Source organism: Citrobacter sp. CtB7.12 (assembly GCF_001297795.1).
GTDB classification, from domain to species: Bacteria; Pseudomonadota; Gammaproteobacteria; order Enterobacterales; family Enterobacteriaceae; genus Citrobacter_A; species Citrobacter_A amalonaticus.
The window spans coordinates 1-57,671 of record NZ_LIFT01000019.1 but is presented as its reverse complement, the minus strand read 5'-3'; the positions used below and the strand labels follow the sequence as shown (position 1 = coordinate 57,671).

At 52.5% G+C, this 57,671-nt stretch carries 52 protein-coding genes and 1 rRNA gene (1 of these 53 running past the window's edge); 21 read left to right on the top strand and 32 right to left on the bottom strand.

Annotated features, from left to right (window positions below):
• The 7 genes from AOY24_RS18840 to dnaA all read right to left on the bottom strand — a co-directional run.
• Window positions 1–204: the 5' end (the start) of a 2-dehydro-3-deoxygalactonokinase gene (locus tag AOY24_RS18840; protein ID WP_044256155.1), read on the bottom strand. It extends 675 nt beyond the left edge of the window; 204 of the gene's 879 nt are visible here — the first part of the coding sequence; the start codon lies at window positions 202–204; its stop codon lies beyond the left edge, outside the window.
• The gene (gene dgoR / locus AOY24_RS18835) at window positions 201–890 is read right to left on the bottom strand and encodes a D-galactonate utilization transcriptional regulator DgoR (RefSeq protein WP_042998730.1); all 690 of its coding nucleotides are present in this window, start codon (window positions 888–890) and stop codon (window positions 201–203) included. Before dgoR ends, AOY24_RS18840 begins: the two co-directional genes overlap by 4 nt.
• A 246-nt stretch (window positions 891–1,136) precedes the next feature.
• The gene (gene yidA, locus AOY24_RS18830; RefSeq protein WP_042998731.1) at window positions 1,137–1,949 is read right to left on the bottom strand and encodes a sugar-phosphatase; all 813 of its coding nucleotides are present in this window, start codon (window positions 1,947–1,949) and stop codon (window positions 1,137–1,139) included.
• Window positions 1,950–2,152: 203 nt separating this feature from the next.
• On the bottom strand, window positions 2,153–4,567 hold the full coding sequence (gyrB, locus tag AOY24_RS18825; RefSeq protein WP_054177157.1) for a DNA topoisomerase (ATP-hydrolyzing) subunit B: 2,415 nt from the start codon (window positions 4,565–4,567) through the stop codon (window positions 2,153–2,155).
• A gap of 28 nt (window positions 4,568–4,595) precedes the next feature.
• The gene (recF, locus tag AOY24_RS18820) at window positions 4,596–5,669 is read right to left on the bottom strand and encodes a DNA replication/repair protein RecF (RefSeq protein ID WP_042998733.1); all 1,074 of its coding nucleotides are present in this window, start codon (window positions 5,667–5,669) and stop codon (window positions 4,596–4,598) included.
• 147 nt (window positions 5,670–5,816) lie between these two features.
• The gene (gene dnaN, locus AOY24_RS18815; RefSeq protein ID WP_042998734.1) at window positions 5,817–6,917 is read right to left on the bottom strand and encodes a DNA polymerase III subunit beta; all 1,101 of its coding nucleotides are present in this window, start codon (window positions 6,915–6,917) and stop codon (window positions 5,817–5,819) included.
• A gap of 4 nt (window positions 6,918–6,921) precedes the next feature.
• Window positions 6,922–8,331 (bottom strand): chromosomal replication initiator protein DnaA, encoded by a 1,410-nt coding sequence (gene dnaA / locus AOY24_RS18810; protein ID WP_042998735.1) that lies wholly within the window; start codon window positions 8,329–8,331, stop codon window positions 6,922–6,924.
• A 605-nt stretch (window positions 8,332–8,936) separates the two neighbouring features.
• On the opposite strand from dnaA, the gene rpmH reads away from it, so the two are divergent.
• The 11 genes from rpmH to AOY24_RS18770 all read left to right on the top strand — a co-directional run bounded on the left by rpmH (window position 8,937) and on the right by AOY24_RS18770 (window position 18,712).
• On the top strand, window positions 8,937–9,077 hold the full coding sequence (gene rpmH / locus AOY24_RS24205) for a 50S ribosomal protein L34 (RefSeq protein WP_000831330.1): 141 nt from the start codon (window positions 8,937–8,939) through the stop codon (window positions 9,075–9,077).
• Between the two features lie 16 nt (window positions 9,078–9,093).
• Window positions 9,094–9,453, top strand: a complete 360-nt coding sequence (rnpA, locus tag AOY24_RS24200; protein ID WP_000239725.1) for a ribonuclease P protein component — start codon at window positions 9,094–9,096, stop codon at window positions 9,451–9,453.
• Window positions 9,417–9,674 carry a membrane protein insertion efficiency factor YidD gene (gene yidD / locus AOY24_RS24195; RefSeq protein WP_001307474.1) on the top strand — a complete coding sequence of 86 codons (258 nt, stop codon included), beginning with the start codon at window positions 9,417–9,419 and terminating at the stop codon, window positions 9,672–9,674. The genes rnpA and yidD overlap by 37 nt, the downstream gene beginning before the upstream one ends.
• Before the next feature lie 2 nt (window positions 9,675–9,676).
• Window positions 9,677–11,323: a membrane protein insertase YidC gene (yidC, locus tag AOY24_RS18800; RefSeq protein ID WP_042323526.1), complete on the top strand. Its 1,647-nt coding sequence runs from the start codon at window positions 9,677–9,679 to the stop codon at window positions 11,321–11,323.
• A gap of 193 nt (window positions 11,324–11,516) precedes the next feature.
• On the top strand, window positions 11,517–12,881 hold the full coding sequence (gene mnmE / locus AOY24_RS18795; RefSeq protein ID WP_042998736.1) for a tRNA uridine-5-carboxymethylaminomethyl(34) synthesis GTPase MnmE: 1,365 nt from the start codon (window positions 11,517–11,519) through the stop codon (window positions 12,879–12,881).
• 67 nt (window positions 12,882–12,948) lie between these two features.
• Window positions 12,949–13,878, top strand: a complete 930-nt coding sequence (locus AOY24_RS18790) for a hypothetical protein (protein ID WP_054177156.1) — start codon at window positions 12,949–12,951, stop codon at window positions 13,876–13,878.
• A gap of 144 nt (window positions 13,879–14,022) precedes the next feature.
• Complete coding sequence (tnaC, locus tag AOY24_RS25665; protein ID WP_099433256.1) at window positions 14,023–14,097, top strand: tryptophanase leader peptide; 75 nt, start codon at window positions 14,023–14,025, stop codon at window positions 14,095–14,097.
• Between the two features lie 243 nt (window positions 14,098–14,340).
• Window positions 14,341–15,756: a tryptophanase gene (gene tnaA, locus AOY24_RS18785; protein ID WP_054177155.1), complete on the top strand. Its 1,416-nt coding sequence runs from the start codon at window positions 14,341–14,343 to the stop codon at window positions 15,754–15,756.
• 110 nt (window positions 15,757–15,866) lie between these two features.
• On the top strand, window positions 15,867–17,117 hold the full coding sequence (gene tnaB / locus AOY24_RS18780; protein ID WP_042998739.1) for a low affinity tryptophan permease TnaB: 1,251 nt from the start codon (window positions 15,867–15,869) through the stop codon (window positions 17,115–17,117).
• A 268-nt stretch (window positions 17,118–17,385) separates the two neighbouring features.
• On the top strand, window positions 17,386–18,135 hold the full coding sequence (locus AOY24_RS18775) for a 4'-phosphopantetheinyl transferase superfamily protein (protein WP_054177154.1): 750 nt from the start codon (window positions 17,386–17,388) through the stop codon (window positions 18,133–18,135).
• Between the two features lie 10 nt (window positions 18,136–18,145).
• Window positions 18,146–18,712, top strand: coding sequence for an NADPH-dependent FMN reductase (locus AOY24_RS18770; protein WP_042998741.1), 567 nt, complete (start codon window positions 18,146–18,148; stop codon window positions 18,710–18,712).
• A 60-nt stretch (window positions 18,713–18,772) separates the two neighbouring features.
• Here the strand turns inward: AOY24_RS18770 and adeP are convergent, their stop codons facing one another.
• Complete coding sequence (gene adeP / locus AOY24_RS18765) at window positions 18,773–20,110, bottom strand: adenine permease AdeP (RefSeq protein ID WP_054177153.1); 1,338 nt, start codon at window positions 20,108–20,110, stop codon at window positions 18,773–18,775.
• A 166-nt stretch (window positions 20,111–20,276) separates the two neighbouring features.
• On the opposite strand from adeP, the gene yieH reads away from it, so the two are divergent.
• A complete protein-coding gene (yieH, locus tag AOY24_RS18760; RefSeq protein WP_042998745.1) occupies window positions 20,277–20,942 on the top strand; it encodes a 6-phosphogluconate phosphatase in 666 nt (221 codons plus the stop codon).
• An 82-nt stretch (window positions 20,943–21,024) separates the two neighbouring features.
• Here the strand turns inward: yieH and phoU are convergent, their stop codons facing one another.
• From phoU to asnC, 20 genes are all read right to left on the bottom strand, one after another.
• Entirely contained in the window at window positions 21,025–21,750 is a 726-nt protein-coding gene (gene phoU / locus AOY24_RS18755) for a phosphate signaling complex protein PhoU (protein WP_042998746.1), read from the bottom strand.
• Window positions 21,751–21,774: 24 nt separating this feature from the next.
• A complete protein-coding gene (gene pstB / locus AOY24_RS18750) occupies window positions 21,775–22,548 on the bottom strand; it encodes a phosphate ABC transporter ATP-binding protein PstB (protein ID WP_042998747.1) in 774 nt (257 codons plus the stop codon).
• Window positions 22,549–22,645: 97 nt separating this feature from the next.
• Entirely contained in the window at window positions 22,646–23,536 is an 891-nt protein-coding gene (gene pstA / locus AOY24_RS18745; protein ID WP_042998748.1) for a phosphate ABC transporter permease PstA, read from the bottom strand.
• On the bottom strand, window positions 23,536–24,495 hold the full coding sequence (pstC, locus tag AOY24_RS18740) for a phosphate ABC transporter permease PstC (protein WP_042323550.1): 960 nt from the start codon (window positions 24,493–24,495) through the stop codon (window positions 23,536–23,538). Before pstC ends, pstA begins: the two co-directional genes overlap by 1 nt.
• Before the next feature lie 192 nt (window positions 24,496–24,687).
• A complete protein-coding gene (gene pstS, locus AOY24_RS18735) occupies window positions 24,688–25,728 on the bottom strand; it encodes a phosphate ABC transporter substrate-binding protein PstS (protein WP_044268157.1) in 1,041 nt (346 codons plus the stop codon).
• Window positions 25,729–26,047: 319 nt separating this feature from the next.
• A complete protein-coding gene (gene glmS / locus AOY24_RS18730; RefSeq protein ID WP_042998750.1) occupies window positions 26,048–27,877 on the bottom strand; it encodes a glutamine--fructose-6-phosphate transaminase (isomerizing) in 1,830 nt (609 codons plus the stop codon).
• Between the two features lie 237 nt (window positions 27,878–28,114).
• Entirely contained in the window at window positions 28,115–29,485 is a 1,371-nt protein-coding gene (glmU, locus tag AOY24_RS18725; protein ID WP_044268158.1) for a bifunctional UDP-N-acetylglucosamine diphosphorylase/glucosamine-1-phosphate N-acetyltransferase GlmU, read from the bottom strand.
• 312 nt (window positions 29,486–29,797) lie between these two features.
• Window positions 29,798–30,217, bottom strand: coding sequence for a F0F1 ATP synthase subunit epsilon (locus tag AOY24_RS18720; protein ID WP_003023809.1), 420 nt, complete (start codon window positions 30,215–30,217; stop codon window positions 29,798–29,800).
• 20 nt (window positions 30,218–30,237) lie between these two features.
• Window positions 30,238–31,620 carry a F0F1 ATP synthase subunit beta gene (gene atpD, locus AOY24_RS18715; protein ID WP_003023806.1) on the bottom strand — a complete coding sequence of 461 codons (1,383 nt, stop codon included), beginning with the start codon at window positions 31,618–31,620 and terminating at the stop codon, window positions 30,238–30,240.
• Window positions 31,621–31,646: 26 nt separating this feature from the next.
• Window positions 31,647–32,510: a F0F1 ATP synthase subunit gamma gene (gene atpG / locus AOY24_RS18710; protein WP_005121458.1), complete on the bottom strand. Its 864-nt coding sequence runs from the start codon at window positions 32,508–32,510 to the stop codon at window positions 31,647–31,649.
• A gap of 50 nt (window positions 32,511–32,560) precedes the next feature.
• A complete protein-coding gene (gene atpA, locus AOY24_RS18705; protein ID WP_054177152.1) occupies window positions 32,561–34,102 on the bottom strand; it encodes a F0F1 ATP synthase subunit alpha in 1,542 nt (513 codons plus the stop codon).
• Window positions 34,103–34,114: 12 nt separating this feature from the next.
• The gene (gene atpH, locus AOY24_RS18700) at window positions 34,115–34,648 is read right to left on the bottom strand and encodes a F0F1 ATP synthase subunit delta (protein ID WP_042998754.1); all 534 of its coding nucleotides are present in this window, start codon (window positions 34,646–34,648) and stop codon (window positions 34,115–34,117) included.
• A gap of 14 nt (window positions 34,649–34,662) precedes the next feature.
• Window positions 34,663–35,133, bottom strand: coding sequence for a F0F1 ATP synthase subunit B (gene atpF, locus AOY24_RS18695; protein WP_003827022.1), 471 nt, complete (start codon window positions 35,131–35,133; stop codon window positions 34,663–34,665).
• Between the two features lie 59 nt (window positions 35,134–35,192).
• Window positions 35,193–35,432, bottom strand: a complete 240-nt coding sequence (gene atpE / locus AOY24_RS18690; protein ID WP_000429386.1) for a F0F1 ATP synthase subunit C — start codon at window positions 35,430–35,432, stop codon at window positions 35,193–35,195.
• A gap of 46 nt (window positions 35,433–35,478) precedes the next feature.
• Complete coding sequence (atpB, locus tag AOY24_RS18685; RefSeq protein WP_042998755.1) at window positions 35,479–36,294, bottom strand: F0F1 ATP synthase subunit A; 816 nt, start codon at window positions 36,292–36,294, stop codon at window positions 35,479–35,481.
• An 8-nt stretch (window positions 36,295–36,302) separates the two neighbouring features.
• Complete coding sequence (gene atpI / locus AOY24_RS18680) at window positions 36,303–36,683, bottom strand: F0F1 ATP synthase subunit I (protein ID WP_042323565.1); 381 nt, start codon at window positions 36,681–36,683, stop codon at window positions 36,303–36,305.
• 616 nt (window positions 36,684–37,299) lie between these two features.
• On the bottom strand, window positions 37,300–37,923 hold the full coding sequence (gene rsmG, locus AOY24_RS18675) for a 16S rRNA (guanine(527)-N(7))-methyltransferase RsmG (RefSeq protein WP_044256189.1): 624 nt from the start codon (window positions 37,921–37,923) through the stop codon (window positions 37,300–37,302).
• Window positions 37,924–37,987: 64 nt separating this feature from the next.
• Window positions 37,988–39,877, bottom strand: coding sequence for a tRNA uridine-5-carboxymethylaminomethyl(34) synthesis enzyme MnmG (gene mnmG / locus AOY24_RS18670; RefSeq protein WP_054177151.1), 1,890 nt, complete (start codon window positions 39,875–39,877; stop codon window positions 37,988–37,990).
• A 380-nt stretch (window positions 39,878–40,257) separates the two neighbouring features.
• Window positions 40,258–40,701 (bottom strand): FMN-binding protein MioC, encoded by a 444-nt coding sequence (mioC, locus tag AOY24_RS18665; RefSeq protein ID WP_054177150.1) that lies wholly within the window; start codon window positions 40,699–40,701, stop codon window positions 40,258–40,260.
• An 88-nt stretch (window positions 40,702–40,789) separates the two neighbouring features.
• Window positions 40,790–41,248 carry a transcriptional regulator AsnC gene (asnC, locus tag AOY24_RS18660; protein WP_042323573.1) on the bottom strand — a complete coding sequence of 153 codons (459 nt, stop codon included), beginning with the start codon at window positions 41,246–41,248 and terminating at the stop codon, window positions 40,790–40,792.
• A 150-nt stretch (window positions 41,249–41,398) separates the two neighbouring features.
• Between asnC and asnA the strand changes: the two genes are divergently transcribed.
• Entirely contained in the window at window positions 41,399–42,391 is a 993-nt protein-coding gene (asnA, locus tag AOY24_RS18655) for an aspartate--ammonia ligase (protein ID WP_054177149.1), read from the top strand.
• Window positions 42,392–42,393: 2 nt separating this feature from the next.
• On the opposite strand, the gene viaA is transcribed toward asnA, so the two are convergent.
• Both viaA and ravA read right to left on the bottom strand, forming a co-directional pair.
• A complete protein-coding gene (gene viaA / locus AOY24_RS18650) occupies window positions 42,394–43,845 on the bottom strand; it encodes an ATPase RavA stimulator ViaA (RefSeq protein ID WP_054177148.1) in 1,452 nt (483 codons plus the stop codon).
• A complete protein-coding gene (gene ravA / locus AOY24_RS18645) occupies window positions 43,839–45,335 on the bottom strand; it encodes an ATPase RavA (RefSeq protein WP_054177147.1) in 1,497 nt (498 codons plus the stop codon). The genes viaA and ravA overlap by 7 nt, the downstream gene beginning before the upstream one ends.
• Before the next feature lie 219 nt (window positions 45,336–45,554).
• Here ravA and kup point away from each other — a divergent pair, with 219 nt between their 5' ends.
• From kup to rbsR, 7 genes are all read left to right on the top strand, one after another.
• Complete coding sequence (gene kup / locus AOY24_RS18640; RefSeq protein ID WP_042998762.1) at window positions 45,555–47,423, top strand: low affinity potassium transporter Kup; 1,869 nt, start codon at window positions 45,555–45,557, stop codon at window positions 47,421–47,423.
• A 196-nt stretch (window positions 47,424–47,619) separates the two neighbouring features.
• Entirely contained in the window at window positions 47,620–48,039 is a 420-nt protein-coding gene (rbsD, locus tag AOY24_RS18635) for a D-ribose pyranase (RefSeq protein ID WP_054177146.1), read from the top strand.
• 7 nt (window positions 48,040–48,046) lie between these two features.
• The gene (gene rbsA, locus AOY24_RS18630; protein ID WP_054177145.1) at window positions 48,047–49,552 is read left to right on the top strand and encodes a ribose ABC transporter ATP-binding protein RbsA; all 1,506 of its coding nucleotides are present in this window, start codon (window positions 48,047–48,049) and stop codon (window positions 49,550–49,552) included.
• A 5-nt stretch (window positions 49,553–49,557) separates the two neighbouring features.
• Window positions 49,558–50,523, top strand: a complete 966-nt coding sequence (gene rbsC, locus AOY24_RS18625; RefSeq protein ID WP_042998765.1) for a ribose ABC transporter permease — start codon at window positions 49,558–49,560, stop codon at window positions 50,521–50,523.
• A 24-nt stretch (window positions 50,524–50,547) separates the two neighbouring features.
• Window positions 50,548–51,438, top strand: coding sequence for a ribose ABC transporter substrate-binding protein RbsB (gene rbsB, locus AOY24_RS18620; protein WP_042998766.1), 891 nt, complete (start codon window positions 50,548–50,550; stop codon window positions 51,436–51,438).
• A gap of 107 nt (window positions 51,439–51,545) precedes the next feature.
• Window positions 51,546–52,475: a ribokinase gene (rbsK, locus tag AOY24_RS18615; protein ID WP_044256214.1), complete on the top strand. Its 930-nt coding sequence runs from the start codon at window positions 51,546–51,548 to the stop codon at window positions 52,473–52,475.
• A gap of 3 nt (window positions 52,476–52,478) precedes the next feature.
• Entirely contained in the window at window positions 52,479–53,477 is a 999-nt protein-coding gene (gene rbsR, locus AOY24_RS18610) for a ribose operon transcriptional repressor RbsR (RefSeq protein ID WP_080721904.1), read from the top strand.
• Here the strand turns inward: rbsR and mdtD are convergent.
• Both mdtD and AOY24_RS18600 read right to left on the bottom strand, forming a co-directional pair.
• Complete coding sequence (gene mdtD, locus AOY24_RS18605) at window positions 53,443–54,870, bottom strand: multidrug transporter subunit MdtD (protein WP_044268176.1); 1,428 nt, start codon at window positions 54,868–54,870, stop codon at window positions 53,443–53,445. The two genes, rbsR and mdtD, sit on opposite strands and share 35 nt — an antisense overlap.
• Complete coding sequence (locus AOY24_RS18600; RefSeq protein WP_042998769.1) at window positions 54,867–55,586, bottom strand: FadR/GntR family transcriptional regulator; 720 nt, start codon at window positions 55,584–55,586, stop codon at window positions 54,867–54,869. The genes mdtD and AOY24_RS18600 overlap by 4 nt, the downstream gene beginning before the upstream one ends.
• Before the next feature lie 494 nt (window positions 55,587–56,080).
• Here AOY24_RS18600 and AOY24_RS18595 point away from each other — a divergent pair.
• Window positions 56,081–57,622: ribosomal RNA gene (locus AOY24_RS18595) — 16S ribosomal RNA — on the top strand.
• Window positions 57,623–57,671 lie beyond the last annotated feature (49 nt).

Genomic DNA, 57,671 nt, shown 5'->3' with positions numbered 1-57,671 from the left:
ACCGACCATTCCGGCCATAACCACCGGTGTGGCGCTGTCGCGCCAGTTTTGTGTGACTTCTGCTAACACCGCCTCAGGGGATTTACCGTTCAGACGCGTAACGCCTGCTTCTGATTGCCTGCTTTCCAGGCATTTGTCGCCCTGGTAAAGCCAGGCACGCAAATTGGTCGATCCCCAGTCAATTGCGATGTAGCGAGCTGTCATGTGATTTCCTTCAACCTTCGTGTCGAGCTGGCGATCATGGTCAGGGCCGCCTGCTCTGCCGCATTGCTATCCTGATGCCGTATCGCATCGAATAGCGCCTTATGTTCCTGGAGCGTTTTTGGCATGTTGGCTTCATCGCCCATCCAGGTCCGTTCAAATACCGCCCGTTGAAGCGAAGTGATTGCCACGCTCAGCTGTTGCAAAACCGGGTTATGCACTGACTGCAATACCGCCTCGTGATAGCGGATATCCGCTTCATTAAAGGCCTCCCGATCCTGATTGTTGGCGATCATGTCATTGAGCGCCGATTCAATTTCAGCCAAATCACTCGAGGTCGCGCGTTCCGCTGCCCAGCGGGCAATCGCGGGTTCCACCAGATTTCGGACCTCGCTCATCGCACTGATGAGCCGCGGGTCGTAATCGTTTTCCAGTACCCATTGCAACACGTCGGTATCGAGGTAATTCCACTGATTCCGCGATGTGACAAAGGCGCCACGATAACGCTTCATTTCAATCAGCCGCTTTGCCATTAGCGAGCGGAACACTTCGCGAATGATATTGCGTGAGGTTTCAAACTCCTCACACAGCTCCGCTTCCGCAGGGAGTGCGGCACCCGGTACGTATTTACCGCTGACAATCTGTTTGCCCAGCGTGATCACGATGCGATCGGTTTTATTGAGAGTCATGGAGAGTCCTTGTGCTCTGGATGGTCCTCTCTACTTTACCGTTATCGCTGAAATTCGCCTCACTTTTGTAGTACTAACGTGATGCTATACAGTGTTGCGATGCGCTCAATGTAGTACAACATAGATATGTTGTACTACAATTTAGATCACAAAAACGACAATCGGTAATGAAAATGTTATGAGGAGTAAACGGCGGGGATAAAAAACCCGCGATCAACGCGGGTCATGGCAAACCATCCAGAGGGATTACTTCAGGACGTGCTGCTCAATGGCATACGCAACGCCATCTTCCAGATTTGATTTGGTGACAAAGTTGGCAATCTCTTTCACCAGGGGAATGGCGTTATCCATCGCTACCCCAAGCCCGGCATACTCGATCATCGCGATGTCATTTTCCTGATCGCCAATCGCCATAATTTCTTCCGGTTTGATGCCCAGCGCATCAGCCAGTGATTTCACACCAGTGCCTTTATTGACGCGTTTATCGAGGATTTCGAGGAAGTACGGCGCACTTTTCAGCACGGTATATTTCTCTTTCACTTCTGCCGGAATACGGGCGATGGCCTGATCGAGGATCGCGGGCTCATCAATCATCATCACTTTCAGGAACTGGGTTTGCGGATCCATCTTTTCCGCTTCGCAGAACACCAGTGGAATGGTCGCGACATAGGATTCATGTACGGTGTAATAGCTGATATCACGGTTTGCGGTATACAGCGTGGTACGGTCCAGCGCGTGGAAGTGCGAGCCGACCTCGCGGGAGAGTTTTTCCAGATAGCGGTAATCGTCATAGCTCAGCGCGGTTTGTGCGACAGTGCTACCATCGCCCGCTTTCTGCACCAGCGCACCGTTATAGGTAATGCAGTAGTCGCCGGGTTGTTCCATATGCAGCTCTTTCAGATAGCTGTGTACACCCGCATACGGACGACCGGTGGTCAGTACCACGTTTACCCCTTTTTCACGGGCTGCGGCAATCGCACGTTTAACCGCCGGTGAAATGGTGTGATCGGGTAACAGAAGGGTGCCATCCATATCGATAGCAATGAGTTTGATAGCCATGAATTCCCCGCATTCAATGAGTCCTGACTCATGCTAACGCGATTCCGCTCAAAAAACAGCAGCGAAAAGGGGGATAAGAAGGGGAATCACGATTCCCCTTTTGACGATCAATTGTAGGCCTGATAAGCAAAGCGCCATCAGGCATCACGCAGGATCTTGCCGGATGGCGGCGTAAAACCGCCTTATCCGGCCTATAGCAGGGATTAGATATCGATATTTGCCGCTTTCAGGGCGTTCTCTTCGATAAACGCACGACGTGGTTCTACGGCGTCGCCCATCAGCGTGGTGAACAACTGGTCAGCAGCAATCGCATCCTTCACGGTAACGCGTAACATGCGACGGCTTTCCGGATCCATGGTGGTTTCCCACAGCTGATCCGGGTTCATCTCGCCCAGACCTTTATAACGCTGAATGGCCAGACCACGACGTGACTCTTTCACCAGCCAGTCCAGCGCCTGTTCGAAGCTGGCAACCGGTTGACGACGTTCGCCACGTTCGATGAAGGCATCTTCTTCCATCAGGCCGCGCAGTTTTTCACCCAGCGTGCAGATACGGCGGTATTCCGCACCCGTTACAAACTCGTGATCCAGCGCGTAGTCGGTGTCCACACCGTGGGTACGCACACGCACGATCGGTTCAAACAGATTCTGTTCCGTATTGTGCTGGATATCGAATTTCCACTGGCTACCGTGCTGCTCTTTCTCATTCAGCTCGGTAATTAGCGCGTTCACCCAACGGCTCACGGTCTGCTCGTCTGAAAGATTGTCTTCAGTCAGCGTCGGCTGATACACCAGCTCTTTCAGCATTGCTTTCGGGAAGCGACGCTCCATACGACCAATCATTTTCTGCGTGGCGTTGTACTCAGAAACCAGTTTTTCTAACGCTTCACCAGACAGCGCCGGTGCGCTGGCGTTGGTGTGCAGCGTAGCACCGTCCAGCGCGATGGAGATCTGGTACTGGTCCATCGCCTCATCGTCTTTAATGTACTGTTCCTGCTTGCCTTTCTTCACTTTATACAGCGGCGGCTGGGCAATGTAGACATGGCCACGCTCAACAATTTCTGGCATCTGACGATAGAAGAAGGTCAACAACAGCGTACGAATATGCGAGCCATCGACGTCCGCATCGGTCATGATAATGATGCTGTGATAGCGCAGTTTGTCCGGGTTGTACTCGTCACGACCGATACCGCAACCGAGCGCGGTGATCAGCGTCGCCACTTCCTGCGAAGAGAGCATCTTGTCGAAGCGCGCTTTCTCTACGTTGAGGATCTTACCCTTCAGCGGCAGAATCGCCTGGTTCTTGCGGTTACGCCCCTGTTTTGCAGAGCCGCCCGCGGAGTCCCCTTCCACAAGGTACAGTTCGGACAGCGCCGGGTCGCGTTCCTGACAGTCCGCCAGTTTGCCAGGCAGACCCGCCAGATCCAGCGCCCCTTTACGACGCGTCATTTCACGCGCACGGCGGGCTGCTTCACGGGCACGGGCCGCATCAATAATTTTACCGACCACAATCTTGGCGTCAGACGGGTTTTCCAGCAGGTATTCGCTCAGCAGTTCATTCATCTGCTGTTCTACCGCCGATTTCACCTCAGAGGAGACCAGTTTATCTTTGGTCTGCGAGGAGAACTTCGGATCCGGCACCTTCACGGACACCACGGCAATCAGACCTTCACGGGCATCATCACCGGTAGCGCTGACTTTCGCTTTTTTGCTGTAGCCTTCTTTGTCCATGTAGGCGTTCAGGGTACGGGTCATCGCCGCACGGAAACCTGCCAGGTGCGTACCGCCGTCACGCTGCGGAATGTTGTTAGTAAAGCAGTAGATGTTTTCCTGGAAGCCGTCGTTCCATTGCAGTGCAACTTCCACGCCGATACCGTCTTTTTCGGTGGAGAAATAGAAGATATTCGGGTGGATTGGCGTTTTGTTCTTGTTCAGATACTCAACGAACGCCCTGATGCCACCTTCATAGTGGAAATGGTCTTCTTTACCATCGCGCTTGTCTTTCAGGCGAATAGAGACGCCAGAGTTCAGGAATGACAGTTCGCGCAGACGCTTCGCCAGAATCTCGTATTCGAACTCCGTGACGTTAGTAAAGGTTTCGTGGCTCGGCCAGAAACGCACCATCGTACCGGTTTTATCGGTATCGCCAGTGACTGCCAGCGGTGCCTGCGGAACGCCGTGCTCGTAGATCTGACGGTGGATTTTGTTATCGCGCTGGATAACCAGTTCCAGTTTCTGCGACAGGGCGTTCACCACGGAGACACCCACACCGTGCAGACCGCCGGAGACTTTATAGGAGTTATCGTCGAATTTACCGCCTGCGTGCAGAACGGTCATGATCACTTCCGCCGCCGATACGCCTTCTTCCGGGTGAATACCGGTCGGGATGCCGCGTCCATCATCCTGTACGGAGACAGAGTTGTCGGCATGGATGGTGACAATAATGTCTTTACAGTGACCCGCGAGCGCTTCGTCGATAGCGTTATCTACCACCTCGAATACCATGTGGTGCAGACCGGTGCCGTCATCCGTATCGCCGATATACATACCCGGGCGCTTACGCACCGCATCCAGTCCTTTCAGGACTTTGATACTGGAGGAGTCATAAGAATTCGACATCAACGTTTCTCGCTCATTTAAACTTGGGTTAATCCGTTATTTTACCCTTTTCCACGGTGAACATCTTCGAATTTTTGTCCGACATGTCCAGAACGTGTTCAGCGCTGATTGCGCTGACAAAGACCTGTGATTGCGTCGCTTTTAATCGACTGGCTAACAGTCCGCGACGCGCATCATCAAGCTCTGAGGCAAAATCATCTATCAGGTAGAGACACCGCCGCCCGCTTTCACGGGTGAGGAACTCCCCTTGCGCCAGACGTAAGGCGCACATTAGCAGCTTTAACTGCCCACGCGACAAGGTATCTTCTACCGGCGCACCGTCGGCGCGAATGCGGAAATCCGCTTTATGCGGGCCGTGCGCGGTGTAAGTCAACATGCGGTCGCGTTCAAAACCACGTTCCAGCACCTCGGCATAATCAGTCTCTTTCTCCCAGCCGCGCTGAAAAGAGAAGGAGAGAGAAAATTCAGGAAGAAACTGCTGGCAAGTATCCGCCATATCCTGTGCGATACCGGCGCTGTACTCCGCGCGCCAGGTGCTGATTTGTTCCGCCAGCGGGATCAGTTCTTTATCCCACGGACGCAGTTGCTCGTAACGACTCACCTGGCGCAGCGCCGCATTGCGCTGCTTGAGCAGACGCTTCAGGTTGCTCCAGGCGGTGAAGAATCCAGCTTCATTGTGAAAGCATCCCCAATCGAGGAACGCTCTTCTGTATTTGGGGCCGCCGTTGAGTAAAGTAAACCCCTCAGGGGTGATCAGTTGCATCGGCATCAACAGCGCCAGCTCCGCCACCTTGTGGCCGTCAGTGCCGTCGATACGCACTTTACTGTCACCCAGCTTATCTTTGGTTAACCCAATCGAGGTTTCCCGCTCATTCCCCTGCAATCGCCCATGAAGAACAAACGACTCCTGCTCGTGACGAATGACGCGACCAATCTGCAAACTGCGAAACGCCCGGCCGTGGCCGAGCGTATAGATGGCTTCCAGAACGCTGGTTTTACCGCTGCCGTTCGCGCCAACCAGGAAGTTAAAGCCGGGGGATAACGCGAGATCCGCATTTTCAATATTGCGGAAATCTTTGATTAAGAGTCGGGATAGCGACATATTTCAGAGCATCATCCAGGGGGCGTGAGTGTCGCAGCCAGTTCGTTTACCGCCAGCGCGCAGAAAGCGGAGCGTACACGAAGTACGTGAGCATTTCGAGCACTGCCGGGAAACGAAATGGCAAGTAAACCAGCCCCCTTTCAGATTCTACAATCTCATTGGCATAACAACGTAAGCCGCACTTTGCGACGCCGCATCTTCAATTTGTACGCTCGACACGGAGTCAGTCAGCATGATGCGCACGTTTTCACACTTCAGCGCATTCAGGACATCTAATACGTAGCTGACGTTAAAGCCGATCTCCATTTCAGTCCCCGGGTAGGTGACATCCAGAATCTCTTCGGCTTCCTCCTGTTCCGGGTTGTTCGCCGTGATTTTGAGCTGATTTTCACTCACATACAGACGCACGCCGCGGAACTTCTCGTTCGACAGGATCGCCGCGCGGGCAAAAGCCTGCTTGAGGATATCGCAGCCGGCTTCCAGATGTTTATCCGGATTCTTCGGCAGTACGCGACGGTAATCCGGGAAACGGCCGTCCACCAGCTTAGACGTAAAGATAAAGTCGCCAACGTGTGCGCGGATGTTGTTGCTGCCAATCTGCACGCGCAGCGGGTTATCGCCGCCGTCAAGCATACGCATCAGTTCAATCACACCTTTACGCGGCACGATCACCGAATGGTTGGGCAGCGACTGACCAACAGGCATAGAGCAAACCGCCAGACGGTGACCATCAGTTGCCACGGTACGCAACTCTTCACCTTCGGTCTCAAACAGCATGCCGTTTAAGTAGTAACGCACGTCCTGATGCGCCATGGAGAACTGCGTGGCTTCAATCAGACGCTTCATCGTCGCCTGCGGCAGGGTGAATTCTACCTCGCTCTGCCAGTCATCCAGATTCGGGAAGTCGGCGGCAGGCAGCGTGGACAGCGAAAAACGACTGCGGCCCGAACGTACCAGCATGCGATCGCCTTCCAGCTGGACGGCGATTTCCGCCCCTTCCGGTAGGCCACGGCAGATATCAAAGAACTTCCGCGCCGGGACCGTCGTGGCGCCAGGCTCATGCGGCTGAATCAACGCAACGCGGGCCACCATTTCCATTTCAAGGTCGGTACCCGTCAGCGAAAGCGCACCGTCAGCCACCTGCAGCAACAGGTTGCCAAGAATAGGCAGCGTAGGACGACCACCCAGCGGGCCGCTGACCTGCTGAAGCGGCTTTAATAAATGTTCACGTTCAACGGTAAATTTCATAGCGTCACGAAGATAATGTTCTGATTAAGTTTGAGAAATCTTCTTTAATATCATGGCTTTCTTCACGCAACTGCTCAATCTTACGGCAGGCATGAAGCACCGTAGTGTGGTCGCGGCCACCAAACGCATCGCCAATTTCCGGCAAGCTGTGGTTGGTGAGCTCTTTCGCCAACGCCATGGCCATCTGACGCGGACGCGCTACCGAGCGAGAACGACGCTTGGACAGCAAATCCGCAATTTTAATTTTGTAATACTCCGCCACCGTCTTCTGAATATTGTCGATGGTGACCAGTTTTTCCTGTAACGCCAGCAGATCGCGCAGCGCTTCGCGAACGAAGTCGATGGTAATCGCCCGACCGGTAAAGTTGGCGTTGGCAATCACACGGTTCAGTGCCCCTTCCAGCTCACGCACGTTAGAGCGTAGACGCTTGGCAATAAAGAAGGCCACTTCACCCGGCAGACGAATATCATTTTCGTCGGCCTTTTTCATCAGGATCGCCACGCGCGTTTCCAGTTCTGGCGGTTCGATCGCCACCGTCAGCCCCCAGCCGAAGCGGGATTTCAGACGATCCTCAACGCCGTTGATCTCTTTTGGATAACGATCCGAAGTCAAAATGATCTGCTGATTACCTTCAAGAAGGGCGTTAAAGGTGTGGAAAAATTCTTCCTGAGATCGTTCTTTATTAGCGAAGAACTGGATGTCATCGATGAGGAGGGCGTCGACGGAACGATAATAGCGTTTAAACTCTTCGATCGCGTTGTTTTGCAGGGCTTTTACCATGTCCTGGACAAAGCGTTCGGAGTGCATATACACCACTTTGGCATTAGGTTTGCGCGCCATAATGCCGTTTCCCACCGCGTGCAACAGGTGGGTTTTACCCAGACCGGTGCCGCCATAAAGGAACAGCGGGTTATAGGCGCCACCAGGATTGTCCGCCACCTGACGCGCCGCCGCGCGAGCCAACTGGTTGGATTTACCTTCAACGAAGTTATCAAACGTGTGTTTGACGTTAACGTTAGAGCGATAGGTGGGTTCTGCCGGCGCAGGCACATTGTCCCAGCCAGGACGCGCCGCGACAGGCGACGCGCGCTGCGGCTGAACCTGGTGCGCCACCTGAGCCGGTGCGGCGACGTTGTTGTTCACGGGCGCCTTCAGCGTCTGGCTGACGGGCTTCGTCCCGACCTCAAAACGCAGTTGCGGGGCATCTGCGCCGCAGAAATTATTCAGCAGCCCATTGATATTGTTAAGGTACTTGTCTCTTACCCAATCGAGCACAAAACGGTTTGGCGCATACAAAGCCAGCGTGTTATCGCTCAGTTCCGCCTGCAAAGGGCGTATCCACATACTGAATTCTGTGGCTGGTAACTCATCCTGCAATCGGGCAAGACACTGCTGCCAAAGCGAAAGTGACACGGCGGACTCCACTCGAACAAAAGTCGATAAATGACAAAGGCTGAAACATTCATGATTGTTGACGCACGTCGGCTAGACCCTATGCAAAGGGTGACGTGCGAATTGCTATCTGCAATTTTAACCCGATCAGGATCCTTTGAAACGATCGGGACCGCGGATCATAGCGTAAACTGCGCAAGAGATCTTCTGTTTCTCACAGATTCTTCCCGATTTATCCACAGGCCTTCACAGGACCGGATAAGTGTAAACGATCCTGGAGAAGTGCTGCACGATTTCGCCCGCATATTGGAAAAATTAATGAGTAAAGACGCTATACTGCTAAAACGATCTCATAAAGATCCCGAGCGATCCTTGCGCTTTGTTCATCAGCCCGTATAATCTTTCCCCCGTCGCGCGATGCCCGTAACACGGTGTCAACGCTGCCTGTTTTTCACGCGAAAACGTGCGGAAATACGCGGGAAATAAGGAAAGAGAATTGACTCCGGAGTGTACAATTATTACAATCCGGCCTCTTTAATCACCCACGCTGAGGCGTTAGTCGTTCGAAACTCGTTCGGGTATACGCAAAAGTCAGTGAATTTATTCAAGTTTAGGTAGAAATCGCCATGAAACGCACTTTTCAACCGTCTGTACTGAAGCGCAACCGTTCTCACGGCTTCCGTGCTCGTATGGCTACTAAAAATGGTCGTCAGGTTCTGGCACGTCGTCGTGCTAAAGGCCGCGCTCGTCTGACCGTTTCCAAGTAATAAAGCTAACCCCTGAGTGGTTAAGCTCGCATTTCCCAGGGAGTTACGTTTGTTAACTCCCGCTCATTTCACTTTCGTCTTCCAGCAGCCACAACGGGCTGGCACGCCGCAAATCACCATCCTCGGCCGCCTGAATTCGCTGGGGCATCCCCGTATCGGTCTTACTGTCGCCAAGAAAAACGTTCGACGCGCGCATGAACGCAATCGGATTAAACGTCTGACGCGTGAAAGCTTTCGTCTGCGTCAACACGAATTGCCAGCAATGGACTTCGTAGTGGTGGCGAAAAAAGGGGTTGCCGACCTCGATAACCGTGCTCTCTCGGAAGCGTTGGAAAAATTATGGCGCCGCCATTGTCGCCTGGCTCGCGGGTCCTGATAGCCCTTATTCGGGTCTATCAACGCCTGATCAGTCCGCTGCTTGGGCCGCATTGCCGTTTCACTCCAACGTGTTCAAGCTACGGAATTGAGGCATTGCGCAGGTTTGGAGTGATAAAAGGCAGTTGGTTGACGGTGAAACGCGTATTAAAATGCCACCCTTTACACCCTGGTGGTGACGATCCCGTCCCGCCCGGACCATTTGATACCAGAGAACACTAACGATGGATTCGCAACGCAATCTTTTAGTCATCGCTTTGCTGTTCGTGTCTTTCATGATCTGGCAAGCCTGGGAGCAGGATAAAAATCCGCAACCTCAGACCCAACAGACCACGCAGACAACGACCACCGCAGCGGGTAGCGCCGCCGACCAGGGCGTACCGGCCAGTGGCCAGGGGAAACTGATTACGGTTAAGACTGACGTGCTTGATCTGACCATTAACACCCGTGGTGGTGATGTGGAACAGGCCCTGCTGCCAGCTTACCCGAAAGAACTCGGTTCCAGCGAACCGTTCCAACTGCTGGAAACCACGCCGCAGTTTATCTATCAGGCTCAGAGCGGTCTGACAGGTCGTGACGGCCCGGATAACCCGGCTAACGGCCCACGTCCGCTGTACAACGTCGAAAAAGACGCCTTTGTACTGGCTGATGGTCAGAACGAACTGCAGATCCCGATGACCTATACGGATGCCGCGGGTAACACCTTTACCAAAACGTTTGTCCTCAAACGTGGCGACTATGCGGTTAACGTTAACTACAGCGTGCAGAACGCCAGCGAGAAACCGCTGGAGATCTCCACCTTTGGTCAGCTGAAGCAATCCATCAATCTGCCGTCTCATCGCGACACCGGAAGCAGCAACTTCGCGCTGCATACTTTCCGTGGCGCTGCGTATTCCACGCCAGATGAGAAGTATGAAAAATACAAATTCGACACCATCGCGGATAACGAAAACCTGAACGTCAATGCGAAAGACGGTTGGGTGGCGATGCTGCAACAGTATTTTGCAACGGCATGGGTGCCACGTAACGACGGTACCAACAACTTCTATACCGCGAACCTGGGTAACGGCATTGCCGCTATCGGCTATAAATCTCAGCCGGTACTGGTTCAGCCGGGTCAGTCTGGCGCGATGACCAGCACCCTGTGGGTTGGCCCGGAAATTCAGGACAAAATGGCGGCCGTTGCACCGCACCTGGATCTGACCGTGGATTACGGTTGGTTGTGGTTCATCTCTCAGCCGCTGTTCAAACTGCTGAAATGGATCCATAGCTTTGTCGGTAACTGGGGCTTCTCCATTATCATCATCACCTTTATCGTTCGTGGCATCATGTACCCGCTGACTAAAGCGCAGTATACCTCCATGGCGAAGATGCGTATGCTGCAGCCGAAGATTCAGGCAATGCGTGAGCGTCTGGGCGATGACAAACAGCGTCAGAGCCAGGAAATGATGGCCCTGTACAAAGCTGAGAAGGTTAACCCGCTGGGCGGCTGCTTCCCGCTGATCATCCAGATGCCTATCTTCCTGGCGTTGTACTACATGCTGATGGGCTCCGTGGAACTGCGTCATGCGCCGTTCGCCCTGTGGATCCATGACTTGTCTGCACAGGACCCGTACTACATCCTGCCGATCCTGATGGGCGTAACGATGTTCTTCATCCAGAAGATGTCGCCGACCACCGTGACCGACCCGATGCAGCAGAAGATCATGACCTTTATGCCGGTCATCTTTACCGTGTTCTTCTTGTGGTTCCCGTCAGGTCTGGTGCTGTACTATATCGTCAGCAACCTGGTGACGATCATCCAGCAGCAGCTGATTTACCGTGGTCTGGAAAAACGTGGCCTGCATAGCCGCGAGAAGAAAAAGTCCTGATACTCTTCATTCTTCAAGCCGCAGGCGCGTTGGCTGCATTTGCTTGCCCCAGTCACTTACTTCAGTAAGCTCCTGGGGCTCACAAACTTGCCGCCTTCCTGCAACTTGAATTATTTCGAGTATTCACGTTAAAGTTAATGCCAGAGAAGGCGGTCATTAGACCGCCTTTTTTACATTTACGAAGAGACATATCATGAGCCATAACGACACTATCGTCGCCCAGGCAACCCCACCGGGACGCGGTGGTGTGGGTATTCTGCGCATTTCCGGCCTGAAGGCGCGTGAGGTGGCCGAAGCTGTTCTGGGCAAGCTGCCCAAACCCCGTTACGCCGACTATCTGCCGTTTAAAGATGCCGACGGTACCGCGCTGGACCAGGGGATCGCCCTGTGGTTTCCCGGCCCGAACTCGTTTACAGGTGAGGATGTGCTGGAACTTCAGGGACACGGCGGCCCGGTCATTCTCGACCTGCTGTTAAAACGCATCCTGACGCTGCCCGGCCTACGCATTGCCCGCCCCGGCGAGTTCTCTGAGCGCGCGTTTCTCAACGATAAACTCGACTTAGCCCAGGCCGAAGCGATTGCCGACCTGATTGATGCCAGTTCTGAGCAGGCGGCTCGTTCAGCGTTGAACTCATTGCAGGGAGCGTTTTCCACCCGCGTAAACCATCTGGTGGAAGCACTCACTCACCTGCGCATCTACGTAGAAGCGGCCATCGACTTTCCGGATGAAGAGATCGACTTCCTGTCCGATGGCAAAATTGAAGCGCAATTGAATGGCGTGATTGCCGATCTCGATGCCGTTCGCGCTGAAGCGCGTCAGGGCAGCCTGCTGCGTGAAGGGATGAAGGTGGTCATTGCCGGACGCCCTAACGCCGGTAAATCAAGCCTCCTGAATGCGCTGGCGGGCCGTGAGGCGGCCATTGTCACCGACATCGCCGGTACCACGCGCGATGTGCTGCGTGAGCACATCCATATCGATGGTATGCCGCTGCACATTATCGATACCGCCGGTCTGCGTGAGGCCAGCGACGAAGTGGAGCGTATCGGTATCGAACGGGCCTGGCAGGAAATTGAGCAAGCGGATCGCGTGTTGTTTATGGTCGATGGCACAACCACGGATGCCGTTGACCCGGCTGACATCTGGCCGGACTTTATCGCCCGTTTACCGTCAAAACTGCCCATTACCGTGGTACGGAACAAAGCGGATATCACCGGCGAACCGCTGGGCATCAGCGAGGTGAATGGTCACTCACTGGTTCGTCTTTCGGCGCGCACCGGTGAAGGCGTGGACGTACTGCGCAACCATCTCAAACAGAGCATGGGTTTTGATACCAACATGGAAGGAGGCTTCCTGGCCCGTCGTCGTCACTTACAGGCGCTGGCCGACGCCGCTGAGCATCTCCAGCAGGGCAAGGCCCAACTGTTAGGTGCATGGGCCGGTGAGCTACTGGCTGAAGAGCTCCGTCTGGCGCAGCAAAGCTTAAGTGAGATCACCGGTGAGTTTACCTCCGACGATCTGCTGGGAAGAATTTTCTCCAGCTTCTGTATCGGTAAGTAATCCCGTAGCCCTGAATTAACTGACGGTTAATTCAGGGCATTATCGTTTTATAAGAGGGTCTCTTTTTATGGAACATAAACGTTTACTTGACTGTAGTGCTTCTGATTTCGTGTGCATGGACAAAACGGCGCTGCTGTACGCAATCCGCGCCAGTGAAGGCCGCGTCCTGGTCAGTGAAACCATCGCCATTACCCAACCATTGCTCAATAACGTCACTAATGCCGAACTTGCCGCGTCGCAGGGGGCGGACATTCTGCTGATCAACATGTTCGATAGCAAAGCACCGCTAATCCAGGGAATGCCTGCCGGTACTGCACCGGATCAGACGTTGCATGAACTGCAGCGCCTGACCGGACGCATCATAGGCGTCAACCTTGAGGCCGTCGATCCTGAATTTGCCAGTGCGCATGATGACATCTGGAAGATGAAACCAGGCCGTGCCGCAACCGCAGAGAATGCTCGCAAACTGGTAGAAATGGGAGCGAAGATCCTGGTACTGACGGGAAATCCCAACAACGGCGTTAGCAATCTCGCTCTGGGAAAAGCGGTGAAAACGATCCGTGAGGCCGTTGGCGACAAGGCCATTATCATCACCGGTAAAATGCACGGCGCAGGGATTGTGCGGGAAAGCGGCAGCGCAATTATCAGTGAAAGTGACGTCGCCGCCTTTGCCGGACAGGGCGCAGATATCGTGCTTATTCCGGCACCAGGAACAGTACCGGGTATGAGCCAGCAAAAAGTAGAGGCGCTGATCGCGTGTGCACACGCGCACGGTGCGCTGGCAATGACGGCAATCGGCACCTCTCAGGAGGGCGCAGACGTCAGTACAATTCGCCAGATAGCCCTGATGAGTAAAATGGCAGGGGCGGATCTCCATCATATTGGCGATACTGGCTATATGGGAATGGCGTTGCCGGAAAATATACTGGCCTACAGCGTGGCGATTCGTGGCGTCAGACATACTTATACACGTATTGCCCGTTCGGTAAATCGCTAGCGGAATATTGTATTTTCTTGAATGATCCTTAATTAATTAAATGTTAATTTAACTGTGATTTTTATCACAGTTAAATTATTCTCTCATAGACAAATATTTTCATTGCCATAATGTAGCACTGTGTCTACAGAGGATAACTCAATCATGATTATCTTACATGCATACATCATTTCAAAATGGTTTAATGTTGACAATAAAATTGTCAATCATCACCCTTAAATTTCCCTGCCTTTATTTTGCCAGAACATAGGCTATTCGTAGTCTGTTCATTTGGCACATCTCAAACATAGCTCAATTTCTCATTGTGGTTGCATATCGCAACGCCACGTATGCCTGTTCGTTTTTTAAAACGAAAATACAGTCATGACTGGAATAAATGAGAGATGAATTATGCCGGGTATATTTATACCCGCGTGCAGACGTATTGAGTCAATACAGTGAAATAAATTAAAGGATTATGTCATGGATAACTTTAAACATTTACCAGAACCCTTCCGTATTCGTGTTATTGAACCGGTAAAACGTACAACGAGAGAACATCGGAATAACGCAATTATTAAATCCGGGATGAACCCTTTCCTGCTGGATAGTGAAGATGTCTTTATTGATCTGCTGACCGACAGCGGTACTGGCGCAGTGACACAGAATATGCAAGCAGCCATGCTACGTGGGGATGAAGCCTACAGCGGCAGCCGTAGCTATTATGCGCTATCTGAAGCAGTGAAAAACATTTTTGGTTATCAATATACAATTCCAACGCACCAGGGCCGCGGTGCAGAACAAATTTATATTCCGGTTCTCATCAAAAAACGTGAGCAGGAAAAAGGGTTAGACAGAAGTAAGATGGCGGTTTTCTCCAACTACTTCTTCGATACCACTCAGGGACACAGCCAAATCAACGGCTGCGCCGTGCGTAACGTGTACATCAAAGAGGCATTTGATACTGGTGTTCGTTATGACTTTAAGGGAAATTTCGATCTCGATGGATTAGAGCGCGGCATTCAGGAAGTCGGCCCCAACAACGTTCCGTATATTGTGGCGACCATTACCAGTAACTCTGCAGGCGGGCAACCGGTTTCATTAGCCAACCTGAAGTCCATGTATAATATCGCTAAAAAATATGACATTCCGGTAGTCATGGACTCCGCGCGCTTTGCCGAGAATGCGTATTTTATCCAGAAACGCGAAGCAGAATACCGGGACTGGAGCATCGAAGAAATTACCCGCGAGACTTACAAATATGCCGATATGTTGGCAATGTCCGCGAAAAAAGATGCGATGGTGCCAATGGGCGGCTTACTGTGCATTAAAGACGACACCTATTTTGACGTCTATACCGAGTGCAGAACCCTGTGCGTCGTACAGGAAGGCTTCCCGACATACGGTGGTCTGGAAGGCGGGGCAATGGAGCGTCTTGCGGTGGGTCTGGTGGATGGTATGAACCAGGACTGGCTGGCCTATCGTATCGCGCAAGTGCAATATTTAGTCGATGGCCTCGAGGCGATTGGCGTCACTTGCCAACAAGCTGGCGGCCACGCGGCCTTTGTCGATGCGGGTAAATTATTGCCGCACATTCCGGCAGAACAGTTCCCGGCTCAGGCTCTCGCTTGCGAACTCTATAAAGTGGCCGGTATCCGCGCCGTTGAGATTGGTTCATTCTTATTAGGCAGAGATCCTAAAACCGGTAAGCAATTACCTTGCCCGGCCGAGCTTCTGCGTCTAACCATCCCAAGAGCAACGTATACGCAATCTCATATGGACTTCATTATTGAAGCCTTTGAACACGTCAAAGAAAACGCGATGAATATTAAAGGGTTGACCTTCACCTACGAACCGAAAGTATTACGTCACTTCACCGCTAAACTGAAAGAAGTTTAATTATAAGCATCAGGGGGGTTATACGATGTAACCCCCCAGCGATAAATCCACTTCCTTTATATTGTTGCATAATTAAAACCTTATAGGTTCACTATAATTAATGAGGCATCATGGAAGAAAATTCGAATGCTAAACACTCCTCCTTTTGGGGGATTATGGTCATAGCCGGTACGGTGATTGGTGGGGGGATGTTTGCTCTCCCCGTTGATTTGTCCGGCGCGTGGTTTTTTTGGGGGGCGTTTATTTTAATAATCGCCTGGTTTTCAATGATGCATTCCGGACTCCTGTTATTAGAGGCAAATTTAAATTACCCCGTTGGATCCAGTTTTAATACCATTACTAAAGATCTTATTGGCAACAAATGGAACATTGTGAGTGGATTTACCGTTGCCTTTGTTCTCTACATTCTCACGTATGCCTATATTTCTGCTAATGGTGCCATCATTAGCGAAACGATCTCCATGAATATGGGATATCGCGTTAACCCCCGAATTGTTGGAATCTGTACTGCCATTTTTGTCGCCAGCGTGTTGTGGATCAGTTCACTGGCAGCAAGTCGAATTACCTCCTTGTTCCTCGGGATTAAAATCATCTCTTTTATTATCGTTTTTGGGTCATTCTTCTTCCAGGTCGATTTTTCTATACTGCGGGATACGGCAGGCCAGGCTCAAAACAACGTCTCTTACTTCCCCTATATTTTTATGGCATTACCGGTATGCCTGGCTTCATTTGGCTTTCACGGAAACATTCCCAGTCTGATCATCTGCTATGGCAAAAGAAAAGATAAATTAATTAAAAGCATTGTCTTTGGTTCTTTGCTGGCGCTTGTGATTTATCTGTTCTGGTTGTATTGCACCATGGGTAACATTACACGGGAAAGCTTCAGTGAGATCATTGCGTCGGGCGGTAATGTTGATTCATTAGTAAAATCATTTCTCGGCACCAGGCAAACCGGAATCATCGAATTTTGTCTGCTGGTTTTTTCAAACCTGGCCGTCGCCAGTTCCTTTTTTGGCGTGACTCTGGGGCTATTTGATTATCTTGCGGATCTGTTCAAATTCGACAATTCGGCAGTGGGACGTTTTAAAACCGTCTTGTTAACCTTCCTGCCTCCGGCGCTTTTATACTTAATCTTCCCGAACGGTTTTATCTATGGCATCGGCGGTGCAGGGCTGTGCGCAACGATATGGGCCGTGATCATCCCTGCGGTACTGGCCCTGAAAGCCCGCCAGAAGTTCCCCAATAAAATGTTTACCGTCTGGGGCGGTGTCTTTATCCCGACTATCGTGATCCTGTTCGGCGTAGCGGTTATTGTTTGCTGGTTCGGCAACGTCTTCAACCTGTTACCCCGATTCAGTTAAATTGCTGTTCCTCCATGCTGACATGCCGCCTCATTCAGGGCGGCATGTCAGCATGGAATTCACTGTTGTCCAAATGGCAATTCGCCTTCTTCCCTGGGAGACCATCAAACAACCTCTCCTGACGCAAAAACAGCCAATCCGTACCAGGAAATGTAAATGCGCGTAAGGGAGGCTGATTCATTCGTACTTTTTGGCTATTTACTCTGTCTATAAACCGAGTAAATGTTACTCTCGTCATTATCACCGACCATTAATCATGGAGAGAAAAATGGCGACCCATTTTGCCAGAGGGATCCTGACGGAAGGACACTTGATTTCGATGCGCCTTCCGTCATCCTGCCATCATGAAGCACGAAGACTCCCCACACATCGCCAGACCCGTTTTCTGGCATCCCGAGGACTTCTCGCCGAGCTGATGTTTATGCTGTATGGCACGCTCGAGTTACCGGAAATCGTATACAAAGCCAAAGGCAAACCGGCATTTCGCGATAAAAATCTACCCAGCTTTTCCATCGCCTATGCCGGTAATATGGTCGGTGTGGCGCTGACAACCGAAGGGGAATGCGGACTGGATATGGAACTCCAGCGCGCCCCCCGTGGATTTATTAGCCCCCATACCGCCGACGTCCCGACCTTCTCCAGCAACGAAAGCCTGTGGATCAGCAAGCAAAACGATCCGGACGAAGCGCGCGCGCAGATGATCACCTTACGCCAGAGTGTCTTGAAACTGACGGGTGACGTCCGCAACAACGATCCGCATGAGCTGCAATTGCTGCCAGTCTCCGGGCGTCTGAAATGTGCCCGTGTTACTCAGATTGAGGCTATTTGCGATGCCGAAGACCTGCTGGTGTGGTCGGTTGCGGTTACGCCAGCCATTGATAAACTTCAACTTTGGGAGTTTGATGTTAAGCAGGGCTGGAAAAGCCTGCCTGATATCCAGACCCGCGCGAATGCGCCAACGGGTCGTCTGATGCGATTCGCGCAATTATCTGTCGCGACGTCTTATACGCACAACTGATGGAGTTACCATGTCTGAAACGTTGAATGTTGTTACGTTACTGGGAAGCCTGCGCAAAGGTTCGTTTAACGGTATGGTTGCCCGTACGCTGCCGAAAATCGCCCCGGCGGGTATGAAAATCAGTGCGTTACCGTCTATCGGTGATATCCCGCTTTACGATGCTGACGTGCAGCAGGAAGAGGGGTTTCCGGCAAGCGTCGACGCGCTGGCTGAACAAATTCGCCAGGCTGATGGCGTGGTTATCGTTACGCCGGAATATAACTATTCGGTACCGGGTGGTCTGAAGAACGCCATCGACTGGCTGTCACGCCTGCCCGATCAGCCGCTTTCAGGCAAACCGGTGCTCATCCAGACCAGCTCGATGGGGGCTATTGGCGGCGCGCGCTGCCAATATCATCTGCGTCAGATCCTGGTTTTCCTGGATGCCATGGTCATGAACAAGCCGGAATTTATGGGTGGCGTGATACAAAACAAAGTAGACCCGCAGACGGGTGAAGTGATTGACCAGAGTACGCTGGACCATCTAACCGGCCAGCTCACCGCGTTTGGTGACTACATCGAGCGCGTGAAGGCGTAAGCCAGAAACAAAAAACCCGGTAGCGTGATGCTTACCGGGTTTTTTTATGTCCTGACGGACTTAGTGCGCGTCGATAAACACAATCTTCAGCACAAACAGCAGCGCCACAACGACCACGCACGGGCTCAGCTCACGCAGACGACCGGTACCGATTTTCATCACACAGTAAGAGATAAAGCCCAGCGCGATCCCTTCGGTAATCGAGAAGCTGAACGGCATCATCACGGCAGTGATAAACGCCGGTACCGATTCAGTGAGATCGTCCCACTTCACGCGCGCCAGACTGGACGTCATTAACACGCCGACGTAAATCAGCGCGCCTGCAGCCGCATAGCCCGGCACCATCCCCGCCAGCGGTGACAGGAAGATCACCAGCAGGAACAGCAGACCAACCACCACCGCGGTCAGGCCAGTACGCCCCCCAACAGAAACGCCGGAAGAGGACTCGATATAAGCAGTGACGGAAGACGTACCAATAAATGCCCCGGTCACAGAGGAGACGCTATCGACAAACAGCGCCTGCTTCATGCGCGGAAATTTCCCTTTTTCATCCGCCAGACCGGCTTTATCAGTTACGCCGATCAATGTGCCGGAGGAGTCAAACAGGTTAACCAGCATGAAAGAGAAAATCACCCCAGCCAGACCAATGTTAAACGACCCCGCCAGATCGACATGCCCAATCACCGACGAGACGCTCGGCGGCGCAGAGACAATGCCGTTATAGTGCACATCACCCAGCATCCAGCCCAACAGCGTAGTGACGATGATGGATACCAGCACGGCGGCGTGAATATTACGTGACGCCAGGATAGCGATGATAAAGAAACCGAGCACGCCCAGCAGGACGCTATGGGAGGTCAGATTACCAATGCTGACCAGCGTTTCCGGATTCGCAACGATGACACCCGCGTTTTTAAGCCCCATCATGCCGATGAATAGACCGATACCGCTGGTGATCCCCACGCGCAGACTGACCGGGATATTGGCAATCATCCAGTAACGCACGCGGAAAATAGTCAGCAGCAGCAGACCGACGGCACCCCAGAAAATAGCCCCCATACCGACCTGCCACGACAGGCCCATCGCGCCAACCACAACGAAGGCAAAGAACGCATTCAGCCCCATCGCGGGCGCCAGTGCCACCGGCAGGTTAGCGAACAGCCCCATCAGAATGCTGCCGAACGCGGCAATCAGACAGGTGGTCACGAAGACGGCGCTGGTGTCCATGCCAGCAACGCCCAGAATTTGCGGGTTAACAAAAACGATGTAAACCATCGTCAGGAAGGTGGTAAAACCGGCGATCACTTCGGTTCGTACCGTTGTGCCATGTTCGCGCAGTTTGAACACGCGTTCCAGCATCCCCTGACCAGACGTCTGGGTTGTGTGTTGTTGACTCATTATCAATTTCCAAACAAGGAGGGAAAATTCGTCGCTATCCTATACCAAAATGCGACAATAGGGGGTGATTGTGTGAGGTTTTTTTCATTGAATTTGCTTATACGGCAACGATTGCGTTGCACAATCAGGCAGTACGTAAACGTTAAACTAGTGAAAAGGGAAAGGCATGTCCGGAATTGAAGCGGTATTTTTTGACTGTGACGGTACGCTGGTCGACAGTGAAGTGATCTGTTCCCGCGCGTACGTCGCAATGTTCCAGGAATTCGGTATTACCCTCGATCTTGAAGAAACTTTTAAACGCTTTAAGGGCGTAAAACTCTACGAAATCATTGATATCATTAACGAGGAGCATGGGGTGACGTTGGCCAAAGCCGACTTAGAACCCGTCTACCGCGCCGAGGTCGCACGCCTGTTCGACTCGGAACTGGAAGTGATCCCTGGTGCGAATACCTTGCTGGACAGCATGACGGTGCCGATGTGCGTGGTCTCTAACGGTCCGGTCAGCAAAATGCAACACTCGCTGGGTAAACTGGGCATGCTGCATCATTTCCCAGACAAACTGTACAGCGGCTACGATATTCAACGCTGGAAGCCCGATCCGGCGCTGATGTTCCACGCAGCAAAAGCGATGAACGTCAACGCACAGAACTGCATTCTGGTCGATGACTCTTCCGCTGGCGCGCAGTCAGGGATTGATGCGGGAATGGAAGTGTTCTACTTCTGTGCCGATCCGCACAACAAGCCTATCGAACATCCCAAAGTGACGACTTTTACCGATTTGGCACAGTTGCCGGCGTTGTGGAAAGCACGCGGCTGGAATATTACCCGGTAATTTTTGTAGGCCCGGTAAGCTTGCGCCACCGGGCAATTGCCGGATGGCGCTAACGCTTATCCGGCTTATTTTCTACGTTTTATCACTCTTTTGGATCTTTACCCGCCAGCAACTTATCCAGCTCATCGCCGCCCACGTGACGGAAATCCTGGCCCTTCACGAAGTAGAAGATGTATTCGCAGATATTCTGGCAGCGGTCGCCGATACGCTCGATAGAGCGCGCGCAGAACAACGCGGTTAACACGCTGGGAATGGTGCGGGAATCTTCCATCATGTAGGTCATCAGCTGACGCACGATCCCTTCGTATTCCTGGTCCACTTTCTTGTCTTCACGGTAGATACGCACTGCTTCATCCAGATCCATCCGCGCAAACGCATCCAGCACGTCGTGCAGCATCTGTATGGTGTGACGCCCCAGTGACTCCAGGCTCACCAGCAGCGGCTGATGCTGCTGGGAGAACTTCTCCAGCGCGGTACGACAGATTTTATCCGCCACGTCGCCAATACGTTCCAGTTCGGCGATGGTTTTGATGATCGCCATCACCAGACGCAGATCGCTCGCCGTCGGCTGGCGCTTGGCGATGATGCGAACACAGGCTTCATCAATCGCCACTTCCATCATATTGACGTGTTTATCGCCATCAACAACGCGTTTCGCCAGCTCGCTGTCCTGATTGTGCATCGCGGTGATGGCATCAGAAAGCTGCTGCTCGACCATGCCGCCCATCGTCATTACCTGAGTGCGGATGCTTTCCAGTTCGGCGTTGAACTGACCGGAAATGTGTTTATTAAGGTTTAAATTGTCCATCATTTCTCCAGATGCCCGGGCATATCAACCGTAGCGGCCAGTAATGTAATCTTCGGTTTGTTTCTTCGCGGGCTTGGTGAACAGGTCGTCCGTGTTGCTGAACTCAATCAACTCGCCCAGGTACATAAACGCCGTATGATCGGAACAACGCGCAGCCTGCTGCATGTTGTGGGTCACGATCACCACGGTGTAATCCTGTTTCAGCTCGGTAATCAGCTCTTCGATACGACCGGTTGAGATCGGATCCAGTGCTGAGCACGGCTCATCCAACAGCAAGACTTCCGGGCGAATGGCGATACCTCGCGCGATGCACAGACGCTGCTGCTGACCACCGGAGAGAGAATATCCGCTCTGGTGCAATTTATCTTTGGTTTCATTCCATAGTGCGGCCTTGGTCAACGCCCACTGCACACGCTCGTCCATATCCGCCCGGGACAGCTTCTCAAACAGACGCACGCCAAAGGCGATGTTGTCGTAGATAGACATCGGGAACGGCGTCGGCTTCTGGAACACCATCCCGACTTTGGCACGCAGCAGGGCGATATCCTGGGTATTGGTGAGAATATTGTCACCATCGAGCAGAATTTCACCTTCCGCACGCTGTTCCGGGTAGAGTTCAAACATCTTGTTGAACGTACGCAACAGCGTCGATTTACCGCAGCCAGAAGGCCCGATGAATGCCGTTACCTGGTTCTTTGCAATATCCAGGTTGATGTTCTTCAGGGCATGGAATTTGCCGTAGTAGAAGTTCAAATCACGAACCTGAATCTTACCCGGAGCAGTATCAACCATACTCATTTTACTCTTTTCCTTATCATGCCTGATGGCGCTTCGCTTATCAGGCCTACAACAAATAGGTTCAACCGTAGGCCGCACGCCGCCATCCGGCAACGTGTTAACCGTGTTTGCTCTTGGCGAAAATTACGCGCGCCAGAATGTTCAGCAGCAATACGCACAGCGTGATAATCAGCACCCCGGCCCACGCCAGTTGCTGCCATTCCGCAAACGGGCTCATCGCAAATTTAAAGATGGTGACCGGCAGGTTGGCGATCGGCTGCATCATGTCGGTACTCCAGAACTGATTGGAGAGCGCGGTAAACAGCAGCGGAGCGGTTTCACCTGCGATACGCGCAATCGCCAGCAGGATACCGGTCATGATCCCGGAGACAGACGCTTTCAGCGTAATCGCGGAGATCATTTTCCACTTCGGCGTCCCCAGCGCATAAGCCGCTTCACGCAGACTATCCGGCACCAGCTTCAACATGTTTTCGGTGGTTCGAATCACGATAGGCACCTGCAGCAGCGCCAGCGCAATCACGCCCGCCCAACCGGAGAAGTGCTCCATCTGCGCCACCACAATGGTGTACACGAACAGACCAACCACAATAGACGGGGCGGAAAGCAGAATGTCATTGATGAAGCGAATCACTTCCGCCAGCCAGGATTTGCGACCATATTCCGCCAGATAAATCCCGGCCATGATGCCCAGCGGCGTACCAAACACGGTTGCCCAGAGGATCAACAGACCACTGCCCGCCAGGGCGTTCGCCAGACCGCCACCCGCCGTGTTCGGCGGCGGCGTCATTTCGGTGAACAGCGCCAGCGACATCCCGTCGATACCACGGGAAATGGTGGACATCAGGATCCAGACGAGCCAGAACAGACCAAACGCCATCGTCGCCATAGAAAGCGTCAGGGCGATGCGGTTTTTCATCCGGCGCTTAGCCTGCATTTTGCGGCGGGATTCCGCCAGTTCCGCGCTGGTTTGCATTTCAAGCGTAGCCATTAGCGTGCCCCCTCGTTCTTCGCAAGGCGTAAAATCATAAACTTAGACGCTGCCAGCACGATGAAGGTAATCACGAACAGAATCAGACCCAGTTCCATCAACGCCGCAACGTGCAGGCCAGACTCCGCTTCCGCAAATTCATTCGCCAGCGCCGAGGTGATGCTATTACCCGGCATATACAGCGATGCGCTGTCGAGCTGGTAGGTGTTGCCGATGATGAAGGTCACCGCCATCGTTTCACCCAGTGCTCGTCCCAGACCCAGCATGATGCCGCCAATTACCCCATTTTTGGTGAACGGCAACACGATGCGCCAGATAACCTCCCAGGTGGTACAGCCGATACCGTAGGCAGACTCTTTCATCATCACCGGCGTCTGTTCAAATACATCACGCATTACAGCTGCAATGTAAGGGATGATCATGATGGCGAGAATCACGCCAGCCGCCAGAATACCGATACCAAACGCCGGGCCGGAGAACAGCGCGCCAACAAACGGAATGTTGGAAAGGATATTACCGACCGGTTCCTGAAAATAAGTGGCAAACAGTGGAGCAAAGATAAACAGGCCCCACATGCCGTAGACGATACTCGGGATTGCCGCCAGCAGTTCAATCGCAATCCCCAGCGGACGACGCAGCCAGCCTGGCGCGAGTTCGGTCAGAAACAGGGCAATGCCGAAGCTCACCGGAACGGCGATCAGCAATGCGATAAAAGAGGTGACCAGCGTACCGTAGATCGGTACCAGCGCCCCGTAGATATCGTTTGGCGCGTCCCAGTCTTTGGTCCACAGGAAAGAGAAACCAAATTTCTCAATGCTGGGCCAGGAGGAGATGATCAGAGAGACAATAATGCCACCCAACATCAATAGCACAATCAGCGCAGCCAGTTTTACCAGCGCGCTGAAGATTTTGTCACCCTTTTTACCCGGTGGGTTAAAAGCAGGCTTGGTTGCAGCCATAAATCACTCTTTAAGTTTGGGCCAGGAAGCGCGCATTTTATCGCGCTTCCTGGCTAACGTAATGCCATACCCTAAATAATTCGAGTTGCAGCAAGGCGGCAAGCTTGTGAATCCCCAGGAGCATAGATTCACTATGTGACTGGGGTGAACAAACGCAGCCAACACAGCTGCGGCTCGAAGTATGACGGGTATTTAGTACAGCGCTTTACCGCTGCTGTCTTTCACATTGGTCTTCCATGCTGCACGGATCTGCTCTACCACGCTGTCCGGCAGGCTGGCGTAATCCAGGTCATTAGCCTGTTTGCCGCCATTTTTGTATGCCCAGTCGAAGAATTTCAGCACTTCAGCACCCTGCTCAGGTTTCTTCTGCTCTTTATGAATCAGAATAAAGGTGGTGGAGGTAATCGGCCACGCATCATCACCTTTCTGGTTCGTCAGATCCTGTGCGAAGGATTTACTCCAGTCAGCGCCTTTCGCGGCGTTAGCGAAGTTCTCTTCAGTCGGACTAACCGGTTTACCGTCAGCAGAAACCAGTTTGGTGTATGCCAGGTTGTTCTGCTTAGCGTAAGCGTATTCAACGTAGCCGATGGAACCTGGCAGACGCTGTACGAACGCGGCGATACCGTCGTTACCCTTACCGCCCAGACCGGTTGGCCAGTTAACGGTAGAGCCAGCGCCCACTTTGGTTTTCCACTCTTCGTTCACTTTCGCCAGATAGCTGGTGAAGACGAAGGAGGTACCAGAACCATCGGCACGACGCACAACGGCGATGTTCTGAGAAGGCAGTTTCACGCCTGGGTTCAGTTTGGTGATGGCTTCATCATCCCACTTCTTGATTTTACCCAGGTAGATGTCACCCAGCGTTTTACCATCCAGCACCAGTTCGCCAGACTTCAGACCTGGGATGTTCACCGCCAGTACCACGCCGCCAATCACGGTCGGGAACTGGAACAGGCCTTCCTGATTCAGTTTTTCGTCAGACAGCGGCGCATCAGAGGCACCGAAATCAACAGTATTCGCTGTAATTTGTTTAACACCACCGGAGGAGCCGATACCCTGGTAGTTAACTTTACTACCGGTCTCTTTCTGATAAGTATCAGCCCATTTGGCATACACCGGCGCAGGAAAAGTTGCACCTGCGCCTGTCAGACTTGCTGCTGCTAATGCAGAGAAAGCGCTCATAGATAAGGTCGCGGCGACAACAGTTGCGACAGTGGTACGCATAACTTTCATAATGTCTCCTGCAAGATTTTCGTAAATCATTGTTAAGTGGCTACGATGAGCAAAATAGGACAAACAGGTGACAGTTAAATGTACGAAATATGACAGTTTTATGACAATGAAAATTTCCGTTAAATCAGAATGATTTTTTTCCTGTTTATCATTAAGTTAACTGAAAATATGACAATAGCTTTTCAGGAAAATTTTCTTTTTGTGACACTGAAAAAAGTAGCTGAAGATGACGATTTGTCACAGTAAAACGGCGGGAAAATTGATTAAAAACAGCACAGGAATGAAAAAAAATGCCCCGCTTTCGCAGGGCATGAGAGTTTTACTCGACGGTAACTGATTTTGCCAGGTTACGCGGCTGATCCACGTCGGTACCTTTAATCAGCGCCACGTGATAAGCCAGCAGTTGCAGCGGCACGGTATAGAAGATCGGTGCAATCACCTCTTCCACATGCGGCATCTCAATGATGTGCATATTGTCGCTGCTGGCAAAACCGGCGTCCTGATCGGCGAAGACATACAGCTGACCGCCACGGGCGCGCACTTCTTCAATGTTGGACTTCAGTTTTTCCAGCAGTTCGTTGTTTGGTGCAACAACGATAACCGGCATATCGGCATCAATCAGCGCCAGCGGGCCGTGTTTCAGCTCACCTGCCGCATAGGCTTCTGCGTGTATATAGGAGATCTCTTTCAGCTTCAACGCGCCTTCGAGAGCGATCGGATACTGATCGCCACGGCCCAGGAACAGGGCATGGTGTTTGTCAGAGAAATCTTCAGCCAACGCTTCAATGCGTTTGTCCTGAGAGAGCATTTGCTCGATACGGCTCGGCAGCGCCTGCAGGCCATGAACAATGTCATGCTCAATGGACGCATCCAGACCTTTCAGACGCGCCAGTTTCGCCACCAGCATCAGCAGAACGGTTAACTGAGTGGTAAAGGCTTTCGTCGACGCCACGCCGATTTCCGTGCCGGCATTGGTCATCATCGCCAAATCCGATTCACGTACCAGAGAAGACCCCGGAACGTTACAGATGGCGAGTGAACCCAGATAGCCCAGTTCTTTCGACAAACGCAGGCCTGCCAGCGTATCCGCCGTTTCACCCGACTGAGACAGCGTGATCATAAGGCTATTACGGCGTACTGCTGATTTGCGGTAGCGGAATTCAGAAGCGATTTCGACGTCGCACGGAATACCGGCCAAAGATTCAAACCAGTAGCGAGAAACCATCCCGGAGTTGTAAGACGTGCCACACGCGATGATCTGGATATGCTCAACCTGAGACAACAGCTCGTTAGCTTTTGGCCCAAGTTCGCTTAAATCCACTTCGCCGTGGCTGATGCGCCCGGTCAGAGTGTTTTTAATCGCATTCGGTTGTTCGTAAATCTCTTTCTGCATGTAGTGGCGATAGATACCTTTATCACCCGCGTCATATTGCAGATTAGATTCGATATCCTGACGCTTCACGTCCGCGCCAGTTTTATCAAAAATCGCGACGGAACGGCGAGTCACTTCCGCAATATCGCCTTCTTCCAGGAAGATAAAGCGACGGGTCACCGGCAGCAGCGCCAACTGATCGGAGGCGATAAAGTTTTCGCCCATTCCCAGACCGATAACCAGCGGGCTACCTGAACGTGCAGCCAGCAACGTATCTGGATGACGGGTATCCATGATGACCGTACCGTACGCGCCGCGCAGTTGCGGGATGGTACGCAGCACAGCATCACGCAGCGTACCGCCCTGTTTCAGCTCCCAGTGCACTAAGTGAGCAATTACTTCGGTGTCGGTTTCTGAAACGAAGGTATAGCCACGCGCTTTAAGTTCTTCACGCAGTGGTTCATGGTTTTCGATGATGCCGTTATGCACCACCACAATGTGTTCAGAAACATGCGGATGCGCGTTTGCTTCTGAAGGTTCGCCATGCGTAGCCCAACGGGTGTGAGCAATACCAGTACCGCCATGCAGCGGATGTTCTTCCGCAGCCTGAGACAGCATCTGTACTTTACCCAGACGACGCAGACGAGTCATATGACCTTGTGCATCTACCACGGCCAGACCCGCAGAGTCGTAACCACGGTATTCCAGACGACGTAAACCTTCGAGAAGGATTTCAGCTACATCACGTTGCGCGATAGCGCCAACAATTCCACACATAGTTTTTTATTCCGAATCAAGGCATTATGCCTGTCGTTGTCTTTCGACCTGTATGCCCGTATTTTCGGGCGCCCCGAGCCTTGTAGAGAGTGGGGTTATTTTTATAGGTACTGCTGGGGGGAAATATATTTTTATTTCCTCACCCGGGTTGGCCTGATGCAGGCAACGCCTTATCCGGCCAACAAAACATCACTGAACGTAGGCCGGATAAGCGAAAGCGCCATCCGGCAAAAATATCTACTTTTTCTTCACCGGGCGTTTCCAGCCCTGCTTATTCACCTGCGGAACACGGCTGATGACCAACTCATTATCAGCCACGTTACGGGTGACGGTGGTCCCGGCAGCGATGGTTGCCCCATGGCCTACGGTCACCGGTGCCACCAACTGAGTATCGGATCCGACAAACACATCGTCGCCAATAATGGTTTTAAACTTGTTCGCGCCGTCGTAGTTGCAGGTAATGGTGCCTGCGCCAATGTTCACGTTGTCGCCAATTTCCGCATCGCCCAGATAGGTCAGGTGACCGGCTTTTGAGCCTTTGCCGAGACGCGCTTTCTTCATCTCGACGAAGTTACCGACGTGAGCACCTTCCATCAGTTGCGCACCAGGGCGCAGACGAGCAAAGGGTCCAATGGTGCAGGCCGCGTCCAGATGGGCATCTTCCACTACGCTGTACGGGCTGATTTCACAGTCATCACCAATAACGCTGTTTTTAATGACGCAGCCCGCGCCAATCTTCACGCGATGGCCCAACGTGACGTGGCCTTCGATGATAACGTTAGTATCAATTTCAACATCTCGCCCGTGAACGAGCGTACCGCGCAGGTCAAAACGCGCCGGATCGCGCAGCATCACGCCCGCCAGCAGCAGTTTTTCTGCCTGCTCGGACTGGTAAACACGCTCCAGGCGGGAGAGCTGAAGACGGTTATTTACCCCTTCAGTTTCGCTAATACGCGCCGGATGTACCGCCGCAATCTCACGCCCTTCCTGGTAGGCCATCGCAATGATGTCGGTGATGTAGTATTCACCCTGCGCGTTGTTATTGGTCAGTTTAGACAGCCAGCGTTTCATGTCCGCGCCATTGGCAATCAGGATCCCGGTGTTGATCTCCTGAATCCTGCGCTGTTCCTCGCTGGCATCTTTATGCTCAACGATGCCGGTCACTTTGCCGTTTTCACGGGTGATGCGACCATAGCCGCTCGGGTCGTCCAGCACGACGGTCAACAAACCGATGCCGCCCTGGGGTTTAGCTTCACGCAGGCGAGTCAGGGTTTCAACGGAGATCAGCGGGACATCACCGTAGAGCATTAAAATGTCTTCATCATCGCCAAAGAACGGCGCTGCCTGCTGCATCGCATGGCCGGTGCCCAGCTGCTCCGCCTGTAACACCCAGTTAAGGTTGTCTTCTTTCAGGCTTTCTTTAAGCAGATCGCCGCCGTGCCCGTAGACCAGATGCACCTGAGAAGAGCCCAATTCATTTGCTACATCAATGACATGCTGAACCATCGATTTCCCGGCAAGGGTGTGCAGCACTTTTGGAAGATCGGAATACATACGTGTGCCTTTGCCTGCGGCAAGGATCACTACGCTCATCGCTTTATTCAACATACGCGCCCTGACTGTAATTTGAGAACGAATTTATACCGTTTCACGTTGAAAATACTACATTTTTTTCGTCGTGAAATGGGCAGAGGATAAAACACACAATCGCGAATTTTCCCCAACGAAGATAGAGACATTTTCGTCCATTGCTGCGACTTTTGTCTTCTGAAATGTCACCTGATATCGCGATTAACGCGCCAGGCTAATGTTTTTGCTCTTTTTTTGCTCCATAAAGAAAGATGACGTAACAGCACAAAAATCACAGGCAAAAAAAAACCAGCCTGAAATCAGACTGGTTTTCATTTTTTCAACCCGGTGTTACATCGCTTTTTTGGTCAACTCGATAACGCGCAGTTTCGCGATCGCTTTGGCCAGTTCCGCAGATGCCTGAGCGTAATCCACGTCACCATGAGAGCTCTTAATGTGCTCTTCAGCCTTACGTTTCGCTTCCAGGGCTCTCGCTTCATCGAGATCCTGCCCGCGAATCGCGGTATCAGCCAGTACGGTCACGCTGCCAGGTTGCACTTCAAGAATGCCGCCAGACAGATAGATAAACTCTTCATGACCGAACTGTTTAACGATGCGGATCATACCAGGCTTAATGGCGGTGAGCAGTGGGGCGTGCCCTGGGAAAATACCCAGTTCACCTTCACTACCCGTTACCTGGATTTTCTCGACCAGACCAGAGAACATTTGTTGCTCTGCGCTGACGACGTCCAGGTGGTAAGTCATTGCCATATCACCCTCCGATTAAGGCGTTAAAGTTTTTTGGCTTTTTCTACGGCTTCGTCGATAGAACCAACCATGTAGAACGCCTGCTCTGGCAGGTGGTCATACTCGCCTTCCATGATGCCTTTAAAGCCACGGATGGTGTCTTTCAGGGAAACGTATTTACCCGGAGAACCGGTGAATACTTCCGCAACGAAGAACGGCTGGGACAGGAAGCGCTGGATCTTACGCGCACGTGCTACCACCAGTTTGTCTTCTTCAGACAGTTCATCCATACCCAGGATGGCGATGATGTCTTTCAGTTCCTGGTAACGCTGCAGCAGGGACTGTACGCCACGCGCGGTGTCGTAGTGTTCCTGACCAACCACCAGAGGATCCAGCTGACGGCTGGTAGAATCCAGCGGGTCAACGGCTGGGTAGATACCCAGAGACGCGATCTGACGGCTCAGTACCACAGTTGCATCTAAGTGAGCAAAGGTGGTGGCTGGCGACGGGTCAGTCAAGTCATCCGCAGGTACGTATACCGCCTGAACGGAAGTGATAGAACCGGTTTTGGTAGAAGTGATACGTTCCTGCAGAACCCCCATCTCTTCCGCCAGGGTCGGCTGGTAACCTACCGCTGATGGCATACGACCCAGCAGTGCGGAAACTTCCGTACCGGCCAGGGTGTAACGATAGATGTTATCGACGAACAGCAGTACGTCACGACCTTCGTCACGGAATTTCTCTGCCATGGTCAGACCGGTCAGTGCAACGCGCAGACGGTTTCCCGGCGGCTCGTTCATCTGGCCATATACCAGGGATACTTTATCCAGAACGTTGGAGTCGGTCATTTCGTGGTAGAAGTCGTTACCCTCACGAGTACGTTCACCTACGCCCGCAAACACGGAGTAACCGGAGTGCTCGATCGCGATGTTACGGATAAGCTCCATCATGTTTACGGTTTTACCTACACCCGCACCACCGAACAGACCGACTTTACCGCCCTTCGCGAACGGACACATCAGGTCGATAACTTTGATACCGGTTTCCAGCAGTTCCTGAGAGCTGGACAGCTCTTCATAGGACGGTGCTGCGCGGTGGATAGCCCAACGCTCTTCTTCACCGATATCGCCTTTCATGTCGATCGGGTGACCCAGGACGTTCATGATACGACCCAGGGTTGCTTTACCTACCGGGACTTCGATCGGGTGCTCGAGGTCTTTGACTTCCAGACCACGACGCAGACCGTCGGAAGAACCCATTGCGATGGTACGTACGATACCGCCGCCGAGCTGCTGCTGAACTTCCAGCACCAGACTCTCTTTACCATTCATAACCTCAAGAGCATCGTACACGCGCGGTACGGCATCCTGAGGGAATTCGACGTCAACCACGGCGCCGATTACCTGGACAATTTTTCCAGTAGCCATCTTGAATCCTCTACGAATTAACCTGGTTATACCGCGGATGCACCACCGACGATCTCGGTGAGTTCCTGAGTAATGCTGGCCTGACGAGCTTTGTTGTATACCAACTGCAGCTCTTTAATCAGGCTGCCGCCATTGTCGGTCGCGGCTTTCATCGCCACCATACGTGCGGCCTGCTCGCTGGCCAGGTTTTCTACCACGCCCTGATAAACCTGAGATTCAACGTAACGACGCAGCAGGGTATCCAGCAGCGGTTTCGGATCAGGTTCATACAGGTAATCCCAGGCTTTTTGTTTTAACTCTTCATCTTCTGATGCCGGTAATGGCAGCAGTTGAGTCAGCGTCGGAACCTGAGACATGGTGTTGATAAATTTGTTACTGACAACGTACAGTCTGTCCAGACGACCTTCATCGTAAGCCTGCAGCATCACTTTAACCGGACCGATCAGTTCGGACAGGGAAGGGTTATCCCCCATACCGGTTACCTGCGCAACCACATTACCGCCAACGGAATTAAAGAAAGACACGCCCTTAGAGCCGATCATTGCGATATCGCACTGAACGCCTTTATCGGACCATGTTTTCATATCCGCCAGCAGCTTTTTGAACAGGTTAATGTTCAAGCCACCGCACAGACCACGGTCAGTCGACACCACCAGGTAGCCCACGCGTTTAACGTCGCGTTCTTCCAGGTACGGGTGCTTATATTCCAGATTACCATTCGCAAGGTGACCAATCACTTTGCGCATGGTCTCTGCATAAGGACGGCTGGCCGCCATGCGATCCTGCGATTTACGCATTTTGGAAGCGGCGACCATCTCCATCGCTTTAGTGATCTTCTGCGTGTTCTGGACGCTTGCGATCTTACTACGTATCTCTTTTGCGCCGGCCATGAGCTTCTCCTCAATGCCTTGCGGCCTGTCCTAAGACAAGCCGCCAGACGTTACCAGGACTGGGTTGCTTTGAAGGAATCGAGGATAGCTTTCAGCTTGCCTTCGATTTCGTCGTTATAGTTACCAGTCTGGTTGATTTCTTGCATCAGCGGAGCATGGTCACGGTCGACATAAGCCAGCAGAGCGGCTTCGAAGCTACCGATTTTCGCCAGTTCCACATCTTCGAGGTAACCGCGTTCAGCCGCGAACAGAACCACACCCTGTTGTGCTACAGACATAGGGGCATACTGTTTCTGCTTCAGCAGCTCGGTCACTTTCTGACCGTGGCTCAGCTGTTTACGGGTTGCTTCGTCCAGATCGGATGCGAACTGAGAGAACGCTGCCAGTTCACGGTACTGTGCCAGCGCGGTACGGATACCACCGGACAGTTTCTTGATAATCTTGGTCTGAGCAGCACCACCTACACGAGATACAGAGATACCCGGGTTAACCGCCGGACGAATACCGGAGTTGAACAGGTTAGTTTCCAGGAAGATCTGACCATCGGTAATCGAAATTACGTTGGTCGGAACGAACGCAGAAACGTCACCCGCCTGGGTTTCGATAATCGGCAGAGCGGTCAGGGAGCCGGTTTTACCTTTCACTTCACCATTGGTGAAGTTCTCAACGTATTCCGCGTTAACGCGGGATGCACGCTCCAGCAGACGGGAGTGGAGGTAGAACACGTCGCCCGGGAATGCTTCACGTCCTGGCGGACGACGGAGCAGCAGGGAAACCTGACGGTAAGCAACAGCCTGTTTAGACAGGTCATCATAAACGATCAGCGCATCTTCACCGCGATCACGGAAGTATTCGCCCATTGCGCAACCGGCATACGGCGCCAGGTATTGCAGTGCGGCAGATTCAGACGCGGTCGCTACCACAACGATGGTGTTAGACAGGGCGCCGTGTTCTTCCAGTTTACGAACCACGTTAGAAATGGTGGACGCTTTCTGGCCGATAGCCACGTACACACATTTAATGCCGGAATCACGCTGGTTGATGATGGCATCGATTGCCATCGCGGTTTTACCGGTCTGACGGTCACCGATGATCAATTCACGCTGACCACGACCGATTGGGATCATGGCATCAACGGATTTATAACCAGTCTGCACCGGCTGATCGACGGACTGACGTTCGATTACGCCTGGTGCGATAACTTCGATTGGCGAGAAGCCATCGTTATCAACCGGACCTTTACCGTCAATCGGAGAACCCAGTGTGTTAACCACACGGCCCAGCAGGCCACGGCCAACCGGAACTTCCAGAATACGACCCGTACACTTAACCTTCATACCTTCGGCGAGGTCAGCGTATGGACCCATCACCACTGCACCCACGGAGTCGCGCTCCAGGTTCAGTGCGATAGCGTAACGGTTACCCGGCAGGGAAATCATCTCACCCTGCATACAATCGGCCAGGCCGTGAATGCGGATAACACCGTCACTTACAGAAACAATAGTACCTTCGTTGTGAGCTTCACTCACAACATTGAACTGAGCAATGCGCTGCTTGATCAGTTCGCTGATTTCGGTGGAATTCAGTTGCATGCTCCAGTCCCCTTAAGACTGCAAGACGTCTGCAAGACGTTCAAGACGGCCGCGTACGCTGCCATCAATGACCATATCACCCGCACGGATGATTACGCCCGCCATTACAGACTTATCGATTTTGCAATTCAGCTTAACTTTGCGTGACAGACGTTTTTCCATCGCAGCGCTAATCTTCGCAAGCTGTTCTTCACTCAGTTCGTTCGCGGAAGTGACTTCTACCTCAGAGATAGACTCACTCGCGGCACGCAGGTGAATAAACTGCTCAAGAACATCCGGGAGCGCGTTCAGACGGTTATTCTCAGCCATCACCTTAATCAGGTTCTGACCGTTTTCGTCCAGTTGCTCACCGCAAACTGCGATAAACGACCCGGCGAGCGTTTCCGGCGCCAGTGCGCCAGAGAGAAGCTCTGCCATTTGTTCGTTCTTAGTCACCTCGGCGGCAAACGCCAGCATGTCCTGCCAGCGCTCTACACTTTGGTGTTCGACGGCAAAGTCAAAAGCTGCTTTGGCGTAGGGGCGAGCTACCGTAACAAATTCAGACATCAGCCCCTCCCTCCTTACAGTTCAGCGACAAGTTTATCCACGATGTCGCTGTTAGCAGCTTCATCCACGGAACGTTCGATGATCTTCTCGGCGCCAGCAACAGCCAGGATAGCAACTTGCTTACGCAGCTCTTCACGGGCACGTTTACGCTCGGCATCAATTTCCGCCTGCGCCTGGGCCACGATTTTAGTACGTTCCTGTTCTGCTTCCGTTTTGGCTTCGTCCAGGATCTGAGCGCGACGTTTGTTCGCCTGCTCGATGATTACCTGAGCTTCCGCCTTCGCTTTTTTCAGCTGGTCGGTCGCGCTGGCCTTTGCAAGGTCAAGATCCTTGTGTGCGCGTTCAGCAGAAGCAAGACCGTCAGCAATTTCTTTTTGACGCTTCTCGATGGCAGCCATTAACGGCGGCCATACATACTTCATGCAGAACAGAACAAACAGGACAAACGCGATGGCCTGGCCGAGGATTGTTGCGTTAAGATTCACAGCACAATGCCTCTATCTAGTTAACGTTCTGATATTGCTCTTAATTCAAGCAACGCTTACTACGCGACAGCGAACATCACGTACAGACCCAGACCTACAGCGATCATCGGGATAGCATCCACCAGACCCATAACGATAAAGAACTGAGTACGCAGCAGAGGAATCAGATCAGGTTGACGCGCTGCGCCTTCCAGGAATTTACCCCCGAGGATGCCGATACCGATCGCAGCACCGATTGCCGCCAGACCCATCATCACAGCGGCAGCCATGTACAGCAGATCCATATTCAGGTTTTCCATGACAGTCTCCAGTTTGTTTCAGTTAAAACGTAGTAGTGTTGGTAAATTAATGCTCTTCAGACGCCATCGACAGATAGACGATCGTCAGAACCATGAAGATGAAGGCTTGCAGCGTAATAATCAGGATGTGGAAAATGGCCCACGGCACATTCAGGATCCACTGTGACCACCACGGCAACAGACCAGCAATCAGAATGAAAATCAGCTCACCGGCATACATGTTGCCGAACAGTCGCAGACCGAGAGAAACCGGTTTAGACAGCAGACTTACCCCTTCAAGGATTAAGTTGACAGGGATGAACGCCCAGTGATTGAACGGCTGCAGCGTCAACTCTTTCGCGAAGCCACCGATGCCTTTCATTTTGATGCTGTAGAACAGAATGAGGATAAATACGCCGAGCGCCATGGACAGGGTAACGTTCACGTCAGCAGACGGAACCACTCGCAGTGCAGGCAGACCGAAGATATGCTCGCCGATGTACGGCAGCAAGTCGATTGGCAGTAAGTCCATCAGGTTCATCAGGAATACCCAGACGAAGATCGTCAGGGCCAGTGGTGCAATCAGCTTGCTTTTGCCATGGTACATGTCTTTCACGCTACCATGCACAAAGCCGATTATCAGCTCAATCGCGGTCTGAAACTTGCCTGGTACGCCGCTGGTCGCCTTTTTGGCCACGCTGCGGAACAAAGCCAGGAACAACAGACCCAGCACCACCGAGAAAAACATGGAGTCAATATTGAGCGTCCAGAAGGTGGCTGGGGGGTTATGCGGATCCACCAGCGAGAATGTACGCAGGTCCAACTGAAGGTTGTTCAGATGGTGTCCTATGTAATCCTGCGGCGTCATATTTTCTGAAGCCATGATGCCTTTTACCCTTTGTTGTTAATTACAGCCGGCGCCAGTATCTGAACCACCAGCACCAAAACCCACGTAACGATCAGCGGCAAAAATACCGCCTTGAAAACCGCCAGCGCCACCACCAGCAAAATCAGCATCGCTAACACCTTGAAGGCTTCGCCGAAGGCGAACGTCCAGGCCACTCGGCCTTTAGCAGGTGTATGCGCCTGGTGACGCCAGGCAAATATCATAAACAACACGTTAGGCAGAAAGACTGCCATACCTCCGCATATTGCGGAAGTGCCCCAGAAGAGGTCTTTGAGGCTGAACAGCAATCCACTTGCTACTACCGCCAGAAACTGAATGAACAGAAGCTTACGAGCAACGTTTCGACTCAAGAGCGACACAGACATCACGTTTTTAACTCCTGCTCCCTTCGAGGTATGCCGCGTGTCGTATAAAACGTTCTTTGAGGCTTAGAGTCAAGCATCAAAAAGCGGTCAAATTATACGGTGCGCCCTCGTGATTTCAAACAATAAGTAGCTAAAAGGTGAATAAATGTTTAAATATTTTTCCCTGGCCCACATTTATGACTTTTAGCCAAACTGTGAACGATCATGCAAAACTGCAAATAGCGCGTAAACACTGGTGTTAAAGCGTGCTTCAGATCACATATTGAGCATATTCGCCCCGACGGTATTTATTTACTTGGCAAATGATGCCTTTTCAACTTTCTGATATTTAAGCCTAAAATCACTCACTCTTTTAAAAACGACCGATTACATCTCAAAAACCAACCATTGACATTTTTAATAAAAATTCAACACTCGAGAGTGATTCTACGCCTGGATTTTTAGCAGCCTGATATTTTCAGTGTTGACTAATTTTGTCTTTAGCCAAAAAAGCCACGTTGCCCTGTTGATAATAGACAGTAAATGTGGCGTTAAGTGTAACGACTTATATCGGCAAAAATGTCTCAGTGTTTTAACAATAAAAAGACCGATTTTTCTCTATTTTTTTTGATAAATATTAAATTTTGTTTGGCTTAATCACCACCAGATGGCGCTCACCTTCCAGATGCGGAACCTGCAGTTTAACTACCGATTCAACACAAAACGCAGGAGGAAGCGACGCTATTTCGTCTTCCGGTAGCTGGCCTTTCAGCGCATAAAAACAGCCCTTCTCGCCCGGAAGGTGGTGACACCAGCTCACCATGTCATTGAGTGAAGCGAACGCCCGGCTGATCACACCATCAAACGGTGGCTCTGCGGGAAATTCTTCCACGCGACTTTGCACTGGCGTGATGTTAGCCAGCTTCAGCTCATGCTGGACCTGACGCAGGAAACGCACGCGTTTACCCAGACTATCGAGCAGGGTGAAATGCGCTTGCGGACGCACAATGGACAACGGAATGCCCGGCAACCCCGGTCCAGTTCCGACATCAATAAAACGCTCACCCTGCAAATACGGCGCCACGATAATACTGTCGAGAATGTGACGAACCAGCATCTCGTTGGGATCCCGCACAGAGGTCAGGTTGTACGCTTTGTTCCATTTGTGCAGCATTTCAACATACGCAATCAGCTGATTTTTCTGGTGATCGGTAAGCGAAATGCCGGCGTCTGCCAGCAGGCGTGAGAGTTTGTTGAGCACGGTGATTACCTGTTTTAACTAATTTGCCCGGTAAGCAATGCGCCACCGGGCAACGTTCAACACATTAAGCGCTGCGGCGCAGCATACCCTGTTTTTTCAGCCACACCAGCAGAATGGAGATAGCGGCAGGCGTGACGCCAGAGATGCGCGATGCCTGGCCGATCGAAACCGGCTTGTGATCGTTTAGCTTGGCAATCACTTCATTCGACAGGCCAGATACCTGGCGGTAATCCAGCGTGGCAGGCAGCAGCGTGTTTTCATTGCGCAGCTGTTTTTCAATCTCATCCTGCTGACGAGCGATATAACCTTCGTACTTCACCTGGATTTCAACCTGCTCAGCAGCCTGCGCGTCTTCCAGTGCGGGGGCAAACGGCGTCAGCCTCGTGAGCTGTGCATAGGTCATTTCCGGACGACGCAGCAGATCTTCACCACTGGCTTCACGAGACAGCGGCGCAGTAAGGTGAGCATTCACTTCGTTGGCCGATTCCGCCGCAGGCGTCACCCAGGTAGATTTCAGGCGCTGGCGTTCGCGTTCGATGTTCTCCAGCTTCTCGTTGAAGCGAGCCCAACGCACGTCATCCACCAGCCCCAGTTCACGCCCCATTTCGGTCAGACGCAGATCGGCGTTGTCTTCGCGCAGCATCAGACGGTATTCGGCACGCGAGGTAAACATGCGGTACGGTTCTTTGGTGCCCAGCGTGCACAGGTCGTCGACCAGTACGCCGAGATAGGCCTGAGAACGTGCCGGTGCCCACCCCTCTTTGTCTGCGGACAGACGCGCGGCATTGAGCCCTGCAAGCAGGCCCTGGGCAGCAGCCTCTTCGTAGCCGGTGGTACCGTTAATTTGTCCGGCGAAGAACAGGCCCTGGATAAATTTGCTTTCCAGCGTCGGTTTCAGGTCGCGCGGGTCGAAAAAGTCATACTCAATGGCATAACCCGGACGGACGATTTTCGCGTTCTCCATCCCTTCCATTGAGCGGACAATCTGCATCTGCACGTCGAAAGGCAGGCTGGTGGAGATCCCGTTCGGGTAAATTTCATTTGAGGTAAGCCCTTCCGGCTCCAGGAAGATCTGGTGCTGGTTACGATCGGCAAAGCGCATCACTTTATCTTCGATCGACGGGCAGTAACGTGGCCCGATCCCTTCGATCACGCCTGCATACATCGGGCTACGATCGAGGTTATTACGGATCACGTCATGGGTTTTCTCGTTGGTATGCGTGATATAGCACGGCACCTGTAGTGGGTGCTGGGCAGCATTGCCCATGAACGAGAAGACCGGCATTGGGTTGTCGCCATGCTGCTGCGCCAGCACGCTGAAATTAATCGTGCGTGCATCGATACGCGGCGGGGTGCCGGTTTTAAGACGGCTTACGCGCAGCGGCAGTTCGCGCAGACGGCGAGAGAGCGGAATGGATGGCGGATCGCCAGCACGGCCACCGCTGTAATTATCCAGACCAATATGAATTTTGCCGTCAAGGAAAGTTCCAACGGTTAACACTACCGCTTTGGCGCGGAATTTTAGCCCCATCTGGGTCACAGCGCCAACGACACGATCGTTTTCAACAATCAGATCTTCAACCGCCTGCTGGAAGATCATCAGGTTGGGTTGGTTCTCCAGCGCGGTACGCACCGCCTGACGGTACAGCACACGATCCGCCTGAGCACGGGTAGCGCGAACCGCCGGTCCTTTGCTCGCGTTTAGTATCCTAAACTGGATACCTGCCTGGTCGATTGCTTGTGCCATCAGCCCGCCGAGCGCATCCACTTCTTTTACCAGGTGTCCCTTCCCAATACCGCCAATCGCCGGGTTGCAGCTCATCTGCCCCAGCGTGTCGATATTGTGTGTCAAAAGCAGGGTTTGTTGACCCATACGCGCTGCGGCCATCGCGGCCTCAGTGCCTGCATGACCCCCGCCAATGATGATGACGTCAAAAGGATCCGGATAAAACATGGTAATTGCCTCGCATAACGCGGTGTGAAAATGGATTGAAGCCCGGGCGGTGGATTCTACTCAACTTTGTCGGCTTGAGAAAGACCCCGGGATCCTGGCTATTAAAAAGAAGATCTTTTTTATTTAGAGATCTGTTCTATTGTGATCTCTTATTAGGATCGCCATTGGCTGTGGATAAGCCGGATCCCGGTATTAAGATCAATACCTTGGTAAGGATCATTAGCTGTGAATGATCGGTGATCCTGGTCCGTATAAGCTGGGATCAGAATGAAGGGTTATACACAACTCAAAAACTGAACAATGGTTATTCTTTGGATAACTACTGGTTGATCCAAGGTTCCTGACAGAGTTATCCACACACGATCGCACGATCTTTACACTTATTTGAGTAAATTAATCCAGGATCCCAGCCAGGCTTCTGCCGGATCTTCCGGAATATCGTGTTCAAGGATATTGATCTTCAGCGTTCCGCCGATCTGTCTGGCTCCGGAATGCTTCAGTTCAGCTTCGATCTTCTCGATAGCGCCACAGAAGGTGTCATACTCGCGACTGCCTATACCGATCGCGCCGAAACGAACCTGCGACAGATCTGGTTTTTGCGATTGAAGATCTTCATATAAAGGAACAAGGTTATCCGGAATGTCTCCCGCACCGTGCGTGGAGCTAATGACCAACCAGATCCCGGAGGCAGAAAGATCCTCTAACAGCGGGCCGTGCAGGGTTTCAGTAGAAAAACCGGCATCTTCCAGCTTTTCAGCCAGGTGTTCTGCAACATATTCAGCGCCGCCGAGGGTGCTGCCGCTAATAAGAGTTATGTCAGCCATACGAGCCCATCCTGTTAAAGAAGGGCTATTGTACGCTGTGAGTGAGCTGGGATCTACCTGTGGAAAAATGTGGGATTAAAAAAGGCGATCACGGCTTGATGGTACGCATAATCGGGTTTTGCAGGACGATCAGTGTCTCGGTGGACTGAATTTCATCAATTGTTTGGATCTTGTTGATAAGTACATGCTGGAGCGCATCGATCGACCGGCACATGACCTTAATAAAGATGCTGTAGTGGCCGGTGGTGTAGTACGCCTCAGTGACTTCATCCAGGCTTTCCAGTCTGGCCAACGCCGAAGGATAGTCTTTGGCGCTTTTGAGAATGATGCCGATAAAGCAGCCGACGTCATAACCGAGTTGCTTCGGGCTGACGTCAATGCGCGCACCGGTGATGATCCCCGCCTGTTTCATTTTCTCCACACGCACGTGAATGGTCCCCGGACTGACGCCAAACTGTTTTGCCAGTTCGGCGTAGGCGGTACGGGCATTTTCCATTAAGGCATCAAGAATGCCGCGGTCCAGATTGTCGATCTGATAATTTTCCATCGCTTTTTCTTATGTGTATTAATGATTCACTCTATTTTAGCGGTTAATTTTAATGAATCAAAATTGAATACGGCTTTTTGTTTGTTGATTATTGAATATTGCCCCCATTTTGTTGCTTAATCATAGGCAACAGGACGCAGGAGTAAAAAAATGAAAACCGCTTACATTGCCAAACAACGCCAAATTAGCTTCGTGAAATCTCACTTCTCTCGTCAACTGGAGGAGCGTCTGGGTCTGATTGAAATCCAGGCACCGATCCTCAGCCGTGTAGGGGATGGCACGCAGGATAACTTGTCGGGCTGTGAAAAAGCGGTGCAGGTGAAAGTGAAAGCGCTGCCAGATGCCCAGTTCGAAGTGGTTCATTCGCTGGCGAAGTGGAAGCGTCAAACACTGGGACAACACGACTTCAGCGCTGGCGAAGGGCTCTACACGCACATGAAAGCCCTGCGCCCGGATGAAGATCGTCTCTCCCCGCTCCACTCAGTGTATGTCGATCAGTGGGACTGGGAACGCGTGATGGGCGACGGTGAGCGTCAGTTCTCCACTCTGAAAAGCACGGTAGAGGCTATCTGGGCGGGAATTAAAGCGACCGAAGCAGCGGTAAGCAAAGAATTTGGTCTGGCACCGTTCCTGCCAGAGCAGATCCACTTTGTTCACAGCCAGGAATTACTGAGCCGTTATCCGGGTCTTGATGCAAAAGGTCGTGAACGTGCGATCGCCAAAGCGTTAGGCGCGGTCTTCCTGGTGGGGATCGGCGGTAAGCTCAGCGATGGCCACCGCCATGACGTTCGTGCGCCGGACTATGATGACTGGAGTTCCGCATCCGAGTTGGGGTATGCCGGTCTGAACGGCGATATTCTGGTCTGGAACCCGGTGCTGGAAGATGCGTTTGAACTCTCTTCCATGGGCATCCGTGTCGATGCCGACGCGCTGAAACATCAGCTTAAGCTTACCGGTGATGAAGATCGTCTGAGTCTGGAATGGCACCAGGCGCTGCTGCGCGGTGAAATGCCGCAGACTATTGGCGGCGGCATTGGTCAGTCGCGCTTAACCATGCTGCTGCTGCAACTGCCGCACATTGGTCAGGTTCAGTGCGGCGTATGGCCTGCACAGGTCCGTGAAAGCGTAGCTTCGCTGCTGTAATCTTATCGCCGCCAGCGTCTGAGCAGGCGGCTTCGCATCCCGGTATCAAAGCGCCAGATATGATCGAAAATGCGCATGATGCCGGGTTTGCCATGTGCTGACATCGCCACCGCGTGAAAGCGATGTTGATGAACCCGCTGCAGCTCTCCGACTTTACTCACCACTTCGTCAGGCAACCGCTGGGCGATAAAATCTGAAATCACCACCGCATCGGCATCAAACCACTCTCGTCCCTGCATGCGTTCAATAATGGCGCGAAAACAGCTGGCGATATCCGTACCGCCGCGAAAGCGTTGGCTCAGAAAGCGGATAGCCTGCTCAATGCCTTGTTGGCCGGAAAGCTCATAGCGCACCACTTCGGTGGAAAACAGCATGATGAAGCAACGACGGTTATCGGCAAGGGCAATGCGCATCAGGGCCAGGCAAAAGGCCTTTGCGCACTGTTTATTAAAGCCCCCCATTGAGCCGGAGGTGTCAACGCACACAATGAACGGCCCGCGCGGCTGTTCATCGAAATCCTGATGAATCACCGGTCGTTCAGTGACCTTCTCGCGCCAGGCTTCACCGTGCAGACGATAAGTGAGCAGTTGTTTTTCCACCAGCCGCCGGTAGAACTCATATTCCAGTTCTGTTATGCCGAGCGTGGCCAGTTCCGGTGGCAACAGACGCAGAATATCGTCACTTTGCTGAATACCATCAACCTGCTCAGGCACCGTGGCGGGCTCGCGCACCAGCGTGCGAAAGGTCTCCATCGGCGCATCTTTTCGCGGAACGGATTTGGCTTCTCTGGAACGCCCCAGTTGCTCTGCCAGTCGCATCAACTCCGGCTGTTCGCGCAGAAAATCACCATACTTCACGATCAACTGATAATCACCGCGTCTGAGCTGACCGGCGCTCATATCCCACAGGCGGCCTGCGGCGGTTTCGTTTTCTGCCAGAACCGGATCCAGTTGCCCGCTCAGGGTCATTCGTTCCTGAACTTCACTCAGTAACTGCTCACGCTCTTCTTCAAGCAATTGCTGATTCAGTGTCGTGGTCTGCACCACCAGACTTAAGCGCCAACGCTGTAAAAAGAGCGTATGCAGAGCGGGGGTGAATATCGTGTTGCTGTCCACCAGTTGCTGCGCCTGTTCGGCATACGGCGAGTGCAGCCGGTGTAATAGCGTCAATATTTGCGGAAGCTGGACGATGAACTGCGCGGTAGAGAGAAGCTGGCTCTGCTGGTAGCACATCACCTCTTCCGTCAGCTCTGGCGGTACGCGTGCATCTTTAAGCCGCCGACGAAGCGCTTCGCGCCAGCGCGGTAGATCGTCCGTGATTGCCGCTTTCAGACGGGGAAATTTTTCAAAAAAGACCGCCAGCTGTGGCGAGGCCAGCAGCGCGAGGATCATCTCTTCGATCATCCCCTCTTCACTGACGGCTAACATGACATTGAGTGTATCCAGTGTCAGCATTGTTGCGCCTGACGGATCTGCTCACCGACATCCTGAAGGCTGGCCTCAATACAACCTAACCAGTCGCTATGAATAAACAGGCACTTTTGCTGTTCGCTAAAGCGGGTATGCTGCTGGCGCCAGTCGTTTTCCAGCGCCTCCAGCTGCTGCTTGATTTCGCCGGGCATGGCTTCTTCCGAAGAACCAGGAAGCGCCAGGCGCGTGCCCTGTAGACTCACATCGCGCACAACCAGATGCTGGGCGCTATCGACTTCCATATTCAGCGTCTGAGCAAACCCGATCCCGTTGAGTTTACCGCGGATCTCGCCCCCTTTCGCCAGCCATTGCTCCAGCGCGCTGCGATCAAAAGCGATGTGGATCACTTCCATATCATGCAATTTCAAGGGTTTTTGCAGAAGTAGCGTTAGAGTTGTCGCAGTGACCTCGGCGGGCAAATCGTAATGCGGACGACGGCTGAACATGCCACCCTGACGCAGCACGGTAAACGCGGTTTTATCGCTTTGTTGCTGCTGTAACTGAATGCGTTGCTGGACGATACCGCCGAGGCGCGTCAGCATGGTTTGCTGTTGCCAGGCGTGTCCGGTCATCAATATTTCGAGCTGTTGCTGCATCAGGTTCAGGCTCTGGGCGTCGTACCACAGGCAGTCCTTTAGCAGAATGAGATCGATAGGGGCAACGGCGTCACGCCCGCTAAAGAAGGCGCTGGCCTGTAACAGACGAATCGCTTTTTTCCAGCGACGGTCTGAGACGTAAGGCGCATTCGGCAGATTATCCAACTGCTGGCGCAGCGTAAAAATCAGCTCAAAAACATGATCGGGCAGCGTAATTGCGCCAATGTCTTTCTGCCAGCGGTAATACTCTTCATCGCTCACCTGTAGTGAGGCGGGAACCGGGTTTTCGCTTTCGTCCTGTTGGCTTACCAGCAAGGAGCGAAAGTTAGCTTTGTCCTGCACTTTGTCCAGCCACAGACGGATCAGCATACGGTCGTACAGCGCTTCCAGACTGCTGTCTGCTTCCGGTAGTTCGTTGGAGGCGGCCACCAGCAGACGCATAGGGATTTTTTCTTCGTGCGCGCCGTTGCGAAAGTGACGTTCGTTAATCGCAGTCAGCAGGGTATTGAGGATTGCCGGACCCGCTTTCCAGATTTCATCGAGAAAGACGATTTCCGCTTCGGGAAGATAACCGGCGGTTAAGCGTTCGTAACGACCTTCATCTTTAAGTGCCTGAATAGAGAGTGGGCCAAAAACCTCTTCCGGCGTGGAAAAACGCGTCATCAGATATTCAAACGCCCGCGCATTCTGGAAGGCAAATTTCAGCCGACGGGCAATCAGGCTTTTGGCGATCCCTGGAGGGCCAAGTAAGAAAACGCTTTCGCCGCTCAGGGCGGCCAGCAGGCAAAGCCGAATGGCGTGACTGCGCTCATAGAGACCTTTTTCCAGCGCGCTGCTCAGGCGGGAAATTCTTTCCGCTAATAAATGTGGGTGAGCCATAATAGAGTGGCGTCCTTTCATAAATGTACTGCGTTAACAGCGAGTATAGACGTTTCGGTTCACAGGCTGAACTTGTTCGGGAGGCTGTTTATTTTTCTTTGAGCCAGGTTAATCTGGTCTCATTTAGGGGTACGATTTTGCTTGGAATCGTGCATACTGTGCGCTTTTTGTGGGCCAAGGGACTACGCACACATTTCTTTATATATGAAAGACTAGTCTATGAGCACTGATAATAAGCAATCATTGTCTGCGATTACCCTCGCAGCCATTGGGGTTGTCTACGGTGATATTGGTACCAGCCCACTTTATACACTTCGTGAATGTTTGTCCGGTCAGTTTGGTTTTGGCGTTGAACGTGATGCCGTTTTTGGTTTTTTGTCGCTGATTTTCTGGCTACTCATCTTTGTTGTTTCGATTAAGTATCTGACTTTCGTCATGCGTGCTGATAACGCTGGTGAAGGGGGGATCCTGACGCTGATGTCGCTGGCGGGGCGTAATACCTCCGCGCGAACGACCTCTATGCTGGTCATCATGGGCTTAATCGGCGGCAGCTTCTTTTATGGTGAGGTGGTGATCACCCCGGCCATCTCGGTGATGTCGGCCATTGAGGGTCTGGAGATCGTTGCGCCGCAGCTGGATACCTGGATTGTCCCGCTGTCGATAATCGTCCTGACGCTGCTGTTTATGATTCAGAAGCACGGTACCGGGATGGTGGGGAAGTTATTTGCGCCTATCATGCTGGCCTGGTTTTTGATTCTGGCCGTGCTTGGCCTGCGCAGCATTATTGCCAACCCCGAAGTGCTGCAGGCGTTGAACCCGATGTGGGCGGTGCATTTCTTTCTGGAATATAAAACCGTCTCCTTTGTTGCGCTTGGCGCGGTGGTTCTGTCGATTACCGGTGTCGAAGCGCTGTATGCCGATATGGGGCACTTTGGTAAGTTCCCCATCCGCCTGGCGTGGTTCACCGTGGTACTGCCTTCGCTGGTGCTCAACTACTTTGGTCAGGGCGCGCTGCTGTTAAAGCATCCGGAAGCGATTAAAAACCCGTTCTTCTTGTTGGCGCCGGACTGGGCGTTGATTCCGCTGCTGATCATTGCGGCGCTGGCGACGGTGATCGCCTCTCAGGCGGTGATTTCAGGCGTCTTCTCGCTGACGCGTCAGGCGGTTCGCCTGGGATATCTGTCGCCCATGCGTATCATTCATACGTCAGAAATGGAGTCCGGGCAGATCTACATTCCGTTCGTCAACTGGATGCTTTATATCGCAGTGGTCATTGTGATTGTCAGCTTCGAACACTCCAGTAACCTGGCGGCGGCGTACGGGATTGCCGTGACCGGCACGATGGTGCTGACCTCGATTCTCTCAACCACCGTGGCGCGTAAAAACTGGCACTGGAATAAGTATTTCGTGGCGCTGATTCTCGTCGCGTTCCTGTGTATTGATATTCCGTTGTTCTCGGCAAACCTCGACAAACTGCTGTCTGGTGGTTGGTTACCGTTATCGCTGGGTCTGGTGATGTTCACCATCATGACCACCTGGAAGAGCGAACGTTTCCGCCTGCTGCGTCGTATGCACGAGCACGGTAATTCTCTGGAAGCGATGATTGCCTCGCTGGAGAAATCCCCGCCGGTACGCGTACCGGGAACTGCGGTATATATGTCTCGCGCGCTGAATGTGATCCCCTTTGCTCTGATGCACAATCTCAAGCACAACAAGGTATTGCATGAGCGAGTGATCCTGCTGACGCTGCGGACTGAAGATGCGCCGTACGTGCATAACGTCCGTCGTGTGCAGATTGAACAGCTGTCGCCAACCTTCTGGCGCGTCGTTGCCAGTTACGGCTGGCGTGAAACGCCGAATGTTGAAGAAGTCTTCCATCGCTGCGGTCTGGAAGGGTTGAGCTGCCGGATGATGGAAACGTCGTTCTTTATGTCGCACGAGTCGTTAATCGTCGGCAAACGCCCCTGGTATTTGCGTCTGCGTGGCAAGCTGTATCTGCTTCTCCAGCGTAACGCGCTGCGCGCGCCTGACCAGTTTGAGATCCCGCCTAACCGCGTGATTGAACTGGGGACACAGGTCGAGATTTAACGTGCTCATCCAGCCGGGCAGCGCAACGCTTGCCCGGCATTTTTCTTCCCGTCCAGCTCTGCTTTGTCTCTCTTTCCATTTCACTTAGCGAAACGTTTCGACGCTGATCACAAATCTGTTACGTAATGATGGTTATTTGCTCACTTCTCAGACTACACTCAATACCAGCGAAACGTTTCGCTAGTGGAGTAAGAAAATGAAGAAAGGCACTGTACTCAATTCAGAGATTTCATCGGTGATCTCCCGTCTGGGGCATACCGATACGCTGGTGGTGTGTGATGCAGGTTTACCCATCCCGAACAGAACTACGCGTATTGATATGGCATTAACCCAGGGCGTACCTTCTTTTATGCAGGTACTGGATGTGGTGACCCGTGAAATGCAGGTTGAGTCGGCCATTCTCGCGACGGAAATTAAACAACATAATCCGCAGCTCCACGAAACGTTGCTCAGCCATATCGAGCAACTGCAACAACACCAGGGAAATTCCATAGAAATTCGTTACACCACGCATGAACAATTTAAAAAACAAACCGCAGACAGTCAGGCGGTAATTCGCAGCGGGGAGTGTTCCCCGTATGCGAATATCATTCTCTGTGCTGGCGTCACTTTCTGAGGCTGTCATGGACGCATTACTGCAACTCAAAGGGATCGATAAAGCGTTCCCTGGCGTGAAAGCGCTATCCGGCGCCGCACTCAATGTTTATCCCGGCCGCGTGATGGCGCTGGTGGGGGAAAATGGTGCCGGCAAATCCACCATGATGAAAGTGCTGACCGGTATCTATACCCGTGATGCGGGTTCGCTGTTGTGGCTGGGTAAAGAAACCACCTTTAATGGCCCTAAATCGTCCCAGGAAGCCGGTATCGGCATCATCCATCAGGAACTTAACCTGATCCCGCAACTCACCATTGCGGAAAATATTTTCCTCGGCCGCGAATTCGTTAACCGCGTTGGCAAGATTGACTGGAAGAAAATGTATGCCGAAGCGGATCTCCTGTTAGCTAAACTCAATCTGCGCTTTAAGAGCGACCGCCAGGTTGGTGAATTGTCGATTGGCGACCAGCAGATGGTCGAGATCGCCAAAGTGCTGAGCTTTGAGTCGAAAGTCATCATTATGGATGAGCCAACGGATGCGCTCACCGATACCGAAACCGAATCCCTGTTCCGCGTGATCCGCGAACTGAAGTCGCAGGGGCGCGGTATTGTCTATATTTCTCACCGCATGAAAGAGATCTTCGAGATTTGCGATGACGTGACCGTTTTCCGCGACGGGCAGTTTATTGCCGAACGTGAAGTGGCCTCGCTGACCGAAGACTCCCTGATAGAGATGATGGTGGGACGTAAGCTCGAAGAGCAGTATCCGCGCCTGGATAAAGCGCCTGGCGACATCCGTCTGAAGGTCGATAACCTGTGCGGACCCGGTGTGAACGATGTCTCTTTTACTCTGCGTAAAGGTGAAATATTAGGGATCTCGGGCCTGATGGGAGCCGGGCGTACCGAACTGATGAAGGTTCTGTATGGCGCGCTGCCACGCACCAGTGGTTATGTCACGCTCGACGGGCATGAAGTGATCACTCGTTCTCCGCAGGACGGACTGGCGAACGGTATCGTCTATATTTCTGAAGACCGCAAGCGCGACGGTTTAGTGCTCGGTATGTCGGTAAAAGAGAATATGTCGCTGACCGCGCTGCGCTATTTCAGTCGCAGCGGCGGCAGTCTGAAGCATAAGGATGAGCAACAGGCGGTAAGCGATTTTATCCGCCTGTTCAACGTGAAGACGCCGTCGATGGAACAGGCTATCGGTCTGCTGTCCGGTGGCAACCAGCAGAAAGTGGCGATTGCCCGTGGGTTGATGACCCGTCCGAAGGTGCTGATTCTTGATGAGCCTACCCGCGGCGTGGACGTGGGGGCCAAGAAAGAAATTTATCAGTTAATTAACCAGTTTAAGGCCGACGGCCTGAGCATCATTCTGGTCTCCTCTGAGATGCCAGAAGTATTAGGCATGAGCGATCGCATTATCGTCATGCATGAAGGGCATCTCGGCGGTGAATTCACTCGCGAGCAGGCCACCCAGGAAGTTCTGATGGCTGCCGCTGTAGGCAAGCTTAATCGCGTGAATCAGGAGTAAAAAAGATGACTACCCAGGCTGTTTCTGGTCGCCGTTATTTCACCAAAGCGTGGTTGATGGAGCAGAAGTCGCTCATCGCCCTGCTGGTGCTGATCGCGATTGTCTCGACGTTGAGCCCTAACTTTTTTACCGTCAATAACCTGTTCAACATTCTTCAACAGACATCCGTGAACGCCATTATGGCGGTGGGGATGACGCTGGTGATCCTGACATCGGGTATCGATCTGTCTGTCGGTTCCTTGCTGGCGCTCACCGGCGCGGTGGCGGCTTCAATTGTAGGGATTGAAGTTAACGCGCTGGTGGCCGTTGCTGCTGCCCTGGCATTAGGTGCCGCTGTTGGCGCAGTCACAGGTGTGATTGTGGCGAAAGGCCGCGTGCAGGCGTTTATCGCCACGCTGGTCATGATGCTACTGCTGCGCGGCGTGACAATGGTGTACACCAACGGGAGTCCGGTTAATACGGGCTTTACCGATAATGCCGATCTGTTTGGCTGGTTCGGTATCGGTCGTCCGCTGGGGGTTCCAACGCCGGTCTGGATCATGGGTATTGTTTTCCTGGCGGCATGGTACATGTTGCACCACACTCGTCTGGGTCGCTATATCTATGCGCTGGGTGGTAACGAAGCGGCAACGCGTCTGTCTGGCATTAGCGTCAGTAAAATCAAGATTATCGTCTATTCACTGTGTGGGCTGCTGGCATCGCTGGCGGGCATCATTGAAGTGGCGCGCCTCTCCTCTGCCCAGCCGACTGCCGGTACGGGCTATGAGCTGGATGCCATCGCAGCCGTTGTGCTGGGTGGGACCAGTCTGGCGGGCGGCAAAGGTCGTATTGTTGGGACCTTGATCGGCGCATTAATTCTGGGTTTCCTCAATAATGGTTTGAATTTGTTAGGTGTTTCCTCCTATTACCAGATGATCGTCAAAGCGGTGGTGATTTTGCTGGCGGTACTGGTAGACAACAAAAAGCAGTAACAACGACTACAGGACATCTTAAATATGAACATGAAAAAACTGGCTACCCTGGTTTCTGCTGTTGCGCTAAGCGCCACCGTGAGCGCGAATGCAATGGCGAAAGATACCATTGCGCTGGTGGTCTCCACGCTTAATAACCCGTTCTTTGTCTCGCTGAAAGACGGGGCGCAGAAAGAGGCTGACAAGCTGGGTTACAACCTGGTGGTACTGGATTCTCAGAACAACCCGGCGAAAGAGTTGGCGAACGTTCAGGATTTAACCGTACGTGGTACTAAAATTCTGCTGATCAACCCGACGGATTCCGACGCGGTGGGTAACGCAGTGAAGATGGCGAACCAGGCGAATATCCCGGTGATTACCCTTGACCGCCAGGCAACTAAAGGTGACGTCGTCAGCCATATCGCATCTGATAACGTGCTGGGCGGGAAAATAGCCGGTGATTACATCGCCAAAAAAGCCGGTGAAGGCGCAAAAGTCATTGAACTGCAAGGTATTGCCGGGACTTCCGCGGCGCGTGAGCGTGGTGAAGGTTTCCAGCAGGCCGTTGCGGCACACAAATTTAACGTTCTGGCCAGTCAGCCGGCAGATTTCGACCGCACTAAGGGTCTGAACGTTATGCAGAACCTACTGACTGCGCATCCGGACGTGCAGGCTGTTTTTGCACAGAACGATGAAATGGCGCTGGGTGCGCTGCGTGCTCTGCAAACCGCAGGTAAATCTGATGTGATGGTGGTCGGATTTGACGGTACGCCTGATGGCGAAAAAGCGGTAAATGATGGCAAACTGGCTGCGACTATCGCACAGTTACCGGACCAGATCGGCGCGAAAGGCGTTGAGACAGCGGATAAGGTGCTGAAAGGCGAGAAAGTTCAGGCCAAATATCCAGTTGACCTGAAGCTGGTCATCAAGCAGTAACTGGCGATTCAGGCGACCGCGTGTCGCCTGAGGGACTAAATATAAAGAAAAGTGTGGCATACGCCACCGGGTAATACCGGTGGCGATCTCAGATGGACACCCCGAACATGAAAACCGCAGGCAGTCTTGTCGTTCTAGGCAGCATTAATGCCGACCATATCCTGAACCTTGAAACATTCCCTACGCCAGGCGAAACCGTCACCGGAAATCACTATCAGGTGGCTTTTGGCGGTAAAGGGGCGAATCAGGCGGTGGCTGCGGGTCGCAGTGGGGCTAATATTGCGTTCATTGCCTGTACGGGCGATGACGATATCGGAAGTAACATCCGTAAACAGCTTGTCAGTGACAACATTGACGTCGATTCGATCAGTGTCATTAGCGGTGAGTCCACCGGCGTGGCGCTGATTTTTGTGAACGGCGACGGTGAAAACGTTATTGGTATTCATGCTGGCGCTAATGCGGCGCTTTCCCCTGCATTCGTTGAGGCGCAGCGTGAGCGCATTGCTCAGGCATCTGCATTGTTGATGCAACTGGAGTCGCCGATAGAAAGCGTGTTGACGGCCGCGAAGATCGCAAAGCAAAACAATACGATTGTGGCGCTGAACCCGGCTCCGGCGCGTGAGTTATCCGACGAACTGCTGGCGCTGGTGGATATCATCACCCCCAACGAAACCGAAGCGGAAAAGCTGACGGGGATCCGTGTCGAAACTGATGCTGACGCAGCGAAAGCATCCCAGGCACTGCATGCAAAAGGCATTCGTACCGTATTGATTACATTAGGAAGCCGGGGTGTCTGGGCCAGTGTGAATGGCGAAGGCAGTCGGATACCTGGATTTAAAGTTGACGCTGTCGATACTATCGCTGCGGGCGATACCTTCAACGGCGCGCTGATCACCGCTCTGCTGGAAGAAAAACCGTTGTCTGACGCAATCCGCTTTGCGCATGCCGCTGCGGCAATTGCGGTGACCCGTAAAGGAGCACAGCCTTCCGTGCCGTGGCGTGAAGAAATTGAGGCGTTTTTAGGTCAGCAGAGGTAACGCTTGGCTACCATGAAGGATGTTGCCCGCCTGGCGGGCGTTTCCACTTCAACCGTTTCGCATGTCATTAATAAGGATCGCTTTGTCAGTGAAGCGATAACTCAAAAAGTCGATGCGGCGATCAAGTCATTAAATTACGCCCCTTCTGCGCTGGCGCGCAGCCTGAAGCTGAATCAGACGCGCACCATCGGCATGCTGATTACAGCGAGTACCAACCCCTTTTATTCCGAACTGGTGCGTGGCGTTGAGCGCAGCTGTTTTGAACGCGGCTATAGCCTGGTGTTATGCAATACTGAAGGCGATGAGCAGCGCATGAACCGTAATCTGGAAACCCTGATGCAAAAGCGGGTGGATGGTTTATTGTTGCTCTGTACCGAAACACACCAGCCATCGCGTGAGATCATGCAGCGCTATCCTTCTATCCCTACTGTTATGATGGACTGGTCGCCTTTTGATGGCGATGGGGATAGCGATCTTATTCAGGATAACTCGTTGCTTGGCGGCGACCTGGCTACACAGCATTTGATTGATAAAGGCTTTACCCGTATCGCCTGCATTACCGGGCCATTGGATAAAACCCCGGCGCGATTGCGTCTGGAAGGGTATCGCGCAGCGATGAAGCGTGCCGGGCTGGATATCCCGGACGGTTACGAAATTACCGGTGATTTTGAATTTGGCGGTGGGTTTGAGGCCATGCAGAAACTGCTTTCGCATCAACATCGGCCCCACGCTGTGTTTACCGGCAATGATGCCATGGCCGTCGGCGCCTATCAGGCGTTGTACCAGGCCGGATTGCGAATTCCGCAGGACATGGCGGTGATTGGCTACGATGACATCGAACTGGCGCGTTACATGACGCCGCCGCTTACCACGATTCATCAGCCGAAAGATGAACTGGGTGAGCTGGCCATCGATGTTCTGATTCATCGGATGGCGCAACCCGCCCTACAACAGCAGCGTTTGCAACTTACTCCTGTTTTGATGGCGCGGGGTTCCGTGTAGGTTTGTGTCGCTCTTTGATCAGGTTGCGGCCATCTTTGGCTCTCAGCAACATGAACATCAGGGCTGACACGATCGTAATCGCACCCATCGTTATAAAGGTGTAGTGGAACTGTTCGACCGTATTGGTTCCTTCCATCCCTTCATAAATGCGTAACACCGCCGCGCTTATCGCTACCCCTAAACTGATGGACAGTTGTTGCGTAACGGCCAGTACGCTGTTGCCACTGCTGGCGTTATCATCGGTCAGATCGGCCAGCGTAATGGTGTTCATTGCGGTGAATTGCGTCGACATCGCCATCCCGAGAATGAATAACGGCAGAATCAACATCCAGACGGGCATGGCGGGAGATTGCAGAGAAAACTGCGCAATCATCAATCCGATAAAGACCGTAATGCCCACCAGGGTGGTTCGATAACCCAGACGGCGCAGTACCTGCGTCACCATCGACTTCGCCAGTATTGAACCCAGCGCGGTGGGCGCCATCATGCAACCGGCAATCAGCGCCGGAAAGCCAAATCCTACCTGTAGCATCAATGGCATCAGGAACGGCACACATCCTGTTCCCAGACGGGTTGCCAGGTTACCGGAAATGCCGACGGAGAAAGTGCGCGTCTTAAATAGTGACAACGAAATAAGCGGGGTGGGATGGCGTCGCGCATGACGAATATAAGCCAGCAGTAACACAATACTCAGCAGAATAATGGTCAGTGCTATCCAGGTGGCGACAATTTTCTCGCCAAATAACTCCATCCCGCTGGAAAAGAGCACCAGACTCAGGCCGAAAAGAAAGAAGCCAGTCATATCAAATTTGCGCCGAGGGGTGGTGAAGTTCGGCATATATTTGCGCGCATATAAAATACCGGCGATTCCTATCGGAATATTGATCAGGAAAATCCAGTGCCAACTGGCCCAGGTGACCAGAACGCCTCCCAGTACGGGACCCAGAATGGGGCCGACCAGTCCAGGCATCGTCACAAAATTCAGCACCGGCAGCAGTTCACTGCGTGGGTAAGCTCTTAATAATGCCAGGCGAGCAACGGGCATCATCATTGCGCCACCAATCCCCTGAATCACGCGAAAGATAACCAACTCCGGTAACGTACTTGAAAGCGCACAGGCTAGTGAGCCGAGCGTGAACAAGCTCACAGCGATCATGAATACGCGTCGGGTACCAAAGCGATCGGCCAGCCATCCGCTCACCGGAATTAGCATGGCTACCGTCAGGGTATAACTGATAATTGCGGACTGCATTGCCAGTGGGGAGCGATTGAGACTCTGGGCAATGGCGGGTAAAGCGGTATTTAGAATAGTGGCGTCCAGTGCCTGCATGAAGAAAGCCATTGCCGCTATCCACGGCAATCCGGCCATACTGCGTGCTTTTTTGTTGGTCATGCACAATCCTGGTTATTTTCTGGACGTTCATTTGGGGCGAACAGTAGCGCCTGACAGGCCTTAAACGCACCGTCACCGTCGCTTTGTGCAATGGCATCGACAATCGCCTGATGCAAATCCAGCTTCACAACGGTGTTGTAAGTAATTGAATTAAAATAGGTATGGTAGACAGAATGAAACAACGAGGCAAAAGAGGTTAAGAACGGGTTCGCGCTCATTTCATAAATGTGTTCATGCCAGGCCATGTCCACTTCAATCCAGCGCTCGCGCTTAAAGTTCTTTTTCAACGCCACCATCTCTTCCATTAATGTATTTAGATGCGCTTTTTGTTCTGCGGTACCGATTGTTGCCGCCAGCGAGCACGCCTGAGGCTCCAGGCTAATACGCATCACCAGAAAGTGTTCAATAACTTGCTGAAAATTCTCTTCAGTCATCCACCAGGTGAGTAATTCCTGATCGAGGAAATTCCAGTTTGCCTGTGGCATCACTCGGGTGCCAATGCGAGGGCGCGGGAGCACCATCCCTTTGGCCGTTAATGTTTTAACTGCTTCCCGAACGGCGGTCCGACTCACACCAAACTGTTCGCCAAGCTCAATTTCGCCAGGAAGAATGGCACCAGGGGCATATGCACCTTTGAGGATCTGCTGCGCCAGCTTCTCAGCCAGGACATAGGAAAGGTTTTTCTGTGCAGCCAACTGTTGTGCGCTTAAAGGCATGACTCTTTGTCCTTTATCTTTTTCTTACTCATTAGTATGCCACCAGGAAGTGTGATTGCGGCTGCAAAAACAGCAAAACGCTTATTTTATGGCACGTTAATACCGGTTTTGGTGAAAAAAAGAACACTCGGAAAATTATTTTAAATTTCCCCTTGTCAGCCCGAAATAACTCCCTATAATGCGCCTCCACTGACACGGAACAACGGCACGCAAGCCGCCGGGTCAGCAGGGTTCTCCGGTGAAAACCAGTGATGAACACCGACAGAGAAAAGCGAAATAAATGCTTGACTCTGAAGCGGGAAAGCGTATTATGCACACCCCGCGCCGCTGAGAAAAAGCGAAGCGGCACTGCTCTTTAACAATTTATCAGACAATCTGTGTGGGCACTCAGAGTGACATGGATTCTTAACGTCGCAAGACGAAAAATGAATACCAAGTCTCAAAGAGTGAACACGTAATTCATTACGACGTTTAATTCTAAGAGCATCAAACTTAAATTGAAGAGTTTGATCATGGCTCAGATTGAACGCTGGCGGCAGGCCTAACACATGCAAGTCGAACGGTAACAGGAAGCAGCTTGCTGCTTTGCTGACGAGTGGCGGACGGGTGAGTAATGTCTGGGAAACTGCCCGATGGAGGGGGATAACTACTGGAAACGGTAGCTAATACCGCATAATGTCGCAAGACCAAAGAGGGGGACCTTCGGGCCTCTTGCCATCGGATGTGCCCAGATGGGATTAGCTTGTTGGTGAGGTAACGGCTCACCAAGGCGACGATCCCTAGCTGGTCTGAGAGGATGACCAGCCACACTGGAACTGAGACACGGTCCAGACTCCTACGGGAGGCAGCAGTGGGGAATATTGCACAATGGGCGCAAGCCTGATGCAGCCATGCCGCGTGTATGAAGAAGGCCTTCGGGTTGTAAAGTACTTTCAGCGGGGAGGAAGGGGTTAAGGTTAATAACCTTAGCCATTGACGTTACCCGCAGAAGAAGCACCGGCTAACTCCGTGCCAGCAGCCGCGGTAATACGGAGGGTGCAAGCGTTAATCGGAATTACTGGGCGTAAAGCGCACGCAGGCGGTCTGTCAAGTCGGATGTGAAATCCCCGGGCTCAACCTGGGAACTGCATTCGAAACTGGCAGGCTTGAGTCTCGTAGAGGGGGGTAGAATTCCAGGTGTAGCGGTGAAATGCGTAGAGATCTGGAGGAATACCGGTGGCGAAGGCGGCCCCCTGGACGAAGACTGACGCTCAGGTGCGAAAGCGTGGGGAGCAAACAGGATTAGATACCCTGGTAGTCCACGCCGTAAACGATGTCTATTTGGAGGTTGTGCCCTTGAGGCGTGGCTTCCGGAGCTAACGCGTTAAATAGACCGCCTGGGGAGTACGGCCGCAAGGTTAAAACTCAAATGAATTGACGGGGGCCCGCACAAGCGGTGGAGCATGTGGTTTAATTCGATGCAACGCGAAGAACCTTACCTGGTCTTGACATCCACAGAACTTGGCAGAGATGCCTTGGTGCCTTCGGGAACTGTGAGACAGGTGCTGCATGGCTGTCGTCAGCTCGTGTTGTGAAATGTTGGGTTAAGTCCCGCAACGAGCGCAACCCTTATCCTTTGTTGCCAGCGGTCCGGCCGGGAACTCAAAGGAGACTGCCAGTGATAAACTGGAGGAAGGTGGGGATGACGTCAAGTCATCATGGCCCTTACGACCAGGGCTACACACGTGCTACAATGGCATATACAAAGAGAAGCGACCTCGCGAGAGCAAGCGGACCTCATAAAGTATGTCGTAGTCCGGATTGGAGTCTGCAACTCGACTCCATGAAGTCGGAATCGCTAGTAATCGTGGATCAGAATGCCACGGTGAATACGTTCCCGGGCCTTGTACACACCGCCCGTCACACCATGGGAGTGGGTTGCAAAAGAAGTAGGTAGCTTAACCTTCGGGAGGGCGCTTACCACTTTGTGATTCATGACTGGGGTGAAGTCGTAACAAGGTAACCGTAGGGGAACCTGCGGTTGGATCACCTCCTTACCTTAAAGAACCTGCCTTTGTAGTGCCCACACAGATTGTCTGATGAAAA

Excerpts from the sequence above, each read along its gene's own strand:
- atpG (WP_005121458.1), bottom strand. The coding sequence starts at position 32,510 with ATGGCCGGCGCAAAAGAGATACGTAGTAAGATCGCAAGCGTCCAGAAC.
- atpD (WP_003023806.1), bottom strand. The coding sequence starts at position 31,620 with ATGGCTACTGGAAAAATTGTCCAGGTAATCGGCGCCGTGGTTGACGTC.
- pstA (WP_042998748.1), bottom strand. The coding sequence starts at position 23,536 with ATGGCTACGCTTGAAATGCAAACCAGCGCGGAACTGGCGGAATCCCGC.
- rbsD (WP_054177146.1), top strand. The coding sequence starts at position 47,620 with ATGAAGAAAGGCACTGTACTCAATTCAGAGATTTCATCGGTGATCTCC.
- glmS (WP_042998750.1), bottom strand. The coding sequence starts at position 27,877 with ATGTGTGGAATTGTTGGCGCTATCGCGCAACGTGATGTAGCTGAAATC.
- mnmE (WP_042998736.1), top strand. The coding sequence starts at position 11,517 with ATGAGCCATAACGACACTATCGTCGCCCAGGCAACCCCACCGGGACGC.
- atpE (WP_000429386.1), bottom strand. The coding sequence starts at position 35,432 with ATGGAAAACCTGAATATGGATCTGCTGTACATGGCTGCCGCTGTGATG.
- atpH (WP_042998754.1), bottom strand. The coding sequence starts at position 34,648 with ATGTCTGAATTTGTTACGGTAGCTCGCCCCTACGCCAAAGCAGCTTTT.
- viaA (WP_054177148.1), bottom strand. The coding sequence starts at position 43,845 with ATGCTGACACTGGATACACTCAATGTCATGTTAGCCGTCAGTGAAGAG.
- rpmH (WP_000831330.1), top strand. The coding sequence starts at position 8,937 with ATGAAACGCACTTTTCAACCGTCTGTACTGAAGCGCAACCGTTCTCAC.
- glmU (WP_044268158.1), bottom strand. The coding sequence starts at position 29,485 with ATGTTGAATAAAGCGATGAGCGTAGTGATCCTTGCCGCAGGCAAAGGC.
- AOY24_RS18720 (WP_003023809.1), bottom strand. The coding sequence starts at position 30,217 with ATGGCAATGACTTACCACCTGGACGTCGTCAGCGCAGAGCAACAAATG.
- asnA (WP_054177149.1), top strand. The coding sequence starts at position 41,399 with ATGAAAACCGCTTACATTGCCAAACAACGCCAAATTAGCTTCGTGAAA.
- phoU (WP_042998746.1), bottom strand. The coding sequence starts at position 21,750 with ATGGACAATTTAAACCTTAATAAACACATTTCCGGTCAGTTCAACGCC.
- yidA (WP_042998731.1), bottom strand. The coding sequence starts at position 1,949 with ATGGCTATCAAACTCATTGCTATCGATATGGATGGCACCCTTCTGTTA.
- pstS (WP_044268157.1), bottom strand. The coding sequence starts at position 25,728 with ATGAAAGTTATGCGTACCACTGTCGCAACTGTTGTCGCCGCGACCTTA.
- rbsA (WP_054177145.1), top strand. The coding sequence starts at position 48,047 with ATGGACGCATTACTGCAACTCAAAGGGATCGATAAAGCGTTCCCTGGC.
- rbsC (WP_042998765.1), top strand. The coding sequence starts at position 49,558 with ATGACTACCCAGGCTGTTTCTGGTCGCCGTTATTTCACCAAAGCGTGG.
- pstC (WP_042323550.1), bottom strand. The coding sequence starts at position 24,495 with ATGGCTGCAACCAAGCCTGCTTTTAACCCACCGGGTAAAAAGGGTGAC.
- pstB (WP_042998747.1), bottom strand. The coding sequence starts at position 22,548 with ATGAGTATGGTTGATACTGCTCCGGGTAAGATTCAGGTTCGTGATTTG.
- adeP (WP_054177153.1), bottom strand. The coding sequence starts at position 20,110 with ATGAGTCAACAACACACAACCCAGACGTCTGGTCAGGGGATGCTGGAA.
- AOY24_RS18600 (WP_042998769.1), bottom strand. The coding sequence starts at position 55,586 with ATGCCTTTAAGCGCACAACAGTTGGCTGCACAGAAAAACCTTTCCTAT.
- mdtD (WP_044268176.1), bottom strand. The coding sequence starts at position 54,870 with ATGACCAACAAAAAAGCACGCAGTATGGCCGGATTGCCGTGGATAGCG.
- AOY24_RS18770 (WP_042998741.1), top strand. The coding sequence starts at position 18,146 with ATGTCTGAAACGTTGAATGTTGTTACGTTACTGGGAAGCCTGCGCAAA.
- ravA (WP_054177147.1), bottom strand. The coding sequence starts at position 45,335 with ATGGCTCACCCACATTTATTAGCGGAAAGAATTTCCCGCCTGAGCAGC.
- gyrB (WP_054177157.1), bottom strand. The coding sequence starts at position 4,567 with ATGTCGAATTCTTATGACTCCTCCAGTATCAAAGTCCTGAAAGGACTG.
- dnaN (WP_042998734.1), bottom strand. The coding sequence starts at position 6,917 with ATGAAATTTACCGTTGAACGTGAACATTTATTAAAGCCGCTTCAGCAG.
- atpB (WP_042998755.1), bottom strand. The coding sequence starts at position 36,294 with ATGGCTTCAGAAAATATGACGCCGCAGGATTACATAGGACACCATCTG.
- mioC (WP_054177150.1), bottom strand. The coding sequence starts at position 40,701 with ATGGCTGACATAACTCTTATTAGCGGCAGCACCCTCGGCGGCGCTGAA.
- tnaB (WP_042998739.1), top strand. The coding sequence starts at position 15,867 with ATGGAAGAAAATTCGAATGCTAAACACTCCTCCTTTTGGGGGATTATG.
- kup (WP_042998762.1), top strand. The coding sequence starts at position 45,555 with ATGAGCACTGATAATAAGCAATCATTGTCTGCGATTACCCTCGCAGCC.
- rbsK (WP_044256214.1), top strand. The coding sequence starts at position 51,546 with ATGAAAACCGCAGGCAGTCTTGTCGTTCTAGGCAGCATTAATGCCGAC.
- yieH (WP_042998745.1), top strand. The coding sequence starts at position 20,277 with ATGTCCGGAATTGAAGCGGTATTTTTTGACTGTGACGGTACGCTGGTC.
- AOY24_RS18790 (WP_054177156.1), top strand. The coding sequence starts at position 12,949 with ATGGAACATAAACGTTTACTTGACTGTAGTGCTTCTGATTTCGTGTGC.
- AOY24_RS18775 (WP_054177154.1), top strand. The coding sequence starts at position 17,386 with ATGGCGACCCATTTTGCCAGAGGGATCCTGACGGAAGGACACTTGATT.
- mnmG (WP_054177151.1), bottom strand. The coding sequence starts at position 39,877 with ATGTTTTATCCGGATCCTTTTGACGTCATCATCATTGGCGGGGGTCAT.
- tnaA (WP_054177155.1), top strand. The coding sequence starts at position 14,341 with ATGGATAACTTTAAACATTTACCAGAACCCTTCCGTATTCGTGTTATT.
- rbsB (WP_042998766.1), top strand. The coding sequence starts at position 50,548 with ATGAACATGAAAAAACTGGCTACCCTGGTTTCTGCTGTTGCGCTAAGC.
- yidC (WP_042323526.1), top strand. The coding sequence starts at position 9,677 with ATGGATTCGCAACGCAATCTTTTAGTCATCGCTTTGCTGTTCGTGTCT.
- atpI (WP_042323565.1), bottom strand. The coding sequence starts at position 36,683 with ATGTCTGTGTCGCTCTTGAGTCGAAACGTTGCTCGTAAGCTTCTGTTC.
- atpA (WP_054177152.1), bottom strand. The coding sequence starts at position 34,102 with ATGCAACTGAATTCCACCGAAATCAGCGAACTGATCAAGCAGCGCATT.
- yidD (WP_001307474.1), top strand. The coding sequence starts at position 9,417 with ATGGCGCCGCCATTGTCGCCTGGCTCGCGGGTCCTGATAGCCCTTATT.
- asnC (WP_042323573.1), bottom strand. The coding sequence starts at position 41,248 with ATGGAAAATTATCAGATCGACAATCTGGACCGCGGCATTCTTGATGCC.
- recF (WP_042998733.1), bottom strand. The coding sequence starts at position 5,669 with ATGTCGCTATCCCGACTCTTAATCAAAGATTTCCGCAATATTGAAAAT.
- dgoR (WP_042998730.1), bottom strand. The coding sequence starts at position 890 with ATGACTCTCAATAAAACCGATCGCATCGTGATCACGCTGGGCAAACAG.